A 56,647-nucleotide genomic window follows, 5' to 3' on the forward strand; every position below is an offset into this window, starting at 1 on the left:
CCGTTCCCGCTTGCGCTTCTCCGACAGCTTGACGCCTGCAACGGGCGCCAGGACCACACGGTTTTGCCGTACGCTTAGTCCGCGCCGTCGTCTCAGCGCAAACCAGCGTCCACCGCAACCCGTCCAACGTCCGTGACGACGGCCGACGCCCTTCTGAGTAGGACGGGATGGGCGAATATATGCCCCTGATTTGTGTTCTGGTAAACAGAAATATTTTTTATTTCAGGGCTTGACACAACTTCCGTAAATCAGAATTGATTTGCCCGTCGTGTTGTTTATGTCACAGCTAAGCGTCATTGCGAGGAGCGAAGCGACGAAGCAATCCACAATCGCTATGCCGCGCTATGGATTTGCTTCGCTTCGCTCGCAATGACGATGCCGGAACACCTACCGCTGCGGCAACCGCTCGAAACTCGGCATGCCCTCGGGAATGTGGTGGAAGGGCTGCTTGTCGACTGTGTAGATGGCGATCTGCGGCGTGATCATAGCGGGGTTATCGAGGGTTCCGACCTTCACCACCACGACCGGCCGCTGCGGCCGGGTCACCATATGCGTGCCGCATTCGGCGCAGAATTCGCGTGTCACCGGCTTCTCAAGGTCCTTGCGTGAAAACTGCTTCGGCCCACCTTTGGTGTATTTGAAGCCGTCGGGCGGCATCACAACGAACATATTGGGCGAGCCGCCGGTAACGTACTGGCATTCGCGGCAATGACATTGCGCCTGCATCATCGGCTCGCCCTCGGCCTGATAGCGCACAGCGCCGCAATAGCATCCGCCTTCGAGTTTCATGACGTCCTCCCGGTTATTGTTGTGGTCAATTCTGCTCCGCGCGCAGGATTTGGCAATGCTTTTTTAGCTCTGGTTTCTGTTCCATCGTGATCTCTGCCGTTCCCGGATTAGTCTGTGCATGACGCGGGAAGGCGAGCTCGATGGCAGGAGCATGTGATGGACGAGGACGGTTTCTGGAAGATCGTGCAGCGCGCGCACGATAATTCGGGCGGCGACATGGATCAAAAATGCGAAGGGCTGCGCCAGCAAATCGCAGCGCTGCCGAAGGACGAGGCGCTTGAATTTGCGCAGCACTTCGATGGGATGATGGACAAGGCCTATTGCTGGCCGCTGTGGGGCGCCGCCTACATCATCAATGGCGGTTGCAGCGACGATACCTTCTCCGATTTTCGCGCTGCGTTGATCTCCAGGGGACGTCAGGCATTCAAGCGCGCGCTGTCGGATCCGGACTCACTGGCGGACGACGGTTTTGATGAATTGGACTGGTTCTACGAAGGCTATCAATACGCCGTCACCGATGGTGTCGAAGCGGTTGCCGGCAATCCACCGCAGCGGAGTGCGCCGGCTCAGCCATCCGGAACCGAGTGGCAGGAAGACGAGGTATACGACCTGTTTCCGAAACTCAGCGCGAAGTTCGGGTGATGGTCCGCAGGATGGGTGGAGCCAACGGGTCGCGCGAATTCGCGTCCGATGACAGGCGGGATACCCATCTCCTCACCCGCGCAATGGAAGGATGAGTATCGCTGCGCTCCACCCATCCTACGATTCTTGTCCAGCGGCCCGAACAAAAAGAAAGGGGCTCCAACTTGCGCTGGAGCCCCTCAACGGTCAGGGCATTGCCGGGTATGCGCCCGAACCGGAGTTGTGGGTGCGACCCCAAGGGATCGCACCCCGGGAGAACTCACATATTGTAAGCGCGCTCCGTGTGCTCGGTGACATCGAGGCCTTCACGTTCGGTCTCGACGTTGACGCGCAGGCCGACGATGACATCGACGACCTTGAAGAGGATGGCAGAACCGATGCCCGACCACACCAGCGTGGTGCAGACGCCCCAGAACTGCGAGACCATCTGCGCTGCGAAGTCGTATTCGGCGACCTTGCCGATGGTGTAGTCCATGACGCCGGTACCGCCGAGGGCCGGGTTCACCAGGATGCCGGTGCCGAGCGCGCCGACGATGCCGCCGACGCAGTGGACGCCGAACACGTCGAGCGAGTCGTCATAGCCGAGCGCATTCTTCACTACGGTGCAGAAGAACAGGCAGACGATTCCGACCACGAGACCGAGCACGATCGCGCCCATCGGACCGGCGTAACCGGCCGCAGGCGTAACCGCCACCAGGCCCGCCACCGCACCCGACAACGCGCCGAGCACCGAGGGGTGACCCTTGACGATCCATTCCGCGAACATCCAGGCCATCGCCGCCGCTGCGGTTGCAACGAAGGAGTTGGTCATGGCGAGCGCGGCGCCGCCGGAGGCTTCGAGGTTCGATCCGGCATTGAAGCCGAACCAGCCGACCCAGAGCAGCGAAGCGCCGATCATGGTCATGGTCAGCGAGTGCGGAGCCATCAGCTCCTTGCCGTAACCGACGCGCTTGCCGATCAGGAGCGCACCGACGAGACCGGCGATGCCGGCGTTGATGTGCACCACGGTGCCACCCGCGAAGTCGATCGCGCCCTTCTTGAAGATCCAGCCCTGGTCGTCTCCGAACGCGGTCTTCGCCGCATCGAAGGCGGCCTGCGCAGCTGCCTTGTCCGTCGCGGCTTCGAACGTCTTGAGCGCCGCAGAGATCGCGTCCGGTCCGGCCCAGTACCAAACCATGTGCGCGATCGGCAGATAGATCAGCGTTACCCAGAGCGGCACGAACAGCGCGACAGCCGAGAACTTCATGCGTTCGGCGAAGGCGCCGACGATGAGTGCGGGGGTGATGCACGCGAAGGTCATCTGGAAGCAGATATAAATCAGCTCCGTGATGTTGACGTCGGCGGAGAAGGTCGCCGCCTGAGCGTCGAGAATCGTCTTGCCTTCCGGCGCGATCTTCAGGAACGCCTTGGAGAAGCCGCCGATGAAGTCCGATCCGCCGGTGAAGGCGAGGCTGTAGCCGTAGACCGCCCAGATCAGGGTGACGATGCAGACGGTGTAGAAAACCTGCATCAGGACCGAGAGCATGTTCTTGGAGCGGACCAGACCACCATAGAACAGTGCAAGGCCGGGGATCGTCATCAACAGCACCAGCACCGTCGACGTGAGCATCCAGGCGTTGTCGCCCTTGTTGACAGTGGCTTCCGCGTAAGCGGAGGTCGCGGCGAACATGCCGACGGCGAGGGCCGTCAATCCCGCGCTATAGGGACGTTTGAACGTCATTTGTTGTACTCCTGAGTGGTATGATTGAGCGCGAAATCAGAGGGCCGCGGCATCCGCCTCACCGGTGCGGATACGAACCGCATGGTCGAGGTTGATGACGAAGATCTTGCCGTCGCCGATTTGTCCGGTTTTTGCTGCCGAGGTGATGGCGTCGATGGTCTTGTCGACCTGATCCGAGGCCACAGCGACCTCGATCTTGATCTTGGGCAGGAAGCTCACCGCGTATTCAGCGCCGCGATAGATTTCCGTGTGGCCTTTCTGCCGACCATAGCCTTTGACTTCCGTCACCGTGAGACCGTGAACGCCAATGGCGGTCAGGGCGTCCCGGACTTCTTCGAGTTTGAATGGCTTGATGATCGCCATAACAATTTTCATGGGTCCTATCCCCGCTTGGCCCGGTTCAGACATACCGGGCGTTCTCGACTGAGGTTCACCACGCGGAGAAGTTCACTTCGCGGGCACAGCCAGGACCCATAGAATCAAATGCCGTGCCAGAACGGCGGATTTCCCTAACGGTTTATGAATCCGGGCCTTTTCGACCTTTCGGGGAGGGGAACCAAACTGCGCTATTCCGTCGCGCTCAAAAAATAGGCACGTCTGGTCAAGGCGCGGGCACGCCAGACTCCGGACATAATCCTGCCCAGTGCGAGGGCAGGAAGGCGGTATCCAGATGGGTAGTTCTACTGAAGCGCCTCGCCGTGCTGCGAAATCTCCAAGCACTTTAGCTTCTGCTGCACCGAGACCCAGACGCGGACCCGTCAGGCGGCATCGCGTTCCGCGAGAACCTTGTCGATCAGTCCCCACGCGAGCGCCTGCTGGGCGGTCATAAAGTGATCGCGGTCCAGCGTCCGTTCCACCTCCTCTCCAGGACGTCCGCAATGCTGCGCATAGAGCCGGGTGATGCGCCGCTTGGTCTCCTGCATTTCAGTGGCATGGATCAGGACGTCGGACGCCTGGCCTTGGAAGCCGCCGAGCGGCTGGTGCACGTGAAGGCTGGCGTTGGGCAAGGCGGCGCGGTGACCGGGCTCACCCGCCATCAGCAGGAACGATCCCATGGAGCGCGCGGTGCCCATGCACAGTGTATGAACCGGTGCCTTGATGAACTGCATGGTGTCGTACATCGCAAGCCCGCTGGTGATCACGCCGCCATAGGAGTTGATGTAGAGATTGATCGGCTTGTTCGGGTTCTCGGCCTCGAGGAACAGCAGCTGCGCGCAAACAAGTCCGGACATGGCATCATTGACCTCGCCGTTCAGGAAGATGATGCGTTCGCGCAAGAGTCTGGAATAGATGTCGAAGGAGCGTTCGCCGCGGGTGGACTGTTCAACGACCATCGGGACGAGTTGCATCATGTCGCGCATCGGCGACCTCCGTTTCAGTAGGTTGATGAAGTCTCAGAAGGTGATGGTGTCTGCGATCAAGCCGCGCGCATCATGCAGCCGCTGTTGCTGTTGGCTGGCCGCGGCTGAATTCTGCGGATATCGCAGGCCTCTTGAATGATGCGGAAGCGGGTGCCGCCGGCCTCGTTTGGCGCGATCTTGAAGGTGACGTGGCTTTCGCGGAACGGCGGTTCTTGCTCGCGCAGACGATAGCGGACCTCCTCGCCCGTGACTGACGATTCCGGTTCGGCTCCGGAAAGATCGCAATCGGGAAGCCAGCGTTCGCGCAGCGCAGGAATGGTCACCGCGCGCCAGACTTTCTCGGGCGGCGCATCGAGTTCGTATTCGAGCTCGAGGGCCTCAGTGTGATCAGGCTCGACGGCATCGCTCATTGATCCATGTCCTTCAAGAGGTCGGAGAGCGCCTCGATGCGCTTCGGCCAGTAGGCGCGGTAGCGCGCAAGCCACGTCCCGATGCTGGCGATACCGTCCGGATCGACTTCGTAGTTCACGAAGCGGCCGTGCCGCTGTTCGCGCACGAGTCCGGCCGCGCGCAGCACCGCGAGATGCTGCGACACCGCCGGTTGGCTGATCTCCATTCCATCGCGCAAGGCGCTGGCGTTGAGGCTTCCGCCGGCGAGCTTCTCAAAGACCTTGCGGCGGGTGGGATCCGCCAGCGCCTTGAAGATGTCGGTTTCGATCATGTCAACACATAAGCACACACTTATGTGTTGTGCAAGCCCGACGCGGCGGCTTACTGAAGCGCCTCGCCGTGCTGCGAAATATCGAGGCCTTCGAGCTCCTGCTGCAGTGACACCCGCAGCGGCACGAACGCGCTCACCAGCTTGAGCAGCACGAAGGTGACGCCGCCCGACCACACCAGGGTGACGCCGATGCCGTAGAGCTGGATCAGCACCTGCTGCGGATGGCCTTCGATCAGGCCGCCGGTGCCGCCGATGGCGGCGGTGGCAAAAACGCCGGCGAGCAGGGTGCCGGTCATGCCGCCGATGCCGTGGACGCCGAACACGTCGAGCGAATCGTCATACTTGAAGCGGTGCTTGAGCCAGGTGCAGGCCCAGAAGCAAACCAAACCCGCCACCAGACCGATGATGATTCCGTGCCACGGTGCGACGTAACCGGAGGCCGGCGTAATCGTGCCGAGGCCTGCGATCGCGCCGGAGATCATGCCGAGCACGGAGGGCTTGCGCCGCGTTGCCCATTCGATCGCGCCCCAGGTCAGCGCGCCGGCGCAGGCAGCCAGATGCGTTGCGGTGATGGCCATGACGGCGCGCGAGTTCGCCGCCAGCGCCGAGCCGCCGTTGAATCCGAACCAGCCGACCCACAGCAATCCGGTGCCGATGACGGCGAGCGACAGGTCGAACGGGGAGAGATTGTCGCTGCCATAGCCGTGACGCTGTCCCATCACCTTGGCGGCAACCAGACCGCCGATGCCGGCGGACAGATGCACGACGAGACCGCCGGCAAAATCCAGCACGCCCATGGCGGCGAGGAAGCCGCCGCCCCACACCCAATGCGCCAGCGGCACATAGACGAACATGAACCAGCCGATCGAGAACAGCAGATAGGCCGAGAACCGCATCCGGTCGGCTACCGCGCCCGCCACCAGCGCGACCGTGATGATCGCAAACGTCATCTGGTACAGCATGAAAAGCGCTTCCGGGATCGTCTTCGCCGCCGGGTTGACGCTGTCCATGGTAATGCCGATGAGGAACCAGCGGTCCAGCGTGCCGATCCAGGGACCGTCGCCGACGAACGCCAGCGAATAGCCGAAACACACCCAGAGAATGGAGATGATCGCGACCGCAGCGAGACTCTGCGCCATCGTCGCCAGCACGTTCTTCTTGCGCACCATGCCGGAATAGAACAGGGCTAGGCCCGGTATCGTCATCATCAGGACGAGCGCGGTGGCGACGATCATCCACGCGGTGTCGGCGGCGTTGATGGTCGATGTCTGCGCAAAGGCCGGCGTCGCCGGCGAGACGTTCATCGCAAGAATGCTGAGCGCAGCGATCTTCGCTGCACGAATCGAGAGTGCCCCCATGGAATTTCCCCGGCCTGTTGTCGTTCTGTTGTCGTTTTTTGTTCGCGCGTCAGGCGTCGTTGCCCGCGCGCGTTGAACTGAAATGAAAACTTCAGAGCGCGTCGCTGTCGGTCTCGCCGGTGCGAATGCGAAGTGCGTGATCGATCGGCGTCACGAAAATCTTGCCGTCGCCGATCTGGCCGGTGCGCGCATGCGCGGTGATGACCTCGACCGCCTTGTCCGCGACGTCGGAGGCGACCGCGATTTCGATGCGCAGCTTGGGCAGGAAGTTCACGACATATTCGGCGCCGCGATAGATTTCGGTGTGGCCCTTCTGACGGCCGTACCCCTTGACCTCGGTGACGGTCATGCCGTGCACGCCGATGGCGGTCAGCGCCTGGCGCACCTCGTCAAGCTTGAATGGTTTGATGATCGCGACGACGAGTTTCATGGTCAGGCCTTCATGTCTCTTGGGATGCTCTATTGGAAGTTCGCTTGGGCGGTCTTTTTAGACGTTGTCTTTGACGTTCTTTCGGCGTGTTCGGCAGGCTGGCCGCCCCCGGCGGCTCGCTGCCGAAATGCAAATCTGGCATCTTTCTATGCAAATGGCACAAAAAAGTTGCAGGTTTAAGGGGAAAACATTTGCAGCTGGTGACCCCTGTCACTGTACAGGGAATATGATCCTCGGACACAATGGGTTTTTCGCCAGCCGCCCCGCCGGCTTCCCCCGTTTCCACGACCCAAGGGATTAAAAATGTCGAACCGATCGTGGTTTTATGCAGCGAATGGCCAGCAACAGGGGCCCTTTCCGGAAGCCCAGCTGCGCGATCTCATCACAAGGGGCACGGTCAGGGCCGATACGCTGGTCTGGTCAGAGGGAATGTCCGGCTGGCAGCGCGCGGGCGAAATTCCCGGCCTGATGCCGGCGGGTGGCGCCCCGCCGCCGGTTGCGCAACCGGGCGGCCCGCCGCCGATGAGCAGCGGCGCTGGCGGTTATGCGGGCGGAGGCGGTTACGGGGGTGGCCCGCTGTCGATCGATTTCGGCATCCTGGAGTTTGTCTGGCGCAGCCTCGTGATGATTATCGGAATGGTGTTGGTGATCCCGGCGCCGTGGGTCCTGGTCTGGTACCTCAACTGGCTCGTGCCGTGCATCAAGGTGCCGGGCCGGCCGAACCTCAGCTTCACCGGCAATGCGATGACCATCGTTCCCTGGTATTTCGGGGCTATCGTGCTTCTCGTTGCGGTAACCTTCCTCGGCAGTGATGTGCTCAGCAATCTGGCGAACCTCGTCCAGTTTGTTCTCTACTGGCTTTTCCTGAAATGGTTCATCGCGAACCTCGCGTCCGACGGGCAGCCGCTCGGGCTCAGCTTCACAGGTTCGATCTGGGCCTATCTGGGATACTCGATCCTCGGGGTGCTCGCCATCTTCACCATCATCGGCTGGGCGTGGGTTTATACCGCGATGATGCGTTGGGCTTGTCGCAATATCCAGGGCACGCAGCGTGAAGTCCTGTTCATCGGCACCGGGCTGGAATTCCTGTGGCGCGCGATCGTGGCCGGAATTGCCTCGATCTTCATCATCCCGATTCCATGGGTGTATCGATGGATGTGGCAGTGGCTGGCGTCGCAGACAGTGTTGGCCGAGCGAGGCGCGCAGCCGAACGGGTAGAAAACGCTATGCCCTGCGCTGGCGGATCGAGCCTTCCTGGGCCACCGACGCCACCAGCGTGCCGTCGGGCTTGAAGATCAGGCCGCGGGCCAACCCGCGGCCGCCCTGTGCGCTCGGTGAATCCTGCGAATAAAGCAGCCATTCGTCGGCGCGGAATGGCCGGTGAAACCACATCGCGTGATCGAGGCTGGCCGGCATCACGTTGCTGTCGAACAGCGTGCGGCCGTAGCGCGCCATCACGGCGTCGAGCAGCGAGAAATCCGACGCATAGGCCAGCGCGCACATATGCAGCGCCGGATCGTCGGGGAGTTTTGCCGCGGTGCGGATCCAGACATTGATGCGGCCGTCGTCGATCTGCTCGCCGAAATAGCGGCCGAGTTCGACCGGGCGCAACTCGATCGGCCGGTCCATCTCGTAATAGCGCTGGATGAACTCCGGCATCTCCTTGAACACCGGCTGCTTGGCGACTTCCTCGGCGGAGAGTTTTTCCGGAGGCGGCACGTCCGGCATCTTGTCCTGGTGGTTGAAGGCGCCATCCTCCTCGGCGTGGAACGAGACCATGATCGAGAAGATCGCGTTGCCATGTTGAATGGCGGTGACGCGGCGGGTCGAATAGCTCTTGCCGTCGCGTAAGCGTTCGACCTGGTAGATAATCGGGACCTGCGGGTCGCCCGGCAGGATGAAATAGCAGTGCAGCGAATGCGGCAGCCGGCCTTCGACGGTGCGGCACGCCGCCACCATCGCCTGTCCGATCACCTGGCCGCCGAACACCCGCTGCCACGCGGTTTTCGGGCTGTTGCCGCGAAACAGATTCACCTCGATCGGTTCGATGTCGAGGATCGAAATCAGGTCGGTCACGCTTGCGGACATGGCGGCACTTTCGGTTTTTCGGGTCATTCCGGGGCACGCGTCGTCGCTTGAACCCGGAATCTCGAGATTCCCGGTTCGATGCTGCGCATCGCCCCGGAATGACGGGATAAAGCCTTGTTTCTCACCTCTGTTTCACCCAGCTATACTCCGGTAGCAAGAGTATGAATGAAGCAGGTCCCTATGCCGGCACAGCGAAGTATTGTCATCTGCGGCGGCGCCTTTGCGGGGCTGGCGCTGGCGCTGGCGCTCCGTCAGGGCCTGGGCCGCGATATTCCTGTCATCGTGGCCGATCCGGCGCTGGCCTCAAAGCCGAGCCGCGATCCGCGCGCCACCGCGATCGTCGCCGCCTGCCGGCGGCTGTTCGAGGCGCTCGGCGTCTGGGGCCAGATCGCGCCCACCGCGCAGCCGATTCTCGACATGGTCGTGACCGATTCCAAGCTTGATGACGCCACCCGTCCGGTGTTCCTCACTTTCGCCGGCAATGTCGAGCCCGGCGAGCCCTTCGCGCATATGGTCGAGAACCGATATCTGATCGATGCGCTGGTGGCGCGCACCGAGGCCGAGGGCATCGAGCTGCGCGCGACCGCCATTGCCTCGTTCGATTCACGCACTGACGGCGTCGACGTGACGCTCGCCGACGGCACGATCATCGAAGCCAGCCTGCTGGTCGCCGCCGACGGCGCGCGCTCAAAGCTGCGCGAACGCGCCGGGATCGCCACCCATGGCTGGGACTATGATCAATCCGGCATCGTCGTCACCGTCGGCCATGAGCGCGATCATGGTGGCCGTGCCGAAGAACATTTTTTGCCCGCGGGCCCGTTCGCGATCCTGCCGCTGACCGGAAAGCGCTCATCGCTGGTGTGGACCGAGAACCGCACCGAAGCCGCGCGCATCACCGCGCTCGGCGAAGACGAATTTCACGGCGAGCTCGAACAGCGATTCGGCCTGCATCTCGGCGAGGTCAAGGCGCTCGACAAGCCGCGCGCGTTTCCGCTCGGCTATTTCGTCGCGCGCTCCTTCATCGGCGAACGTCTGGCGCTGATCGGCGACGCCGCGCATGTGATCCACCCCATCGCAGGGCAGGGACTCAACATGGGGCTGAAGGATGTCGCAGCCTTGGCCGAAGTCGTGGTCGACGCCGCGCGGCTCGGCATGGATCTCGGCCAGGCCGACGTGCTCGAACGGTACCAGCGCTGGCGCCGGTTCGACACCATGGCGATGGGAGTTGCGACCAACTCGCTGAACTTCCTGTTCTCGAACGAATCGACGCTGCTGCGCACGGTGCGCGACATCGGATTGGGCCTGGTCGATCGCGCGCCGCCGCTGAAAAGCCTGTTCATCCGCCAGGCCGCGGGATTATCAGGCGAAGTGCCGCGGCTGCTGAAGGGCGAGGCGCTGTAGGTGGCTCTACGAGGCCGTCATTGCGAGCGAAGCGAAGCAATCCATAGCACGGCATAACGGATAGATGGATTGCTTCGTCGCTGCGCTCCTCGCAATGACGCGGAAGCGCCGGTGTTCTCTTCAATCGATCTTCCTGGCCTCTTCCGGCAGCATGATCGGGATGCCGTCGCGGATCGGGTAGGCGAGCTTGGCGGAGCGCGAGATCAGCTCCTGCGTGGAGGCGTCGAACTCCAGCGGGCCCTTGGTGATCGGGCACACCAGGATTTCCAGCAATTTCGGATCGACGGTGCTGTCGAGGCGTTCGGGCGAATTCATTTGTGATCTCCAGCTTGGCCGGTCCCTTAGCACACCAAACTTGTCATCGCGAGGTGGCTATCCGCAGCATTTCGTCGAGCATGGCCTGTTGCTGCGCCTTCGGCAGTGGCTGGTCCGACAGGGCAAAACCGAGAAACGCCCAATAGAGGATTTGCGCGCGGGCGCGGGCCACCTCCGCGGATAATCCGGACTGCGCCAACAGGCTCTCGACATAGCCGAGCCTGCGGCGGTCGATCGCCTGCACCGCCGCCCGCGCCGCGGAGTCGACGCTGGCCCAGGTGCGGACCGCGTTTTCCAGCGCCAGTCTTGCGCCGAACACCCGGCGCAGCAGCACCTCGAGCGGATTCTCGTTCTTTGATGCGGCCTCGACCCCGGCGATGATCTGTTCGGCGGCGATTTCGCGCCATTGCTTGAGGATCGCGGCATGGAACGCGGAAATATCCGCGAAATGCCAGTAGAAACTGCCGCGCGACACCCCCATCGCCTTGGCCAGCGGTTCCGCCTTCAGCGCCGTGAAGCCGCTTTTCGCCAGCGTCTTCAGACCCTGGTCGACCCAATCCTGCCCCGAGAGTTGATCGCCCATGTTCCCGTCCTGCGACATCCACCATACACTACTGTATTGACAGCCGCCAGGCGGCAAGTCATAACCATACATGACTGTATGGAGACTTATCCGATGCGCGATATCATTCTGCAATGCGCCGGCGTCGCCGGAATAGCGGTGTCCCTGATTCACGGCGTGCTCGGGGAAACCAAGGTGTTCGCCAAAGCGACCATCCAGCCCGAGAGCTTGCGGACCCTGATCCGGCTGGTGTGGCAGGCCGGCACCGTGGCTTGGATCGGCGGCGCAGTGCTGCTGATCGCAGCTCCTTCCTTCGGCTCAGAGAGCGCCCGGCACTGGATCGTCATTACCGTGATCGCGATCTACGCCTTTGCGGCCGCGGCGAATGCGTGGTGGTCGCGCGGACGCGGCTTTGGATGGAAGGCGCTCACCGCCGTCGTCGCACTGGCGGTCGCGGGATACTAGGCACCTTCCTGCGCCGCCGTGAAAACGGAGATGCCCATGGTCTGGGTGGGAGCAAGGAGAAGGGCCACGGGCAAGATGAATGCGCTTGATGCGGCGATGCTTACGGCGATTGCTGAAGCCGGCGCGTGCCTCAAGCAAGACGGAAGCCTCCGCGCCGCCAAGCGGCTGCTCAATCAAACCGTCGCGCGTGACGCCTGCGAAGGACCCACCGCCGAAACGACGGAGCAGAAGGCTTTGCTCGGCAGCGCCAATCAAGTGGAAGCGGCCCGGGCAAATGTTAATGAGCGCAGCGAACGCATCCAGGGCCCGCTACCGCGGTCCCGTATCACTACGCAGCAAGTTCCGTACCGCTACGGATGCGCACCGTCGCGAGTTCCATTTCGCTGCGCGATAAGCAGTTCCGCGCGCGGTTCCGGATCGGGCGGTTCAATCAATCAAATGCACATTAGCGGGCAGATAGATCGAGATTTTCCGTAGAAACCCTGATGTATTCAACCATTATACATTCGTTCTTTACGCGCGGATAACTACGCCCTCGAAAGCTGCAAAGAAATTAGGAAGTAAAGAACCAGCGCGGGTAACCATGGTGACAAACAACCATGGCCGAATGACATGTTCCGCGTTCTTAGCTGCCTTACAGTCGAACACGACTGGCGACTGGTTCTCCTCGCCGGTCTCGTTTGCTTCGTCGCAAGCGTTGTCGCCATCCATATCTTTCATCGGGCGATCTCGTCGCATGCCAGGACGCGGCTGATCTGGATTGCAATTGCGGGCGCCGCGATCGGGTACGGGATCTGGGCGACGCACTTTATCGCGATGCTCGCCTACGAGCCCGGTGTCACGACCGGATACGGCGTGGCCTTGACCGGGCTGTCGCTCGCCGCGGCCATGATATTGACTTCCGGCGGGTTCGGCTTCTCCGCCAATGCGCCCGGCCGGTGGCGAGCGCCGATCGGCGGCGGAATCATCGGCGCGGGCATTGCCAGCATGCACTATCTCGGTATGTGGGCGCTCGAAGTCCCGGGCCGGGTCACCTGGTCGCTCGATCTCGTGTTCGCCTCCATCATTGTGGGCATGATGTTCGGTTATGCGGCGCTCGCGTTCGCGGTCCGCTACAAGGATCTGTGGGGAACATTTGTCGCTGCGATTTTCCTGACGCTCGCAATTGTTTCGCATCATTTCACGGCGATGGGCGCGGTAGAAATTGTCCCCGATCCGACGCGGGGACCTGACGAGATGTCACTTTCTCCCGCGTTTCTCGCGGTGGCGATTGCGGGCGTGGCTCTGTCGGTGCTCGGGATGAGCCTGGTCGGCGTGCTGGCGGATCGCCGCCTCGCCAACCGGACGCGCAAATTCGAGGAAATCATCGATCAGCTCTCGCTCGCGCGGCAACAGGTCGAAGGCTCCCAAAAGGAATTGCAGGAGCAGAAGCTCAGGCTGGATTCGGCGATCAACAACATGGGCGAAGGTCTCTGCATGTTCGATGCGGAGAAGCGGCTTGTCGTCTGCAACGATCGTTACGCCAAAATGTATCAGCTGCCGCCGGAACTGTTGCTGGCGGGGACACCACACCGCGAAATCATCGAGCATCGCATCAGCAACGGCATCCTCAAGGGTGGCACCAATGACAGCACCGCAAAGCAGGTGCTGTCGGCCCTGAATGCGCTGCCAAGCAACGTCCCGGCAAGTCGCGTCGACGAGCTTGCCGATGGTCGATTGATCTGCGTTACGAGGCAACCGATGCCCGGCGGCGGCTGGGTGGCGACGCACCAGGACGTTACCGAGCAGCGCAGGTCCGAGGCCAAGATCACGCATATGGCCCATCACGACGCGCTGACCGACCTGCCAAATCGCGTCCTCTTGAGGAAGCGATTGGAGCTCGCCCTTTCCATCACGCGCAGGGGAGGCGCCGATCTCGCGGTGCTCATGCTTGATCTTGACCGCTTCAAGGAAGTCAACGACACGCTGGGGCACCCCACCGGAGACGCGCTGTTGCAAGCCGTTGCCGCGCGGCTGCTGGCGTGCGTCAGGGAAACGGCGATGGTCGCGCGGCTGGGCGGCGACGAGTTCGCCGTCATTGAGTGCGTGGAAAATCCGCTGGTGGAAGCCGTGGCGCTCGCCGAACGAATCAAGGCCGAGCTTTGCGAACCTTTCGATCTTGGCGATCACCGGGTCACCGTCGGAACGAGCATCGGCATTGCCGTCGCGCCACGCGACGGAACCGATTCCGATGAAATTCTCAAGAAAGCGGACCTCGCCTTGTATTCCGCCAAGAATGGCGGGCGTGGTTCCTTCCGCTTCTTCGAGCCGGAACTCGACGAACTCATGCATGCCCGCCGCAACCTCGAACGGGATATGCGCAGCGCGCTTGCCAATGATGAGTTCGAACTGCGCTACCAGCCGATCGTCAATTTCAAGAACGGCAAGATCAGCGGCTTTGAGGCGTTGCTGCGTTGGCATCATCCCCAGCGCGGCTGGGTGATGCCCGGCGACTTTATCCCGCTTGCGGAAGAAACCGGCTTGATCGTGCCGATCGGAGAGTGGGTACTGCGGACGGCGTGCGTGGAGGCGGCAAAATGGCCTGCCCATCTCAAGATCGCGATAAATCTGTCTCCGGCTCAATTCAGAAGCAAGGACCTGGTTCGGGTCATTGTCAGCGCCCTGGCGAGTTCGGGAATTGCGCCACCAAGACTTGAGCTCGAGGTGACCGAAACGGCCATCATGCACGACAGCGAAGCCGTGTTCGCTGCGCTCGGTCAGCTGCACGAACTGGGCGTGCGAGTTGCACTGGATGATTTCGGCACGGGCTACTCATCGCTGAGCTTTTTGCAAAAGTTCTCGTTCGACAAGATCAAAATTGACCGCAGCTTCGTCAGCGAGCTGACCAGCCCGCAGGAAGAGTCCCGCGTCATCGCGCGTGCGGTGGTTCGATTTGCCGTAAGCCTCGGCAAGACCACCACGGCCGAAGGCGTGGAAACCCAGGAACAATGGGACATCCTCCGCGGAGAGGACTGCGTCGAATCGCAAGGCTATTATTTCAGTCCGCCGGTAACGAGCGCCGAAGTTGCGAAAATGGTGCGCTCGCGGGTCAAGGCAGCCGCGAACGCGGCGTAGCCGGCGCGGTTTACTGCAGTCCCGTATCGCCGCCGCTGGTGCGCTTCTTGGCGAGGTCCATCTCGGTCACCGCGACCAGGATTTCCGCGCGCGTCTTCAAATCGGGCGCTTCCAGCATCGCCTGCTTTTCGGCGGGGCCATAGGGCGACATCATCGCCAGCGCATTGACCAGCGCCTCGTTGGGCGCGCTCTCGATGCCTTCCCAATCCACTTTCAAATTGTTGGCGTTGAGAAAATCGGTCAGCACCTCGAGCAGCGCCTCGCGGTCGACGGCCTCTTCGCCCTTGCGCGCGGTGAAGTCGTCAACAAAGGGGAAGAAATCCACCTTGCATTGCCGGTACGCGGTCAGCACCGTCAGCTCTTCGACCACCCGAAAGCGCGAGACGCCGGTGAGTTCGAGGATGTAGCGGCCGTCGCCGGATTCAGCGAGCTGGGTGATGCGGCCGACGCAGCCGACCTTGAACAGCATCGGCCGCGCCTCGTCCTTGCTGTGGGAAATATCCGGCTGGATCATCCCGATCAGGCGGTGGCCGTCGCGCAGCGTGTCGTCGACCATCGCCAGATAGCGCGGCTCGAAGATGTTGAGCGGCATCTGGCCGCGCGGCAGCAGCAGTGCACCCGGCAGCGGAAACACCGGAATGATTTCGGGAAGCTCGCCGGGTCCGCGGTATTCGGCATTGATCGGCATCTGCGGCCCCGGCTCTACTGCATGAGATGTCTATGTCTTGTGCGTATTCTTATCGCAAAACCGGTGTCCACGGTTGCGGAATACGCAACTCACGAGAACAGGATCGTCGACAGCCGCCTGCGTCCATCCACGGTCGCTTCATCGGCACCGCCCCACGCCTCGAAGAACTGCACCAGCTGCTTGCGCGCGCCATCCTCGTTCCACTTGCGGTCCCGCTTGACGATTTCGAGCAGCTGGTTGGTCGCTTCGGCACGGTTGCCTTGGGCGTTGAGCGCGGTCGCCAGATCGAACCTAGCCTGATGATCGAGCGGGTTTGCGGCGACTTTCTGTTCCAGCTCGGTGACCGGGCCGACGGATTGCGCCTGTTCGGCGAGATCGATCGAGACCTGCACGGCCTTGACGGCGGCGTCATTGCGTTTGGATTCCGGCACCATCGCGATGGTCTGCTTGGCCTGCTCGATGGCGCCGGTCGTCACGTAGCATTTCGCGAGACCGGCCAACGCGGCGATATTGGTGGAATCGATCGACAGCACCTCGGCATAGATCTGCGCCGCGGCAGCCGCATCGCCTTCCGCCAGCACGGCCTCGGCCTCCTGCAGAATTTCGGCAATGTTCGGTTCGCCCGGTGCGGCCATGCCCTTGGTGAGCTTGTCGATGAAGGCGGTGACCTGGCTCTCCGGCACCGCGCCCATGAAGCCATCGGCGGGCTGGCCGTTGACGAAGGCGATCACGGCCGGGATCGACTGGATTCCCATCTGGCCGGGGATCTGCGGATGCTGGTCGATGTTCATCTTGACCAGCTTGACTTTGCCCTTGGCGGCGCGGACGGCCTTTTCGATGATCGGCGTCAACTGACGGCACGGACCGCACCACTCCGCCCAGAAGTCGATCAGCACCGGCTGGCGCTTCGATTCCTCGATGACGTCCTTCACGAAGGTCTGGGTGGTGGTATCCTTGATCAGATCGGGTACGGCCTGCGGCGCGGGGCCGCCGCCCTGCTCAATTATCGTCACGATGTATCCTCGCCTGATGTCTTGAGAATTGGTCTCGAAAGCTGTCCCAGAGATTGGCGCCCTTCTAGCACGGAAGGGCGCGAAGTTCTCATCCGCTAGATGGCGGCTTGGTCACAAAATTCAATCGGCCCCGGCCGCAACCGGGCCTCGTCCCAAGGGGCCCAGGGGGTGGGCGGCCTCCCATCAGCGGCCCGGCCGGCGCGGCGAATTGACCGGCCGGCGGATCGGCGTGTCCGAGAGGAAGTCCGAATCGCGACGAGATAGGAGGGCAATTTGACCCTGGGGTTGCCACCCCCCAGGCCGGGGAACCGATTAATGCGGTTTGGGCGTTGTTTCGGACCGATTCGCGCCAATTTATTAAGAAAATCCGCCTGTCGGGGTGGTTTCGGCCGTGTGCTGGCTGTTGCATTCACGGCCTGCATTTGGCATAGCTCTGCCGTTGCCGGCGAGCGATCGCCGACATCTCGGATGCGGGTGTAGCTCAGTGGTAGAGCACGACCTTGCCAAGGTCGGGGTCGAGGGTTCGAGCCCCTTCGCCCGCTCCAAGATTTCTCGCATGCCCAAGCAATGATTGAACGACAAGCCGCCGTCAGGCGGCTTTGTCGTTTGTGGTGGCGGGCGACCTGCCGCCGCCGCGCTTTTCTTTCTCCCGAACCTGCATGCCATCTTCTGATACCAAGGATTGCAGCGTCGTCTTGTGCCGCGCCGCAAGGATCGTGACACAAGCGAGGCTGGCAATTGTTCGAACGTGGATATCGGCAGCGCCTTGAGGCGGACCTGGTCAAATGGGTCGCAGAGGGCGTGATTTCGGGCGACGCGGCCCATTCCATCCGCAAGGCGCGATTTGGCGAAGAGGCGACCTCGCGCCTGCCCGCCATCTTCGCGATGCTCGGCGCCCTGATGCTGGCGGCCAGCGTCAGCGCCTTTGTTGCCGCGAACTGGCAGGAGATTCCGCGCCTGGTCAGGCTGGTCGGCATCCTCTCGCTGATTGCGGCCTGTTTTCCGATCGCCCTTCTGCTCGGCCGGCGCGCGATCCCATGGGGCGCCGATGCCGCCGTGACATTCGCCACGCTTAGCTTCGGCGCGGGCGTGGCGCTGGTCGGCCAGATGTATCATCTGCCGGGCGACTGGCCGGCGGGAGCGATGCTGGTGGCGATCGGCGCGCTCATCGCGGTCGCGCTGACGGGCAAGAGCGGCCCGCTCGTGATTGCCTTTGCGGCGATGACGGCCTGGTCGTTCGGAAGGTTCGACGACGCGCAATGGCACGAAATCCATTGGCCGTTTTTCCTGCTGTTCGTACCGGCATTTGCGTTGGCGCTGGGCCGCGACAATCGCCTGGTGGCGCATGCTGCAGCTCTGGCGCTGGGCGTCTGGCTGGCCACACTGACGTGGGCGCCAGCGGATCGCCTGATCCATGGCGGCATTGCGTTCTCGGTAGCCTACATCGCGATCGGGCTGCTGGCGCTGGACCGGGACTGGCCCGCCGAGTTCCGGGCGCTCCTGCCATGGGGTGGCTGGGCCTTCGGCGTGTTTCTCTGCTTTGAAATCGAACTCGTTCTGGAAAAATCAGTCCGCTCCGCGCACGCCATCGATGCGCATCTCGGCCTTGCTTATGTCGCGGCGGCGCTCGCGCTTGCGGCCCTCGCGGTACTGGCACGGCACAGGGACAACGGGCGGCTTGTGATCATCGCGGCCTGCGCCATTGGCTTGACGATTCCGCTGATGCTGGCGGGCGGCCCCGCAATTCCGAGCCGCGTGCTGATTCCCATCGCCGTGCTCGTCAGCGCGGTGGCCTTGATCGCAGGCGGCCTGCTGGTCGGCCTGCGGACATTTGTCGTGGTCGGCTACGCGGTGTTCGGCGTTTCGATATTGATCCTGCTCTGGCGCACGGTCGGCACATTGCTCGACCAGTCCCTGTTCTTCCTTGCCGCCGGTGTCGTGCTGCTGGGGCTCGCCCTGGGGGCGCACAAGCTCGCGAGCTGGTCGAGGCGTGCCAATGAACAATCCTCGGGGAGTGCGGCCTGATGGGTACGATCGATACTTTCCTTGCGCGCGTCCCGCTGCTTCCGCGCTACATCCTCGCCGCGCTGCTGCTCTGCGGACTGATCCTCGCGATGGTCTATCAACGGGCGGAAATATTGCGAAACGGCCAGGAAGTCCGGCTCGAGATCGTGCCCGTCGACCCGCGCGACCTGTTTCGCGGCGATTACGTCATTCTCGACTATCGAATCTCGGCGGTTGACCTGCCGAAGGACTCAACGAGTGAGTTCAAACGGGGGCAAAAAGTATTCGTGACCCTGCGGCCCGACGAGAACGGCAAGGCGAGGGCGGTCGCGATCTCATCCGAGCGGCCGGCGGTGTCCGGCGCCGATATCGTCATTCTGGGCACGGTGAGCGCGGGATCGGTCTGTCCGCCTAACGAGGCGGGGCTCAGGGTCTGCAAGCCCGGAATCCGCGCCGCGCTCGTGAAATACGGGCTCGAGAGCTATTTCGTGCCGCAGGGCGAGGGCAAGAAAATCGAGACGACCGAAAAGGCACGGCTGGAGGTGGTCGCGGCCGTGACGGCTTCCGGCCAGGCGGCGATCAAGCGCCTGCTGATCGACGGCAAGCCCGTCTATGACGAGCCGCCGTATTGACGGGCGGCCGCCCTGCCCGCGGTGTGCTTCTCTATTCGGTCAGAACGTGTCATGCTCTGATACCCTAGGTTGCATACTCATTTCATGCCGCGGGCGAGGCATGTCCCATGAGCCGAAAAATCATCCTGCTGTCCGACGGCACCGGCAATTCCTCGGCAAAAGTCTGGCGCACCAATGTCTGGCGCACCTTCGAGGCGCTGGATCTCTCCGGCAACGACCAGGTCGCATTGTATGACGACGGCGTCGGCACCTCGTCGTTCAAGCCGATGGCGATCCTAGGTGGTGCGTTCGGTCTCGGCCTGCGCCGCAACGTCATCGCGCTCTACAAATTCGCCTGCCGGAACTATCGCGACAAGGACGACGAACTGTTCGGCTTTGGCTTCAGCCGCGGTGCCTTCACCATCCGGATCGTGATGGGGATGATCGACAGCCAGGGGCTCGTCAAAGCCGATAACGAGGTTGAACTGCACAGCCTGGCGAGTGCGGCCTACCGTGCCTATCGCAAGGACCGCTACCCCAAACTGAGATTTGAACGGCCGTACCAGTGGATCCGCAACAAGTTCGGCCCGCACTACCCGCCGAGAGAGGTTCGCAGGAACGTCAAGATCAGGTTCATCGGGGTCTGGGACACGGTTGCCGCCTACGGCATGCCTGTCGACGAAATGACCCGCGGCATTCATGACTATATCTGGCCGCTTGAACTGCCGAACAAGCATTTGTCGCCGAGCGTCATGCGCGCCTGTCAGGCGCTGGCGCTCGACGAGGAACGCACCACCTTCCACCCCCAGCTCTGGGATGAAACCGCTGGTATCCATGGTGCGGCATCGCCGGCCGAACCCGGCGGGAAGCGCTTCATCAAGAACGAACGCATCAGCCAGGTCTGGTTCGCCGGCGTGCACACCAATGTCGGCGGCGGCTATCCCGACGATGCGCTGGCTCACATCCCCTTCGTCTGGATGATCACCGAGGCGAAACGCTGCGGGCTGAAATTCAAGTCGGATTATGCGGGCCAGCCGCCGAGCCCCGACCACATGATTGCCGATCCCGACACGTTCAAGAACGCGATCTCGAAGCGCGACAAGGACGGACGGCTGTACGATCCGCGCAAAGGCGTTGGCGGCTATTACCGCTACGGACCGCGCAAGCTGGTGCCGGCCTTCTATCCGAAGAAACTGGAAGAAGACGAGGTCGACGTCATCAGCGCCAAGATTCACGAGACTGTGTTCCGGCGCATCGAGAACAACGCGCATGCCTACGCGCCGGTTGGCCTGCCGCCGTACTACGAAGTCGTCAAGGAAGATGGCGAGATCGTCTCACCCGACACTTTCAGCATCGCGCCGTCGACACAACCGTTCGAGACCAGTGCGGCCGCGGCGCAGCGCGCACTGGCGCAGGAGCATGTCTGGAACTGGGTCTGGGCACGCCGTATCGCCTATTTCGCTACCGTCGGCGCGACGCTGTGGCTGGTGATCTTCCCCCTGGTCTCCAGTGCGCCACGCTACGATGAATATACCAGTCCGATCCGGTGGGTGTCGGACTTCGTGCGCTTTGCGTTGGGACTTCTTCCAACCCTCGCATCGACCTGGGCCGACGGTTATGCACGCGCGCCAGCCTGGTTTCTGGTCATGGTGGGCCTGGTCTCGGCGCTGTTGTATGTGAACTCGTGGATCGCAGGCCGGACCTCGCGCTTGATGGCTTCGATCTGGCGAAAATCGCCGCAAGCGCCGACAGGCCTTCCCGACAACGGGATTTACGGTCTGCGCAGCAGTCCGCTTTACATCCATTTCCACGACAAATTGAAGACCAGGATCGCGCCTTTCCTGTTCGCGGTGATGTTCATCTATCTCGGATTGGCGTTTGTCAGCCATCTCGCTTACGACGGCTTGGACACGGCCGGACTAACCTGCGTGCGTCGAGATACCGATCCAAAACCTGCGGTGCTGGCCGTCAACCAGACCGCGCGCGTCGAATTCAAGACGTCGGATTTGTGCAAGGCGACCGGCATCCTGCTGCAGCATCGCGGCCGCTATTATGTGACCATTCAACCCGGCGCCAAAAGCGGCGAAGACAAGCAATGGTTCAATGGCCTTGCCCGCATCGGCACGCCGGTCGGGGGCTTTTCCAGCAAGGAGCGGCCGCAATGGTACGAGCGTGTCTATCTCTGGCTATTGCTGCCGATGCGGCGGGAAATATCCAAGGACTGGTTCCGCATCGTGCTGCGTTTTGGCAATGTCGGCGGCGAGGAGGACTCCTACGAGCCCGATCCCTATGACGACATCATCCAGTTCAATATCACGCCGACGATTGCGCCCAACGGCAAGGAAGAATTGTTCGTCTTCGTCAACGACGCCGTGATCGGCATTCCCGGTCTCTATGATTTGCTCTACCGCAACAACCACGGCACCGCCGTGCTGTCGGTAACGCGAAGAAGGTAACGGGACGGTCTTGCGCGAGGCGGGCCGCGATTCCGTCGATCCGACGTCGCCGGCAATCGGGCGTCACGCTAAATTGACCAAGCGTCGTCGCGGGCGCGCCCGAACAATTGATGCCCACGCCCAACGAACAGCCGCGCCACGGCAGAGCCGATCAAGGCCTGTCCCAGCGAGAACGAACACACGCACGACCTGCAGCTTTTGTGGAAGCCCGCCCATCGGACGCGCATCGTTCGATCCGGGCGTTACGTTCGCTTGCAACAAATATTGCGGTGCAGCGCGCACTCCCGCAAAGAGTCCAAAAACAAAACCCGACGAAGAAAATTTTGCACTCAATCTAATTTCGTCTGACAGGGTAGCGCAGCCCACGCTTTTCTCCTGAAATAGATGTGCTACCATTTTACGGTCTATTCCACCTCACCTGACCAAGTTCGCCTCTCGAACGTTCAAAATAATAACAGGCGCAGCCTCCAAGGCTGCATAGGGAGTGACGCGATGAAATCGGCTTTCCATCGATCTATTCTTGCGCTCACGGCGATCCTAGTTGTCGCGGCGGCCAGCCAGGCCAACGCGCAACAGAAGCCGCTGAAGAAATACGAATCCGGCACCAAGGAGTTCTGGACCAACCCGCCGCCCGACTGGTTTCTCGGCGACGAGACCGAGGCGCAGAAGGGGCAGGCGCCGCCTTCCGGCCCGCCGACCGGCGCATCGGAGGCCGAACTCGCCAAGCTGATCCCGAAGATCAAATTGCCGGCGGGCTTCAAGATCGAGGTCTACGCCTCCAACGTTCTGGAGGCGCGGCAGATGGCCAGGGGTGACAAGGGCACGCTGTTTGTCGGCTCCTTCAGCCTCGGCAATGTCTACGCGATCAAGGACAATGGCGGCAAGAGAGAGGTCAAGACTGTCCTCAAGGGCCTCACCATGCCGACCGGCCTCGCCTTCGTCGATGGCGCGCTCTACGTCGTCGCGATCAACAAGCTGATCAAATACGAAAACGCCGAAGCCAATCTCGACAATCTCGGCGCCGGCAAGGTGGTGTATGACGACATGCCGTCCTACGTCGCGCATGGCTGGAAATACATCGCGGTCGACAAGGAAGGCTGGTTCTACCTGCCGTTCGGACCTCCCTTCAACATCGGCCTCCCGCCCACCAGCCTCTCGCAGATCCGCCGCGTCGATCCCAAGACAGGCAACGCGGAAATCTGGGCGCTCGGCGTCCGCAACAGCGTCGGCGGCGACGTCGATCCACGCTCGGGGCGATACTGGTTCACGGAGAACGCGCGGGACTGGATCAGCGACGACTTGCCGAGCGACAAGCTCAACATGATCTCGAAGATCGGCGAGCATTTCGGCTATCCCTACTGCCACCAGGGCAATATGCCGGATCCGAAATTCGCGATGGGTCACAAGTGCTCGGAATTCACCCCGCCCGTGCTCAATCTCGGCGCGCATGTGGCGCCGCTCGGCATGAAGTTCTATACCGGCAGCCAATTCCCCGCCGAGTACAAGAACAACATCCTGATCGCCGAACACGGCTCCTGGAACCGGAAAAAGTACCAGGGCGCCCGGATCAAGCGCGTCATCGTCGGTCCCGACGGCAAGAACGCCAAGCAGGAGATCTTTGCTTCCGGCTGGCTCGAAGGCGACCAGGGCTATCTCGGCCGTCCCAACGACATCATCATCGACAAGGACGGCTCGATCCTGGTGTCCGACGACTGGGCCGGTGCGATCTATCGCATCAGCTACGCCAAGAAGTAAGGCGCAAACGAACAGGCGAGGCTGCGGTTACTCGGGATCGAGTGGCCGCAGCTTCGCGTTTTGGAATGGAACATGCTCGTCATGCCCGGACTTGATCCGGGCATCCATCAACGCAAAATTTCTTGAAGAGAGATGGATGGCCGGGTCAAGCCCGGCCATGACGACGGGAGAGCTATGATGCGACTTGCGTTTACCGGGATCCTACTAGCAGCAGCGATGATCTGCGGCCCCACCCATGCCGCGGATATCGCCGCCGGCAAGGCGAAGGCCGAATTGTGCGTCGGGTGTCACGGCGAAAACGGCATTTCGCAGATGGAGAACATTCCCTCGCTCGCGGCGCAGCCGGACATGTTCATCCAGTGGCAGCTGGTGTTCTACCGCGCCGGTGCCCGCAAGAACGAGCAGATGCAGCCGGTCGTCGAGCAGCTCAACAACGAGGACATCCGCAATCTCGGCGCCTATTTCGCGCAGCTATCGCCGCCGAAGGCGCCGGCCGACGACAAGCCGGATCTGTCGAAGAAGGGCGCGCAGGCGGCCGTGGGCGGGCGTTGCGCGTCTTGCCACCTGCCGGACTACGCCGGCACCAAGGCGGTCGCCCGCGTCGCCGGGCAGCGTCAGGATTATCTCATCAAGGCGCTGCACGACTACAAGTCAGGGGTGCGGTCCGGCGGCGGCATGGCGGCGATGGCGAGTGTCGCCTATTCCCTCAGCGAAGAGGAGATCGAGGCGCTGGCGCATTATCTGGCGCATTTGTAATTGCTGTCGTCCCGGCGTTCGCCGGGACGACAACGAATAAAACCTCACCCCCGCTGCTTTTCATACGCCTTGAGATGGGTGTAGGTGATGCGCAGTTTCGGCACCGGAATTTTCGCGGCGTCGGCACGGGCGACGAGATCGCCGATGACGTGATCGGCTTCGACCGGGAATCCCGCCTTGACGTCGCGGAACATCGAGGCGGTCATGGGCGAGCCTTCCGCGGTCAACAAACCACGGGTGCGCTGGAAGAACGGCCCACCGGGCGCAAAGCCTTCCGCTGATGCGACCGCGCTGCATTCATCGAGCATGCCGAGCAGGAAATCCTTGCCGCCCGTCACCGCCAGGATGTTGCCCACTGAAGTGCGCATCAGGCAGGTCGAGGCCGCCAATGAGGCCAGGAATACCCACTTCTCCCACATGTCCTGCATGATGTGTTCGCTGGCAACAGCGCCAATGTTGCCGCTGGTGAAGATTTCAGAGATCGCACGGACGCGATCCGACATCTTGCCGTCGCGTTCGCCGAAATTGAGCGACTGCATCGGCTCCAGCTGCACCACCTCGCGCGCCTCGTTGAGCGTCGCGGCAATCGCACAGAGGCCGCCCAGCACGCGCTCCGCGCCAAATCTTTCGTCGAGCACATTCAGGTGCAGCATGCCATTGAGCAGCGGGATGATCGCGGTATTTGGGCCAACCGCCGGCGCAAAGGACTTGATCGCGTCCTCGAGGTCGAACGCCTTGCAGCTCAGCAGCACCACGTCGAATTTTTCGCTGAGCTTGTCGGCCTGCACCGTCGGCGGATTCTTCAGCGTGACGTCGCCGGCAGGGCTCTTGATGACGAGGCCGGCGGAGGCGAGTTCAGAGGCCCGCTTCGGCCGCACCAGAAACGTCACGTCGCGCCCGGCCTGAAGCAACCTACCGCCGAAATATCCGCCGATGGCGCCGGCGCCGACCACGAGAATGCGCATCGTTCAACTCCGTTTTGTTCTAGCTTACTTCATCCAGAGAGCCGGAGATATCACGGTCCTCGTCATGCCCGGCCAGTAGCGCGAAGCGCGTCTTCGCGCTAGGTGTGCCGGGCATCCACGTCTTAACACCGCAGCAGCAAGCAAGACGTGGATGGCCGGGTCAAGCCCGGCCATGACGGAAAGAGCGTCCTACCACTTCTCCCCGAACGGGCGAATCTCCAGCTCGAACGTCCAGGCGCTGCGCGGCTGCTGGTAGAGCTGCCAATAGGACGCCGCGACCGAGGCCGGCGGCATCAGCAGATCCGGATTGTCGAGGGCTTCCTTGCCCCAGAGCTGTTCGCGGCGCTCGCGCACCCAGGCGGTATCGACGCCGGAATCGATGATCAGATGCGCAACATGGATGTTCTTTGGCCCGAGCTCCCGCGCCATCGATTGCGCCACCGCGCGCAGGCCGAATTTCGCGCTGGCAAAGGCAGCAAAACCACTGCCGCCGCGCAGGCTAGCGGTGGCGCCGGTGAAGAAGATGTTGCCCTGGCCGCGCGGCAGCATCAGCCGCGCCGATTCCCGGCCCGCCAGGAAGCCGGCCCAGCAGGCCATCTCCCAGACCTTTCGAAACACGCGGTCGGTGGTCTCAAGAATCGGGAAATTGACGTTGGCGCCGACATTGAAAATGCAGACCTCCAGCGGCGCGTGCGCGTCGGCGTCGTTGAGGAAGGCGGCGACCTCGTCCTCCTTGCGCGCATCGAGCGAGCGCGCCACGATCGACCCGCCTGCTGCCTCGATCTCCTTCTTCAACGGCTCCAGCTTGGCGCCGTCGCGCCGGCCGGCGAACACGGTGAAGCCTTCGGAAGCGAATTTCTTGGCAATTTCGCCGCCGATGTAGTCGCCGGCACCGATCACCGCGACGGTGGCGTTTCGTTTTTGCATTGGTGAACTCCGCTGATTCTGTGTCGCCGTCATTCCGGGATGGTCCGAAGGACCAGACCTCAGGTGCGCAATTGCGCATCGGGGAATCTCGAGATCCCGGGTTCGCTTCGCGCCCCGGGATGACGACTGCGTCGTCATTTCCCCGAAATCATCTCCTCGACTTCGCGCAACTGCTCCTTGCCGAAGAACATCTCCTTGCCGACAAAGAACGTCGGCGAGCCGAATGCACCGCGCTCGACCGCGGCTTGCGTGTTCTCGATCAGCTTTGCCTTTACATCCGCGTCCTGTGAGCGGGCCAGAAGTTTGGCGGCATCGAGGCCGGAGGAGGCCAGTGCCTTCGCCGCGACTTCCGGATCGTCCATCTTCTTCGGCTCGACCCACATGTGATGAAATGCAGCTTCGACATACTTCTCGAACACGCCTTCCAATTGCGCGGCGACTGCTGATCGCATCAGGTTCAGCGTATTGACGGGAAAGAACGGATTCCAGGTGTAGGGCTTGACGCCAAAGCGCTTGACGAAGCGTTCGGTCTCGATCGCGTGGAACTCGCGCTTGTTCTTGACGCCGGCGAGCGTCTCGGCCGGCGACTTGTTGTTGGTGGCCTTGAAGATGCCGCCGAGCAGCACCGGAACATATTCGAATTTCGCGCCGGTGCGCTTTTCGATCGCCGGGATCGCCTCATGGCTGAGGAAGGCGTTGGGGCTGCCGAAATCAAACAAGAATTGCGGATTTAGGCTCACGGCGGTCTCCCTCGGACGGTTCTTATATGATCCCTATCATTTCAATCAACCTAGCGGGTCCGATCAGCCGGATCAACCGGACTTCGTCTCAAGCTTCACGGTGAAATGCCGGAACTGCCAGCCTTGCAGCATGGTCCCGCACATCCGCGGGCCATTCGGCGATTAACTGCTCGAAACGTTTGGCGTCGCTCGCGAACAGTGCGCGGATCGCTTCCTCGAAATGCGGCCGGTTGCCGGCCATGGTCGACATGAAACGATAGGCGGCCTCCTGCGCAAGGCGGATGCTATCGCTGCCCTCGTTGTTGCGGCGCGCCTCGTCGACCAGTTTCCGGATTGCGACCGAGGCGCCCCCTTTTTGCTGCGCCAGCCAGTCCCAATGCCGCGGTAACAACGTGATCTCGCGCGCGACCACGCCGAGTTTCGGGCGGCCGGGACCGCGCGGGGCGGCGAGGGCGGTATCTTCATCCGTGGACGGTGGCTCCGGCAGCGGAATCCGCGCCACGACGTCGTCGACCGAGCCGCGGAAGTCGACATCGACCAGCGCGCTGGTCCTGCCGTTGAAAATCAGGATCGAGGCCTGCGGCTGCCGCCCGAGCGCCTGCCTGGCGGAACGGGCGACCTCGCGCAGATCGCCCGATCCGACGCAGCTGTCTCCTTCAAAAGCGATGTAGGCGGCATCAGATGTGGGATTCACGGCTGTTCCTCGATTCTACCTTGGATATTACCCGGGTAAATTAGGTCTGTCAAAGCCCATACCCCGCCTTGAAGCCATCTCGACTTTCCCGTGCCCGGCTGGCACCAACGCGGCGGTCAATTTGGGGAGCGGCTATGCTGACGGTGCACCATCTCAACAATTCCCGCTCGCAGCGCGTGCTGTGGCTGCTCGAAGAGCTCGCCGTGCCCTACGAGATCGTGCGCTATCAGCGCCAGGGCGACATGCGCGCGCCGAAAGAGCTGCTCGCCATTCACCCGCTCGGCAAGTCACCCGTGATCACCGACAACGGCAACACCATCGCGGAGTCAGGCGCGATCGCCGAATACATCATAGGCACTTATGGTAACGGCAAGCTGATCCCCGCAGCAAATACACCGGAGCGGCTGCGCTACACCTATTGGCTGCACTATGCGGAAGGATCCGCGATGTCGCCGCTGCTGCTGAAACTGTTGTTCACGCTGATGCCCAAGCGCGCGCCGGCCTTGCTTCGGCCATTGGTGCGCAAGGTCTGCAATACGGCGCTGACCACACTGGTCAATCCGCAGCTCAAGCAGCACATGGATTACTGGGAAGGCGAACTGGCGAAAAGCGAATGGTTCGCCGGCAGCGAATTCTCCGGCGCCGACATCCAGATGAGCTTTCCGCTGGAAGCCGCCGCCGCGCGCGGCGGGCTGGAGGTCGGTCACCCCAAGGCAATGGCGTTCCTCGAACGCATCCACGCCCGTCCGGCCTATGCGCGCGCGCTGGAAAAGGGCGGGCCGTATGTGGTGGGACGCTAACCACTCCCGCGCTTGCGGGGTCGAGACGAGCGAAGCTCGCTCTTAGGTCGACGCGCGAAGCGCGGCGGGTGGGGGCTCTCTCCACACGAACAGTCTGAATCGCGGAGACACCCCCACCCCGGCGCTCCCCCGCAAGCGCGGGAGAGGGGGAAGATTCACGGCCCCACCACCGCGATCACTTCCTTCACCAATCGCGCGAGCCCGCCGATATCGCCGGTCGGATCGACGCTGTCGCCGAGGCGGACGACGACGAGACGCTGTGACGGCATGATCATAATGCGCTGGCCGAGATCGCCGGCCGCAAAGAACGCGTCGCGGGGAATGCCTGATCGCACGCGGCTCCTGGCGCTTTCTCGCTCGCTGCGATTGGTCCAGAACCCGGCGCCATAGTCGGTGTCGAGGGTCGCCGCGGCCGAGAAATCCACCCAGTCCTCGTGCAGCAGGCGCTTGCCGCCGACAACACCGTCATTGACAAACAGCAGCCCGAACCGCGCCCAGTCCCGCGCGCTCGCCAGCATGTTGGTCGATCCCTGCAGCGTGCCTGTCGCGTCGAATTCCAGCGTGACGTCGCGCATGCCGAGTGGATTGAACAATTCGCGCCACGCAAACGCCAGGCTCTGCTCCGGTCCGCCGGCGGCATCGCGAATGATCCGCGCCAATAGCTGCGTCGTCGGGCTGGAATAGGCCCAGCGCGTGCCCGGCGGCGCGACAAGCGCAGCTTTGACCGCGAAGCCGGCCATGTCGTCCTGCAGATAGACCATCTCGCTGAAGCTGTTGGTTTCGTCGAGCGCCAGCCCGGTGGTCATGCGCAAGAGATGCTCGACCTCGATCTCGCGCCTGAGATCCCCGCGCCATTCCGGAATCGGCGCGGGCATCGAGGGCGTGACAAGCCCTTGCTGGGTCAGCACCCCGATCAAGGCATTGATCACCGACTTGGTCATGGAAAAGCCGAGCAGCGGCGTGTTGACGCCGATGCCGCTGGCGTAGCGCTCGGCGATCACCTTGCCGTCGTGCACTACGACCACCGCCTTGGTACGACGGAACGGCGGCTCAGCCCGCTCCTCGAAGGCGTGCTCAAGCGCGGCCTTCAATGCGGGATTGGACGGCGCCACGACATCGGGGCCGGCAATCTCGCCCAGCAGCGGCGGCGATTTCGGTACCTTCAATGCGTCAATGTCGCTCTTGAGGATATACGGCTCCTTCGTTCCGTGCCGCAGCACACAGCCGAGCCCTTCATGATAGACAGCGCGGCTGCCAAACATCCACGCCGCCGACGCATCAACACTCATCGCAGTGTGATCAACGTAAAATCGCAGCGCCGTGCGCAGGCGGCGCAGTCCGGGACGCTCGATAGTTTCCGAAAACACGGTTTGCGGATCGAGGCCGGAGACGAAGGTCTTGGCGCAGATATTGTGCGCCACCACGCCGGTGGCGATGCGGATCGCGCGATCGGGACGGAGGATGATGCAAGCCGCCGCCGGCACGGCCAACACCAACCCGACAACGACCCATTTACGCCAGCCCACGCGCCTCTCCGCAGCCGACCCGACGGCGCAAGCGTTCTAGCCCGACTTCTGGGCCGCGCCAACCGAAGGCAGCGCCTGGACGGTGACGCCGGGTGGCGGGACGTCGTCATCGGGCACGAAGAAGTCCGACATCAGCGGCACCGATTTGTCGACACGGTAAGGCTCGAAGTCACGCACGCCGCTGGCATGGAGCACCTTGTCGTCGATGCAGAACTGGCCTGTGAATTCGCGGGAGGGTTTGGTGAAGATGACGTAAGCGGCGTCGCCCATGATTTCAGGCGTGCGGCTGGCACGCATCATCGCGTCGCCGCCGAGGAGATTGCCTACCGCGGCGGTCGCGATCGTGGTGCGCGGCCACAGCGCGTTGACGGCGACGCCTGCGGATCTCAATTCACCTGACAGCCCGAGCACGCACATGCTCATGCCGAATTTGGCCATCGTATAGGCGGTGGAATGCTCGAACCATTTCGTCTTCATGTCGAGCGGCGGCGACAGCATCAGGATGTGAGGGTTGGCGGCCTTCTTCAGATGCGGGATGCAATATTTCGACACCAGGAAGGTGCCTCGCGTATTGATACCCATCATAAGGTCGAACCGCTTCATGTCGGTCATCTGCGAATTGGTCAGGCTGATGGCGCTTGCATTGTTGACGCAGATGTCGATGCCGCCGAACTCGGCGACGGTCTTTTCGATCGCCGCGATCACCTGCGCTTCGTCGCGGATGTCGCAGAGCACCGGCAGCGCCTTGCCGCCGGCAGCGCGAACCTCGTCGGCGGCGGTGTAGATCGTGCCCTTGAGTTTTGGGTGCGGCTCCGCGGTCTTGGCCGCGATCGCAACATTGGCGCCATCGCGCGCGGCGCGCAGCGCGATCGCCAGCCCGATGCCCCGGCTGCCTCCGGATACGAACAGCGTCTTGCCTTTGAGGGATGTCATGGGACGACTCCAGGTTAGGGACGCACAAATGGTTATGCTCCCTCCCCCCTTGCGGGGAAGGGTCGGGGAGAGGGGTGGCGTCATCGGGACTACCCGTGTGGACCCCTCTCCCTAACCCTCCCCCGCAAGGGGGGAGGGAACGACCGAGCAAGATTGAAGAACAATCCTACGCCGATGCGTTCGTCAGGCAAACCGGCAACAGCGAATCGAAACCTATTGCCCCGCCGCTTCCGCGCCGCGGGTGCGCGGATCGGGCGCGCCGAGCAGGCCGGTGGGCGTCACGGCGATGGAATTGGCCGAGGTCTGGCCGAGCGGCACGATCACCTGATGCCCTCTGGCTTTCAGGGCGTCGAGCGTCTCTTGCGGAAAGCCGCGTTCCGCCCGCACTTCGTCGGGCATCCATTGATGGTGCACGCGCGGCGCGGCGACGGCAGCCGCAACATCCATCTTGTAATCCAGCGCGTTCACGACGATCTGCAGCACCGCCGAGATGATGCGGCTGCCGCCGGGCGTTCCCGTCACCAGCACCGGCTTGCCGTCCTTCAGCACGATGGTCGGTGACATCGACGATAGCGGCCGCTTGCCGGGGCCGGGCAGATTGGCCTCAAAACCCACCAGCCCGAAGGCGTTGGAGGCGCCGGGCGCCGCGGTGAAATCGTCGAGCTCGTTGTTGAGCAGTATGCCGGTGCCGTCGGCGACCAGGCCGACGCCATAGGGGAAGTTCAGGGTGTAGGTGTTGCTGACGGCGTTGCCACGGCTGTCGACAACCGAATAATGCGTGGTGTTGCTGCCCTCGCGTTGCGGGGTAATTTTCAAGACATCGGCCGATGGCGTTGCGCGTTCCGGATCGATGCTGGCGCGTTGCCTGGCGGCGTAATCCTTGGCGAGCAGGACTTGCATCGGTGCGTTGACGAAATCGGGGTCACCTAGATAGCGGGCGCGGTCGGCATAGGCACGCTTCATCGCCTCGATCATGACATGCAGCGAGGGGGCCGAGCCCTGCTTCATGTCGGACATCGGAAAGCCTTCGAGGATGTTCAGCGTTTCCAGCAACACCGTGCCGCCCGACGACGGCAGCGGCATCGAGACGATGTCGTAGCCGCGGTAATTGCCGCGCACCGGCGCGCGGAGCAGCGCCTGATATGATTTCAGATCGTCCGGCGTCATGATGCCGCCGGCACTGCTCACCGCCTTCGCCAGTTTTTCGGCGACCGGTCCTTCATAGAAGCCACGCGGGCCCTGTTCGGCGATCGCGGTCAGTGTGGCCGCCAGATCAGGCTGGATCAGCCGGTCGCCGTCACGCAGCTGCTCACCATCGGCACGGGAGAAAGATTTGGCGGAATTCGGCCAGCGCGCCATCCGGCGATACATGTCGGAGAGTGTGTCGGCCATGTCGTCGGCGACGATAAAACCGTCGCGCGCCAGTTCGATCGATGGCTGGATGATTTGCGCGAGGGTGAATTTGCCGGAGCCGTATTTCTCCAGCGCGAGCGCCAGGCCCGCCACGGTGCCGGGCACGCCGATGCCGAGCGCCGAATTGCGCGATTTGTCAGTGTCGGGTTTGCCGTCGGCGCCGAGATACATGTCGCGCGTGGCAGCGGATGGGGCGGTCTCGCGATAATCGATCGCGACGTCTTCGTTGCGCTCGGCGGAATGAATCACCATGAAACCGCCGCCGCCGATATTGCCGGCGCGCGGATAGGTCACGGCCAGCGCAAAGCCGGTCGCGACCGCGGCGTCGACAGCGTTGCCGCCCTGCCGCAAAATGTCGGCGCCGATGCGGGCCGCGAGTTTTTCCTGCGCCACCACCATGCCCTGTTGGGCGGATACGGCGCGAACCGTGGCAAGGTCCGGCGGTGTATAGAGGCGGCGTTGCTCCTGCGCATAGGCCGTTGTGCCTGACGCAACGACGAGCGTGATGGTCACCAGCGCGCTACGCCACTTATTCGTGCAGAAAATCATCCAAAATCCGCCGCAGTTGGAGCCGGTGTGATGCCTGGCAATAGCACACGCATGATAATCGCATGCTATATGGGTTCGAATTCGGCGGGCAAAACGCCTTGTCGTGATCGATGAAGGAAATTCCTGGGTATGACGGTGACTGCTCCTCAGGCATCTGGCGCTGATACTTCAAGAAAATATCCGCCCCGCGCCGCCGTCGTCAGCTGGATCTTCTTCGACTGGGCCGCGCAGCCTTATTTCACGTTGATCACCACCTTCGTGTTCGCGCCGTATTTCGCAGGCTTCGTCGCGCCGGATCCGGCGACCGGGCAGGCGCTGTGGGGATTTGCCACCGCGGCCGCGGGGCTGATGATTGCGCTGATGTCCCCGATCCTGGGCGCGATTGCCGACGCCAGCGGCCGTCGCAAGCCGTGGATCGCAGGATTCGGCTTGTTGCTGGTGATCGGCTCGAGCCTGATGTGGTTCGGAAAGCCCGGCGATCCCAGCATTATCCCGACACTGCTGCTGTGTTATGCGATCGCAAGTGTCGGCGTCGAATTCGCCACCGTGTTCAACAACGCGATGATGCCCACGCTGGTGCCGCCGGACAAGATCGGACGGCTGTCTGGCACCGGCTGGGCCACCGGCTATGTCGGTGGTATCCTCAGCCTGATCCTGGTGCTTGGTTTTCTCGCCGCCAATCCGCAGACCGGACGCACGCTGTTCGGGTTCATGCCGCTGTTCGGCCTCGACCCGGTGACGCATGCGGGCGACCGCATCACCGGACCGCTGACGGCGCTGTGGTTCATGCTGTTCACGCTGCCGATGTTTTTGCTGACGCCGGACTATCCGGCAAAGCTTCCGATGCGGGCGGCGTTGCGCGAAGGTTTGAGCGAGCTGAAGCAGACGCTGCGCGAATTGCCGAAGCAGAAATCGCTGGCGACGTTCCTGCTCGCCAACATGATCTATACCGACGGGCTGGTGTCGCTGTTTGCCTTCGGCGGCATCTATGCGGCGGGCACGTTCGGCTGGCACACGATCCAGATCGGTACCTTCGGCATTGTCGCGGCGATCGCGGGCGTGTTCGGGGCCTGGCTCGGCGGCAAGCTCGATGATCGCGTGGGGCCGAAGCGCGTGATCGCGATCAGCCTCTTGGTGCTGCTGCTGGCGCTCGCCGCCATCCTGCTGGTCGACAAGGATTCGATCCTGTTCGTGAAGGTGGCGCCCCCCGTGCCCGGCGGACCGCTGTTCTCGGGTGCGGCCGAGCGCGCCTATCTCATCCTCGGATGCCTGATCGGCGGCGCCGGCGGTCCGCTGCAGGCGGCGTCGCGCACGCTGCTGATTCGTCTCGCGCCGCAAGATCGCATCGCGCAGTGTTTCGGGCTGTTCGCGCTGACCGGAAAGGTCACCTCGTTCGTCGGACCGCTGCTGATCGGCGTTGTTACGGCGGTGACTGCGAGTCAGAAGGCCGGCATGGCGCTGCTGGTGGTGTTTTTTGTTGTCGGGCTGGCGCTGCTGTTGCGGGTGAGGGAGAGGTGAGATTGCCCATCTCCCTCACCACGTCGTCCCGGCCTTGAGCCGGGACCCATAGCCGCAGGGAGAAGTTTTGCGAAAGGTCTCTGCTACCGAGGCTTCATCGTGAGATCACGCGGTATGGGCCCCGGCGTTCGCCGGGGCGACAGTAATCAATGCCGGAAATGCCGCACGCCGGTGAACACCATGGCGATACCGTGGTCGTCGGCGGCCTTGATCACTTCATCGTCGCGCATGGAGCCGCCGGGCTGGATCACCGCGGTGGCCCCGGCTTCGATGCAGGCCAGCATGCCGTCGGCGAACGGGAAGAACGCGTCTGACGCGACCACCGAACCCTTGGTCAGCGGTTCGGCGAGTTTCATTTCAGCCGCGGCATCCAGCGCCTTGCGGGCGGCGATGCGGGCGGAATCGACGCGGCTCATCTGGCCGGCGCCGATGCCGACGGTGGCGAGATCCTTGGCGTAAATGATCGTGTTGGACTTGACGTGCTTGGCGACGCGGAAGGCGAATTTGAGATCGCGCAGTTCGGCGTCCGTGGGCGCGCGCTTGGTCGCGACCTTCAGCGCCATGTCTTCGATCACGGCGTTGTCGCGGCTTTGCACCAACAGACCGCCGGACACCGTCTTGGCGGTGAGGCCCGGCTTGCGCGGATCTGGCAGGCCGCCGACCAGCAACAGCCGTAGATTCTTCTTTGCGGCGACGACAGCGATGGCTTCTTCCGTGGCATCGGGTGCGATGATGACCTCGGTGAAGATTTCGGTGATGGCGCGCGCAGCCTCTGCGTCGAGCGTGCGGTTGACCGCGACGATACCGCCGAAGGCCGACGTCGAATCGCAGGCCAGCGCCTTCTTGTAGGCGCCGAGCAGATCGCTGCCTTCGGCAACGCCGCAGGGGTTGGCGTGCTTGACGATGACACAGGCCGCGGTGCGGGCCGGGTCGAACTCGGCGACGCATTCATAGGCCGCGTCGGTGTCGTTGATGTTGTTGTACGACAGCTCCTTGCCCTGAAGCTGGCGCAAGGTCGAAACGCCCGGCCGCTTGTCGGGCGTCGCATAGAACGCCGCGGTCTGATGCGGGTTCTCGCCGTAGCGCAGCGACTGGATCAGTTTGCCGCCAAAGGCGCGGAAATCCGGCGCGTCGTCTTTCAGCTGAAGCGCAAACCAGTTCGAGATCGCAGCGTCATACGCAGCGGTGCGGGCGTAGGCCTTTGCCGCGAGGCGGCGGCGCAGTTTCAGCGAGGTCGCGCCGTTATTGGCGGCGAGCTCGTCGAGCACGGATTGATAGTCGCTGGCTTCGACGACGACCGCGACATCGTCGTGGTTCTTCGCCGCGGCGCGGATCATCGCCGGACCGCCGATGTCGATATTCTCGATGCAGTCCTCGTATCCGGCGCCTTTGTCGACGGTCGCCTCGAACGGATAGAGGTTGACCACCAGCAGATCGATCGGCGCGATGCCGTGCGCCTGCATCGCATCAGTGTGTTCCTTGTTGTCGCGGATCGCGAGCAGGCCGCCATGCACCTTCGGATGCAGCGTCTTGACCCGGCCGTCCATCATTTCGGGGAAACCGGTGAGGTCGGAGACGTCCGTCACCTTCAGCCCCGCGGCCGCGATTGCCTTCGCGGTGCCGCCGGTGGAGACGAGATCGACGCCGTAGCCTGCAAGCGCGCGGGCGAATTCAATCAGGCCGGTTTTGTCGGAAACGGACAACAGAGCGCGGGTGACGCGGCGGGGATGGTCAGTCATGGGCAAGATCCTCGGTTAAAGGGGGTGCCCAGGCGCGCGGCAGCTAGTCCCGCGCTTCCCGATGGTACTCCATCCAAGGTCGCCAGTCGCGCGAGCAGGGCTCGGTTAGCAGTTTTCGGCGGGTTTCACAACGGCAGGATCGGTTGTTTCTACAACGGCAATTCCGGTTCGCGCCTGGCGTTGCGGCGGGCGTTGGTGGCGGCGGCTGAGGTCGAGGAGCGCACAAAATTCCAGCGGATCGAGGTTGCCTGCCGCGAATCCTGCCGGATCACGATCTGGGCGGTGCGGCGGGGGCCGTCATTGCCGGCCAGGAAAACGCTGTCCTCGAGGTCGACCTTGTCGTCGAGCGCCTCGAAGGTCCAGACGTCGCGGTTGGGCAGCACCAGCATGACGCCGCGGGCGTCGGAAAGCCGGCTCGCCTTCACGGACGGGTGCAGGTGAAACCGCAAGGCAAAGTCGGTGCCGCTGCCCTTGAAGCGCGAGCCCGGCGCCGGCGACAGCGTATCCTCGCCGTCGAGCCGCGCGCCATCAGGCGCTATCATCAGCACGCGGCGGTGCACGACGCCAAATCGCGGCAGGTAGCCGTCATGCGATGTGGTCAGAAGATCGCCGCTCTCCACCGCTTCGCGATAGCTTTCCACATTGGCCGGGCCGCTAGTCACCGGCGCCCCCTGCAACAGCCGCTTCATCGCCGATATCTCGACGAACTGGCACGACGACGTCTCGTGATAGGTCAGGGTCGAATGCGCCGCGGTGCTGCGCGCAAAGGCGCGCCAATTGTCGCGGCCGGTCGAGGGCATGCCGCAATTGACGACGATCCGGCTCGGCCCGGAGGACAATTCGAACGCAAGGCAGCCGGCATGCGCGTCCTGGCTGATATTTGGCGGCGGCGGCGGGCCGGTGTCCATGATGACGGTGGTGGTGCCGGCATCGAGGCGCTGAAAGCCGGTATGCGGCATGTGCGCCATCGGCACGCCGTGGGTGTCGTCATAGGCCAGCAGCGTCGCCACCAGATCGTTCGGCGCGTTGCTCATGCCGTTGAACAGCGCAAAGGCGCCGTCGCCATGGCGGAAGAAGCGCAGCATCGGCATCATGCGGTCGATCGCGTTGAGCAGCGCCGGCGGCGGCGCGATATTGCGCGCGGCAAAGGTCTGGCGCAGCGGCAGCATATCGCTGAGCAGTTCGACCAGCGCGCCGGGATTGCGCGAGATGTGCCCGCCGTCGGGCAGGATCTGCCGCTGCAATTCGTCGGACAGCCGCCGGCTCGCGGAGCGGATATGTTTTGCCTGGTTGGCGAGGCACAGCGAGGCGTAGCAAAGCGCGATCAGCACCTGCACCCGCGGCACGCCGTCGGCGATGTCGAGCATGGTGTAGCGCAGATAGCGGATCTCGCGGGTCAGCCCGCGCAGATATTTGCGATAGAACTTGCCGTCGGTATCGCCGAGCACCAGCGGGGCCTGCGACAACAGCGAGATGACGCGGCGCGCCAGCACATCGGCGCGGCGCTCGAGCGGCCGCTTGCGGCCGGGATTCGAAATCCAGTCGTCGACCAGCGAACGGGCGTTGGCGCGGGTCAGCGCGGTATCGGCCGCGCGCAGATGGCGCAGCCAGCCGAAACCGAGCAGCGCCACTTCCCAATCTTCCGACGGCGGTTCGAGATCGAAGATCGAGCGGCCGTGGCAGGTCACGATCTTGCCGGCGAACACGAAACGGCCGGCGTAGATTTCGGCGGCGCGGGTGGCGTCGGCGGTGCGCAGATCATGCGGCGCGATGATCAGCCGGTCGGCGCGGCCCGGCCACAGCCGCGACAGCCCGACGGTACCGCCGCTGGCGCGCGCCATCACGCCCCGCGCAAAGCGGCTCGCGACCAGCGTCGTAATGCGTCTGCGTTGAGCGACCGACACGCCTAACCTTGATGGGAGGAGATCTTGTGGCGAATCCTTTTAATCCGGAAACGCGCCCAAGACACCATCTTGAAAGTGCGCGAATCACCCGGAGGTCGCGAAAAACAGGTGCAAAATCAGGATTTAACCAGCCGCGCGGCGTAAAATCCATCCAGCCCGCCAAGCCGCGGGTCGTCGTGGGGCAGATGGCAGGGCAGGGTACGCAAATCGCCGTCCGCTGTTACGATCTCGGCAAGGCCTGCGACTTCGCCGGCGTCCACCGGCGCGCGGCGCACGCCTGATTCGGTCGCGAGCAGCGCCGCCACCGCCTGCTCGCCTTCTTCCGGTTCCAGCGAACAGGTGCAATAGACCAGCGTCCCGCCCGGCTTGAGCAGGGCGATCGCCTTTTTCAGCAACCGGAGCTGCAGCGCGCTCAGCGCGGCGATGTCGGTTTCCTGGCGCAGCCAGGCCACATCCGGGTGGCGCCGGATGGTGCCGGTCGAGGTGCAGGGCGCGTCGACCAGGACGCCGTCGAATGTGCCGTCGCCGCCCGGCCATTCGGCGCCATCGGCCACGACGTCATTGGCCTGCAGCGACAGCCGCGAAAGATTGTCGCGCAGCCGCGTCATCCGCGGCGCCGAACGATCGACCGCGGTGACGCGTGCGCCGGCTTGCGCGAGCTGGGCGGTCTTGCCGCCGGGCGCGGCGCAGAGATCAACGATGCTCTTGCCATTGAGGTCGCCGAACAGCCGCGCCGGCAGTGCAGCGGCGGCGTCCTGTACCCACCACTGACCTTCGGTGAAACCGGGCAGCATCGTCACGGAACCCTGCAACAGGGTGCGCACCGTCCCGGTCGGCAGCGTTTCGCCGTGCAGGCGGGTCGCCCATTGCGGCGCGTCCGACTTGACGGTGATGTCGAGCGACGGTTCATGGCCGATCGCAATTGCCATCTCACGCGCGGTGGTCTCGCCATAGGCCGCGATCCAGCGCGCCAGCAGCCACGGCGGAATGTCCAGCGTCTGCGCCTTGACTTCGTCGATCAGCGGCTGGCCTTCGCGCGCACAACGCCGCAGCACGGCATTGACGAGGCCGGCATATTTCGCGGCGCGTCGGTCCGATTGCACCAGCCGCACTGAAAGGTCGACGGCGGCATGATCGGGCACGTCCATCCAGAGAATCTGCGCAGCGCCGATCAACAGCGCGCTTTGCGCGCGCGGCGCGTCGGTCGGAACGCCGCGGTCGAGCAGGCGCGACAACAAATGACCGAGGGTGCCGAGCCGCCGCAGAATCGTTGCAACCAGCCGCCGCATCAGCGCGCGGTCGCGATCGGCGAGCGATTTCAATCCGGGATGGGCGCCGGCGCCGTCGAGCTGCTCGTCGAGGGTGCGGTGCTTGTGCAGCACGCCGTCGAGAATGTCGGCCGCTATACGCCGCGCCGCGAGACCGGGAACTTCGGCAGGAACTGCGAATCTTGAAGGGGGCATGGAGAAGGAATATCTCGGAAAGTGCTGAACAGGGTTTCGGCGCATGCCATTGAAGTGAAGAACTTGGAAATGAAAAACTCCTTTGGCATGCGAATATGCCAAATGTAAGAATCGCTGCGCGGGTTTCACGATTGTGATGCCGGCATTGCGTTCATCCGTTTGCTAATGAGATGGGCCGCAGGAAAGTTTTGCCGGAAATTTCGCCATGACCGACGATCCCCGATCACCGTCTGCAGCTCTTCCCGGCGCCGCCCCCGGCAAGTTGCTGACGCCGGCCGCCCGGCGTGCGCTGGCCGAAGCCGAAGCGCGCCGGAAAGCTGCCGAAGCCACCACCGCTCCGGCGGCACAGAAGGAATTGCAGGGTCCGAAGGGGCCGGAGCCGACCCGTTACGGCGACTGGGAGCGCAAAGGCATCGCCTCGGATTTTTGAGGCGATGCGGTAACTTGCCGGAATAGCCGACTCATTCCACCATATTGGGAATATGTCCCCATATAAAAGAATAAATACTTATCGGACGCCGCACCGAAGTCCTTGGCGGCGCCGGTTCGCAGCGGCCTTGCCCTGGGTATTCGTGATTGGGGTTGTCGCGGGGACGATGCTGCCGCTGCGCCATTGGGTGCATTGGCCGTTGCCGCCCGCGGCCGACAGCCAGGCGGCGCGCGACGCCGAGACAATCTGGAAGAGCGCTGGCAGTCCCGATGTGCGTCACGCCGTCGACGTGATCCGCACCGTCGATGGCGACACGTTCGAGGCACGGGTGCAATTGCCGGATGGACTCGCGCTGAACACGCGGGTCCGCCTGCGCGGAATCGACACGCCGGAATTGAAGGCGGCCTGTCCGCAGGAATTGCAGATGGCGGAAGCCGCGAGCGACGCCCTGCGCGGCCTGCTCCGCGAAGGCGCGGTCACGATCTCGAATATCGGGCCGGACAAGTATGCCGGCCGGGTGGTGGCCGACGTGGCGACGAGGAAGACCACCAGCGTCTCGGCTGCGTTGCTTGCCGGTGGCCATGGGCGCAGGTACAGCGGCGGTCATCGCAACGGCTGGTGCGCGAACGCCGGGAAATAGAAAAAGCCGCGCTCGATGCGCGGCTCTCTCAAATTTCAAAACAGAGAATGCCGATCAGCGCGTCACCGTCACTTGCGTGCCGACCGAAACGCGCTGGTAAAGGTCGGTAATATCGGCGTTGAGCATGCGGATGCAGCCATAGGAGACAAAACCGCCGACCGAGCCCGGCGCATTGGTGCCGTGGATGGCGTATTCACCGCCGGCGAGCGTCATTGCCGCGACGCCCATCGGGTTGCTCGGCGAGCCGCCGGGAATGACGTTGGGCATGTTCGGCTTGTCGCGCTTCACTTCGGCGGGCGGCGACCATGCCGGGTTCTGATACTTGCCGTCGATGCGGGTGGTGCCGGCCCACTGCTTGCCGGCGCGGCCGACGCCGACCGGATAGCGCACGGCGCGGCCTTGTTCGAGAATGAGATAGAGGCGGCGCTCGTTGGTCTTCACGACGATCGTACCCGGCGTGTAATCGCCGCGGATACCGACCATTTCGGGCCGCGCTTCTGCCGCCGACGACATCAAAACGCCCACCCCGATGGTGGCGGCCAGCGCCACCGCAATCCTCATCGACATCAATTTCTCCCGCCCGCTCGCCCCCGTCAGGGGGTCCTCAAATGCCAACGCAAACCTATCAGAAATAGTGGTTTGCCGTCTCACCCACGCATTTTTAACCGCGTGTCTTAACCGGATGGTTTCCAAGCCGGCCGTGAGACCCGTTTCGATGGCGGAACAAAAGGAAATGTTCGAATTAAAGTAAATGACTTGAAAACAACACTCGTCCGGAAACGTCCCGGGCAGCGGTCGCCGCCCTGACGATTGCGTGAGGCCGTCAGGTCCAGGCGGCGGGGGCCTCGCCCAAAGGAGCGGCAGCAAGGGCGCCGGGCGGTACCAGGCCCCGAACATGACGAAAAATTAAACCGGAAGCCCCGAACTCGGCGTCGTGACGACGCGGCTACTGGCTGCGGCCCAATTCCGGGGCGCAGGAGTTCGTCTCATGCGAGCATTGGTTGAGATTGTTTTGCTGCGCCGAGCCGTCCGCGCCGGCGGCGGCCGCCTCACAGCAATACTGGCCGCATTGCTGCTGGGCCTGTTCGCGCTTTCGGCAACCGCCGTGGCGCAACCCTCCTACGATGTCAGGGAGGAGGTTCGCGACGAACCGGTGCAGGCCGAAGCCCGCGCGGTGCTGTCGCAGTATGGACGCTTCGTCCAGCACGCCCGCTTCGGCGAGGTGTGGGTGCCGACGGTGACGCCGCAAGGCTGGCATCCCTATCCGCCGTGCCAGTGGGTCAAGACCAAACAATATGGCTGGTACTACGACGACAAGACGCCGTGGGGCCAGATCGTGCACCACTATGGCCGCTGGTTCTGGGATCAGCAGATCGGCTGGGCCTGGGATCCCGGTTCGGAGTTCAGCCCCGGATGGGTGGTGTGGCGGTCTAGCCCCGAATGGACGGGCTGGGCGCCGATGCCGCCGGACCAGGCCTTCACCAGCATTTCGTCCGACCAGTTCAACATCAGCGACCAGTGGATATTCGTCGAGACCGCGAAGTTCAACGCCGGTTGCGACGCGACGCAGACGGCTCCGGTCGAACGCATTCCGGTAATTCTGCGGCAGACCAAATGGATCACCGCGCTCGAATTCGTCGACGGCATCGTCGTCATCGTGCTGCCGCCCTACCTGATCGGGCCGTTCGTCAATGTGCAGATCGGATTCGGTCCGTGGCCGGCGTGGTTCATGGTCCAGATGATGAAGAATTCCAATTTCGTGTGGCAGAAGACGTTGAACTCCAACGTCGCGAATGTCTGCACGCCGTCGAACGCGAAGTGAGGGAGCAATCATCATGACCCTTGCCCGGAACATCTCGATCAAGACCAGGACGATGCTCACGGCGATGTTCGCCGCAGCGCTTGCCGTCCTCGTGCTGTCAGCATCAACGCCGTCAGCTTTCGCGCAAGCGCCTGCGCAAGAATCTGCCCAAGGCTCTGTCAGCGTCGTGCCGCAGCAAGGCGTTGCGAAGCTGCAGGAGGAATTCCGCGGCGTGCTCACGAAATACGGCCGCTTTGTCCAGCACGCCAAATACGGAGAGGTGTGGATTCCCACGGTGACGCCGCAGGGCTGGCGTCCCTATCCGCCCTGCAACTGGGTCAAGACCCCAAAATATGGCTGGTACTACGACGACAAGACGCCGTGGGGCGCGATCGTCCATCACTACGGCCGCTGGGTGTCTGACGCACAGATGGGATGGATATGGACGCCAGGTGCGGAGTTCAGCCCGGGTTGGGTTGTCTGGCGCACGTCGCCGGAATGGGTCGGCTGGGCGCCGATGCTGCCCGACCAAGATGTTCAGACGGTTTCCACCGCCGACTTCAACAGTGCCGCTTACTGGATCTTTGTCGAGACGCAGAAGTTCGCGCAAGGCTGCAACGGCGCGGCGCCGCCGCAGCAGATCCCGGTGCTGCTGACGCAGACGACCTACGTTACCGACATCAAGCTCGTGTATGGAATCACTGTGATCGTGTTGCCGGGATACGTGGTCGGCCCGTGGATCGACATCGACATCTTCTTCTCGCCGTGGCCGGCCTGGTTCCTGGCGCAGAATTTGATCGACTGGAATTTCATCTGGAACAACCTCGCCGTCATGAGTGCGGTGGCTCCGGACTGCCCACAGGTAGGCCCAAAGCAGGGCGGCGGATACAAACCGTTGCCGGTCCACAACCCTGTGTCGCCGCTGCCGCCGCGTCTTGATCAGCCGATCGACAATGGTCCGCCGGTCGTCGTCGTGGTCCCGCCAGTGTGTCCGCGCGGCACTTTCATGGACCATGGCGTATGCCGCTTGCCGGACTTCTGCCGCCCGGGAATGGTGCGGGTGGGCAATCTGTGCGTATTCCCGACGAGGCCCGATCCGTTGCCGAAGCCGCCGGTGACCGAAAATCCCTGCGCCGGGCTCAGTGGCATTGCGCTGCGGCGCTGCCTCCACGCGCACCGGCCACATGGCGGCGACGACAAACCGCCGGTGACGGGTCCGGTTACAGGTACCGGCGACGGCCGGCCGGTCGGCAATCCACCGTCGTCGAACGGCGGCCATACCGGGCACAACCCGGTTGGCGGGGCATCCGGGGCAGGCAAACCCGATGGGCGGATTCCGAACGTGATCCGTCCCAACGGCTCGGGTGACAATGTGCGGATCAAGGAGCCGGTGCAGTTGCTGAACCGTCCGCCGCCGCCGATCTCAGCGCCGATGCGGCCGAATCCCAGTCCGGTGGTCATGGCACCGAGCGGCGGCGGCCTCAACAAGACGACGGTCGGCGCTGCACCGCCGACCGCGGCCCGGCCGCTGCCGGTGACCGTGCCGGAGAGGAAGACACTCACGCGGTGAGCGGCGGTTGAGGCGAAACAAAAAGGGCTCCGGTTATCTCGGAGCCCTTTGCAGTGATGGCAACCCTATTGCACGCTAAGCCCCCGCGCCCTTCTTGTTCTGCCGATTGTGCACGAGATCGTCGACCACGGCGGGATCGGCCAGCGTCGAGGTGTCGCCGAGGCTTGACGGTTCGTCCTCGGCGATCTTGCGCAGGATGCGGCGCATGATCTTGCCGGAGCGCGTCTTCGGCAGGCCCGGGGCGAACTGGATCAAATCAGGCGAGGCGATCGGGCCGATGTCCTTGCGCACCCACGCCACCAGTTCCTTGCGCAGCGCTTCGGTCGGCTCCTTGCCGGTCATCAGCGTCACGTAGGCATAGATGCCCTGGCCCTTGATGTCGTGGGGATAGCCGACCACGGCGGCTTCCGAGACCGCCTCATGCGCCACCAGCGAGCTTTCGACTTCGGCGGTGCCCATGCGATGGCCTGATACGTTGATGACGTCGTCGACCCGGCCGGTGATCCAGTAATAGCCGTCGGCGTCGCGGCGGCAGCCGTCGCCGGTGAAGTACTTGTTCTTGTAGGTCGAGAAATAGGTCTGCTCGAAGCGGGCGTGGTCGCCATAGACCGTGCGCATCTGGCCCGGCCAGGATTTGGCGAGGCAGAGATTGCCTGATGTTTCGCCGTCCAGCACCTTGCCGTCGGCATCGACGATCTCGGGCACCACGCCGAAGAACGGCCGCGTCGCCGAACCGGGTTTAAGTTTTGTCGCGCCCGGCAGCGGCGTGATCAAAATGCCGCCGGTCTCGGTCTGCCACCAGGTGTCGACGATCGGGCAACGCTCGTCGCCGACCACGCGGTGATACCATTCCCAGGCTTCCGGATTGATCGGCTCGCCGACCGAGCCGAGCAGACGCAGGCTCTTGCGCGAGGTTTTCTTCACCGGCTGGTCGCCGCCCTGCATCAGCGCGCGGATCGCGGTCGGCGCGGTGTAGAAGATGTTGACCTTGTGCTTGTCGATGACGTTCCAGAACCGCGAATTGTCCGGATAGTTCGGCACACCTTCGAACATCAGCGTGGTCGCGCCGTTCGCCAGCGGGCCATAGAGGATGTAGCTGTGGCCGGTAACCCAGCCGACGTCGGCGGTGCACCAGTAGATGTCGCCGTCGTGATAGTCGAACACGTATTGATGCGTCATCGACGCGAAGACGAGATAGCCGCCCGAAGTGTGCAGCACGCCCTTGGGCTGGCCGGTGGAGCCGGACGTATAGAGGATGAACAGCGGATCTTCGGCGTGCATCGGCTCGCACGGGCATTCCGTCGTCACCATCTTGGCGGCGTCGTGATACCAGAAGTCGCGGGTCGGGTTCATGTCGACGGCGCCGCCGGTGCGCTTGACCACGACGACCCAGTCGACGCCGCCGCTCTTGGCAATCGCGGCATCGACATTGGCCTTCAGCGGCACCTTCTTGCCGCCGCGCAGGCCTTCGTCGGCGGTGATGACGACCTTGGACTGGCAATCGGTGATGCGTTGGGCGAGGCTGTCAGGCGAGAAACCGCCGAACACCACCGAATGAATGGCGCCGATCCGCGCGCAGGCCAGCATCGCATACGCCGCTTCCGGGATCATCGGCAGGTAGATGGTGACGCGGTCGCCCTTCTTGACGTTCCTGGTGCGCAGGATGTTGGCCATCTTGCAGACTTCGTCGTGCAGCTGGCGGTAGGTGATGTGTTTGGACTCATTGGGATCGTCGCCCTCCCAGATGATCGCGGTCTGGTCGCCGCGCTTGTCGAGATGGCGGTCGATGCAGTTCCAGGCGACGTTCAGGACACCGTCCTCGAACCATTTGATCGAAATATTGCCGGGAGCGAAGGAGGCGTTCTCGACCTTGTGGAACGGCTTGATCCAGCCGATCCGCTTGCCCTGTTCGGCCCAGAAGGCATTGGGGTCGGCGACCGATCTTGCATACATCTCGCGATACTTGGCGTCGTCGATCAAAGCGCGCTTCGACCAGTCTGCCGACACGTCGTAAATCTTCTCGGACATCTTCCCCTCCGCTGATTGCGAGCCCTACCCGTAAGCGGTCGCAAGCCGTCTTGATTATTACGATGATTAGGCGTCGCAGGGGGCCCGGACAAGGCGGAAACATCTGCGACCTTGGTCGGTTCCCGCGCTTCCGGACGGCCCGGCCGGCCCGGTCCGGCCATCACTTTCGCGTTTTGATGCGACCCAAAATCAACGTTATCGCGCGAATGGCTCCCATGACCGGTATCTAATAACCGATAATCGCGGAATCGGGACTCGCAAAGGGGTTCGTTACCCCCTAAATGGCGTTTCCGGGGTGACAGGGCCCCGCCGGAACCAAGCCGCAGCAAGCGGCATTACCGGAAGAACAGGCGGAGCAGGACAACGACGGTCATGATGGATCAGGTGAATTTCGAGGCTACGCGGCCCAATTCCGCTGATCCTGCCGTCGCTTTGGCAGAAGCGCTTGGCCAGTTGCCGAAAACGCCGCTGAAGGCGCCCGCCAAAATCCCCTCGCCGAAGGAAAAGCTCGCCAAGCATGAGCCGAAGATTACGGTCGAGTCGCTGGCGCAGGAACTCGGCCTCAAGCTCGGCGACCAGAACGAGCTGACGATCCGCCGCATCAAGCGTGGCAAGAACTATTCATTTGTTCGCGCCAACGGCACGGCGATACGCCACGCCGGTACCATCCGGCGCCTGAACTCGATGGCGGTGCCGCCGGCCTATCAGCAGGTGCGTTATTCGCCCGATCCGACCTCGCACCTGCAGGCGGTCGGCGTCGACGCCGCCGGCCGGCTGCAATACCGCTACCACGCCGATTGGGAAAAGGTCCGCGAGCAGCGCAAGGCCCATCGCCTGGCGCGCCTGGTCGCGGCCTTGCCGAAGATCCGCCGCAACGTCTCGATGCATCTGTCCGGCGACGAGCCGACGCGCGAGTTCGCGCTCTCGGCGGTGATCGAACTGATCGCGCGCACCGCGATCCGGCCGGGCAATGAATCCTACGCGCGATTGAACGGCACGCGCGGCGCCACCACGCTGCTGAAGTCAAACGTCACGCTGGAAGACGACAATCTGGTCCTGACCTTCAAGGCCAAGGGCGGCAAGGCCGTGCGCAAGGAATGCGACGCGGCCAAGCTCGTGCGCGCGATCGGCATCCTGCGTAGCGTGCCGGGCAAGCGCATGTTCCAGTATCGCGACAATTCCGGCACCGTGCGTACCGTCTCGACGACGACCGTGAACGGCTTCCTGCGCGAGATCGCCGGCATCAAGATTTCGCTGAAGGATTTCCGCACCCTGATGGCCTCGGCCGTGGTGCTGGAATCGCTGTCGCGGATTTCCCCGGCGGCCAGCGCCCGTGGCCGCAAGAAGCAGGTGCTGGAGGCGGTTCGGGCCGCTGCCGACGAGCTGTCGAACACGCCGGCGATCTGCCGCAAGAGCTACGTCCACGACACCATCGTCACCGCCTTCGAGGACGGCATCCTCGAGCGCTTCGCCGCGACGATGAAGGGCTATCGCTCGCAGTCGAAGCGCGAAGCGCTGTTGGCGCAGGTCGTGACGGCGGCTGCTGCGGCGTAATTTCCGCTTGTCATGCGCGGGCTTGACCCGCGCATCCATCTACAAAGTGAATTTTTGAAAAGTGATGGATTGCCGGGTCATAGGCGAGCGGAAGCGACGCCGTCCTTCGGACGGCTATGCCCGGCAATGACAGATTGCGAGCGCTACTGCCCGCCCACCCTTGAGGACATCTTCCGTTCATCCGCGCTGACCGGCTGCGTACCACGCGAATCCTCCTCCCCGGCAACGTGCGCATTCGACAGGAACACAATATTCCTGCCGCCGCGCTTGGCGTCGTAGAGGGCGTCGTCAGCCCATTTGGCGACCATCTCCGGCGCGGCGTTCTCCTGCGCGAACGCGACGCCGAGGCTGATCGTCACCACGCTGGCAGAATCATTTGCGGGATGGATTCCGGGATTGACGATGCCGAGCGTCTCCACCGCGCTGCGGATGCGTTGCGCGATCGTCCAGGCCAGATCGGGGGTGGCATGCGCGAGAACGACGAGGAATTCCTCGCCGCCATAGCGGAACACCGCATCCAGGCCCAACCGGACCGAGTCCTCGATCGTATCCGCTACCCGCCTGATGCAGGCGTCGCCAGCGGCGTGGCCGGCGGTATCGTTCAAGTGCTTGAACAAGTCGATATCGGCCATGATGAACGCGATACTGGCTTTCGGAACTGTCGGGTCGCGCCAGAGCCGGTCGATCAGATCGGTCGCCGAACGGCGGTTGCCGAGGCCGGTGAGCGGATCGCGCGTCGCCAGTATTTCCAATTGATGGTTGGCGCGCCTCAGGGCGTCGCTGCGATACTGGTTGCGCAAGGACAACAGGAAGGCTTTTTGACCGAGGATCGACTGGGTCTTCCGCGCGATCGTCGCCGCAAAGATTCCCATCGCATAAAAGATCGACGTCCCGACCGCTTCCTGGAGTTCGATCGCGGGATTGAAGATCTCAAAGCCAAAGAAGATCGCGGTGGAGCAGATCATCAGGGCCAGCGTCCAGATATAGTCGACGCTGAACACCACGATCGCGATCGTGTTCACGTACATGATGCAGATAAGGAAGCGCTCATAATTGCTGCCACCGGCCGCGACGGCGATGACGCCGTACGCCATCATGACGCTGGTCATCAAGAGCAGCAGCGACAGGCCTTCGACCGTGGCGCTGCGGGGCTTGCGCCAGACCAGATAGGCGCAGGCGTGCAGCGCCGGAACCAGCAATCCGCTGATGGCGGTGGTGAGGGTGAGGAAATCGGGAGCGAGAAGGTAGCTGAGCGGCACAAAGGCCACGCTGATGGCGGCGACCCAGACCATCCAGGCGCGCGCAATCTTGCTGCGTTGCGGCCAGTCCTTCTTGCGGTAGGCGCGGATCATTTCGGGAGAGAACTGGATGTCGCGCGTGCGCTGTGACAGCAGCCGCTCGGTCTCGGCTTCGAGCGCAGGCGTCACGAGCACGTCCGCCGCATCGTCGTGCGGCGTCGCGTTCAGGCTGCTGGCACCCGATCTCAAGGCGTATCTCTCCCGCTGGCGTGCTTGCCGCACGTCCAGGAGTTAGCGCCCGAAATGCTAAATTTCTCCTGCAAAAGGGATCGGGGAGTATTACGGGATAAGGAATGGTTAAGGGCCCAGGGCGCGGTGCTTTATTACCTTCCAGTAGGGATCCTGATACTTTGCATGGGGTTGTTTTCGCGATTTTGTATCTGGCCCCGCCAGGTTCCACCCACAGCGCGTCGGCGCTGCGATGCCTCCACGATGCCCTATGATCCGCCCATCTTGCAGACCATCTTCCATTCGTCCGAGGTGACCGGCTGGACCGACAGCCGCGAATATTTCACCAGCGCCATCGCGGCGAGCTTCTTGTCGGCCTTGATCGCGGCCATCGTCACCGGGGTCTTCAGCGGCTTGTCGGCCTTGATGTCGACGCAGACGAACTTGCCCGTCTTGTCGGTCGGGTCGGGATAGGCCTCCTTGATAATCTCCGCGATGCCGACGATCTCCTTGCCCTCGTTGGAGTGGTAGAAGAACGCGAGGTCGCCCTTCTTCATCGCCACGAGATTCTGCCGCGCGGTGAAATTGCGCACGCCGGTCCAGGCTTCCCCCTTGGCGCCCTTCGCGACCTGCATATCCCACGACCACACCGAGGGCTCGGACTTCACCAGCCAGTACGCCATCTATTCCTCCGCCTTGAACGGCCGCGTCAGCAAGCCTTCGATCGCGGCATCGATCGTCACCTTGCCGGCCAGTATCGCCGCGACCGCTTTTGATACCGGCATGTCGACATTTTGCGAAGCCGCCAGCTCGATCAGCACGGGCGCGGTGAATGCGCCCTCCGCAAGCTTGTCGCGCGCCGGTTGCTCGCCGCGCCCGAGCGCGATGCCGAGCGCGAAATTGCGCGATTGCAGGCTGGAGCAGCTCAGGATCAGATCGCCCAGTCCGGAAAGCCCCGCAAGCGTTTCCGCGCGCGCGCCGCAGGCGCGACCGAGCCGTGCCAGCTCGCTGAAGCCGCGCGTGGTCAAGGCAGCCAGCGCCGAGGCGCCGAGCTTGCGTCCTTCAACGATGCCGGCCGCGATCGCCAGCACGTTCTTCGCCGCCCCGCCGATCTCGACGCCGCGGATATCCGTGGTGTGATAGGGCCGGAAGGTGGATGAGCCGAGCGCCTGCACCAGCGCGCTTGCCAGCGCCTCGTCCTTTGCCGCCAGCGTCACGGCGGTCGGAAGTCCGCGCGCGACATCGTCGGCGAAGCTCGGTCCCGACAGGATCGCAGGTATCGCGTCGGGGGCGGCTTCCGCGATCACTTCGGTCATGAATTTATGTGTGCCGCGCTCGATGCCCTTGGCGGCGGCGATAACCGGCGTCGCCTTCTTCAGATGCGGGGCCAGCGCCAGGGCCGCTTCACGCAAATTCTGCGCGGGCGTTGCGATCAGGATGATGTGGGCGCCGGCCGCGGCCGCGATGCGGTTGGTGATTTCGATGCGCTGGTCGAGGCGCATGCCCGGCAGCCGCGGATTGGCATGCGCCATCTTCATTTGCGCGGCGTTTTCGGCGTTGCGTGCATAGAGGATGACATCGCGGCCCGCGCGCGCCGCGACGGCCGCAAGCGCGGTGCCCCAGGCGCCCGCGCCGATCACCGCCACGGTGTTCTCAGACGGCATCGCTAAAATCCCGCCCTGGTGTTGGCGTAGCCCGCCGGCGCCGCGGCATTGGCATCGAGCAGCCAGCGCGCGCGGGGCGGCGCATCCATCGTATCGGTCAGCCCGAGCGCCATCCGCTCGGCGCCGGCCCAGGCGATCATCGCGCCATTATCCGTGCAGAGCGCCGGCGGCGGAATGATCAGCGTGGTCTGCGCTTTCGCCGCCACATCCTGCAGGGCGTCGCGGATCGCGTGATTGGCGGCGACGCCGCCGGCCGCGACCAGCGCGCGGGGCGGACCGAACTGCTCGTGGAACAGCCGCAGGCCGACGCTCAATCGATCGGCGGTGGATTCCAGCACCGCGGCCTGGAAACTGGCGCAGAGATCGCTGACATCCTGCGGCTCCAACGGCATCATCCGGCTGGCCTCGTTGCGTACGGCGGTCTTCAGTCCCGACAGCGAGAAATTCGCATCCGGCCGCCCGAGCATCGGGCGCGGAAACGCAAATCGCTTTGGATCGCCGCCGGTGGCCGCGCGCTCGACCTCCGGTCCGCCTGGATAAGGCAGCGACAGCATCTTTGCGACCTTGTCGAAGGCTTCGCCCATGGCGTCGTCGACGGTGGTGCCGAGCCGGACATATTTGCCGACGCCGACCACCGCGACGATCTGGGTGTGACCACCCGAGGCAAGGAACAGGCAATAGGGAAACGCCAGCGCGCAAGTAAGCCGCGGCGTCAGCGCGTGGGCCTCGAGATGGTTGACCGCGATCAGCGGCGTGTCGTGCACCATCGCGATCGCCTTTGCGGTGGTGAGGCCGACGATTACCCCGCCGATCAGGCCGGGACCCGCGGCGGCCGCGACCGCCGACAATTGCGCGAAGCCGACTCCGGCCTCTTTCATCGCGCTATCGACAATGCCGTCGAGCAGATCGACATGGGCGCGCGCCGCGATCTCCGGCACCACGCCGCCGAAGCGAGCGTGCTCGTCGGTCTGCGACCGCACGATATTGGACAGGATCCGGCCGCTGCCGTCGCTCGCCCGCTCGATCACCGCCGCCGCGGTCTCGTCGCAGGTGGTCTCGATACCCAGCACCAGCATCGGCGTGTCGTTATCCAATTTGATCCCTTGCGTATCAGGTCAAAACAACGCTTCCGTAACCCGGTAGCATTACGAGGTCGCTCGGTGCAATCGCCGGCTAAAGCCGAAATATTTTGCGCCAAGGCTTTTTCTTACGCCAAGGCTTTTTCTTGCGCCAAGGGTTGTGCCAAGGGTTGCGGCAAGACATTTTTGGAGGTCTGAGGCATGGCCGTTCTCGTCACGCGCCCGCATCCGGACGATGAGGCCACCGCCACAGCCCTTCGCGCCAGGGGTTTTGAAGTGCTTCGGGCGCCGATGCTGCGATTTGAGGCGGTGCCGTTCCATGACGACGCCGATGCCCGTTACGGCGCCATCATCGTCACGTCAGCCAACGCGCTACGCGCCATCGCGCCGCATCTGGCCGATAGCCGGCTGTTGAAATTGCCGCTGTTCGCGGTCGGCGAACACACCGCCTCGGCTGCCCGGGACGCTGGTTTCAGCCAGGTGATCGCGGCCAGGGGCGACGCCGGTGCGCTGCGCGATCTGGTGCTGGGAGCTGTGAAATCGAAGCAACTCAAGAAAGCCAGCACGCTGCTCTATCTGGCCGGCGCCGATCTCGCGCGCGATCTTGCGGGCGAATTGGGCGAGAAGGGATTTACCGTCGTGACGCACACGACCTACCGGATGATTCCAGCGTCCAGCCTGCCGCAGGAAGTATGTGACGCTTTCGTGGCGAACCAGGTCGAGGCGGTGCTGCATTATTCACGCCGCAGCGCGCGCGCCTTTCTGAACGCGGCGCGGTCGGGCGGCGTCGAAATTTCGGCGCTGGCGCTGCCACAATGCTGCATTTCCGCTGCCGTTGCCGCCGTCTTGCGCGATGCCGGCGCAACGCAGGTCACGGCGGCCGCCCAGGCCGACGAAAATGCCTTGTTCGAGGCTTTGAGCCGTGCTTTGCGGACCCGATTGGCCTAACCCCGCCCGATTCTGATAGGTTCAGGGCAACTCACGCTAAGGGAACCGCTGCGATGGTCGACGACAGGCCCGAAAATCAGGGATCACTGCCCGAATCGGAGCGGCCCAAGCGCGAGCCGCCGACGATCGATCTCGATGCCACCGAAGTGACCAGCGAGACCGCGAAAGCAGGCGATACAACGAGGTCGGATACCGCAGCACCCGAGACTGCTGCGTCTGAGGCTGCGGCGGCCGAGACCGAGACTGCAACCGAGGCGGCTGCGGCGGAACCGGCGCCGCAACCGGCGCCTGCGCCGGCGCCGGTTTCCCCCTGGATCGTTGCACCCGTCTCCGGCGCGGTGGCGGCTGCGCTCGTGATCGGCGTCGGCTGGATGCTGGGCTGGCCCGCCGTTCAGCCGGCGGCAGCGCCTCCCGCGCCGCAGCCTAGTGCTGCTGCGATCGACGGCCTTACCGCCCGCGTCGCGGGACTCGAAACCAAAACCAGCAAGCCCGCCGCGCCGGTCGCCGATCCCGCTTCCCTGGCGCGGATTGATACGCTGGAAAAATCGCTCGCCGCGCTGCGCGGCGAACTCACAACCGCGCGCACGCAGAACGAAAAACTTGCCTCCGCGCTTAACGAGGTGAAATCCGCGCCGCGCGCCGACGGCGCACCCGCACCCGATCTCTCCGGGATCAACGAACAAATCGCGAAGATCGAAACCGCCATGCAGGCGCAGGCCGCGGAGATCGCGCAGCAAGGCAGCAAGATCGCCGATAAGCCGGTCGATACGAAACCTGCCGACGATCTGCCGCTGCGCCGCGTGGTGGCGGCGGCGTTGCTCGATGTTCTCGTTCGAACCGGTGATCCCTATCCGGCGGCGCTGACCACCGCGAAGGCGCTGGCGCCCAACGCCGACGCGCTGAAGGCGCTCGAGCCGTTCGCGGCAACGGGCGTGCCGAGCGCCGGCAAGCTCTCGGGCGAATTGCTGACGCTGGTGCCGAAATTGTCGCCGGCGGTGCCGCAGGACACCGCCACGACTGGCTCGGGCATCGTCGAGCGTTTGCAGGCCGGCGCCGCCAAACTAGTCCGCATCGAACGCACCGATACCGCAGGCAATGACCGCGGCGCAGTGGTGGCGCGGGCGACCGCGGCGGCGTTGCGCAACGATGCCAATGAAGCGCGGCGCGAATTGAAAACGTTGGCGCCGGCCGATCGCGCCCCGGCGCAAGCCTGGCTCGACAAGGCCGACGCGCGTGATGCCGCGCTGGCCGCCTCCCGTCAATTTGCGGCCGACGCCATGGCCGTGCTCTCCAAACCAGCGCAATAAGGAATCCGATGGTCCGGATCATTCTGTTTCTGCTGTTGATCGCGCTTGGTGCAGCCGGCGCGGCCTGGGTTGCCGAACAGACCGGCGAGGTCGTGCTGTCGTCGGGCAATCTGAAGATCGCGACCACGCTGCCGGTATTCGTGCTGGGGCTCGGCATTGTCATCGTCGCGGCCATGTTGATCTGGGCGATCCTGCGCGGATTGTGGCGCACGCCGGCGCGTCTGCGTCGTAATCGGCGCGAGAAGCGCCACGCCCGCGGCCGCCATGCGATCACGCAAGGATTACTCGCGATCGGTCACGGCGATTCCACCGCCGCCCGCGCGCATGCAGACGTCGCGCGCCGCCATGCGGCAGAGGATCCGCTGGCGCTGCTGCTGGAAGCGCAATCGGCGCAGCTCGATGGCGATCGCGAAGGCGCGCAGCGCGCCTTCCACGCCATGGCCGAGCGCGCGGATACGCGGCTGCTCGGCCTGCGCGGCCTGTTCATCGAGGCGCAGCGCGCGGATGATCCCGTCGCCGCCGTGATGGTCGCCGAGGAAGCGCTGAAACTGTCGCCGTCTTCGTCATGGGCGTCGCATGCCGTGCTCGGGTTCTGCTGCGCCAAGAGCGACTGGACCGGCGCGCTCCGCATTCTCGACAACAACCAGTCCTCGGGGCTGATCGACAAGGCGACCTATCGCCGTCACCGCGGCGTGTTGCTGACGGCACGCGCGCTCGAGCTCGAGAAGGTCGATCGCGATCTCGCGCGTCAGAGCGTGATGGAGGCGGTCAAGCTGGCGCCGACGCTGGTGCCGGCCGCGGTGCTCGCGAGCAAGTTTGAAAGCGAGGCACATCAGGTGCGGCGTTCGATGCGCCTGGTCGAAACCGCGTGGCTGGCGCAGCCGCATCCTGATCTCGCCGATGCCTATGCCCATGTGAAGCTCGGCGATTCCGCGCGCCAGCGGCTGGTGCGCGTCGAAACGCTTGCGGCCAAAGCGCCCGGCCATATCGAGGGCGCGCTCGCGATCGCGCGCGCCGCGATCGACGCCTCCGAATTTACGAAAGCGCGCGAAGCGCTGGCGCCGTTCATCACAGCGCCGACGCAGCGCGTGGCGCTGCTTATGGCGGAGATCGAGCGCACCGAACATGGCGACAGCGGCCGGGCGCGGGCGTGGACCTTGCGCGCGGTGCGCGCGCTGCACGATCCGGCCTGGACCGCGGATGGCTATGTCAGCGATCGCTGGCGGCCGGTCTCGCCGGTCACCGGCCGCCTCGACGCCTTCCAGTGGCAGACCCCGGTCGCGGCCTTGCCGTCCGACAAGGGCCCCGCCATCGAATCCTCGCCGTTCGAAGAGGCGATGCTGGCGACGCCGCGCCGCGCGGTCGTGCTCGAGCCGCCGGCTCCAGCCCCGGTCGAAAGCGAGCCGGCGGAACCGGCAGCCCCCGTCGCGCCCGAGCCTGTTGTCGCGCCCGCAGCTGCGGCCGCCCAGGACAACGCGCCGCCGGCCGCCAGCGTCGAACCGGAACCGACCCCAGCCGCAGAGCCTGAGCCGTCACCCGCACCGGCGCCCGCCCAACCCGCGCCCGCCGTTGCCGCGCCGCTGTTTCGCGCCCGCCAGGACATTCCGAAGGCGGTTCCGGCGCCGATTCCGGCCGTGATTCCCATTGTTCGGGCGCCGGATGACCCGGGAATCGACGAGGACGGCCCTCCGGACGAATTCGCCCAGCAAATCGGCCCGCCCAAGGCCCAGGCCGGCGGCTGGCGGGGATTTTTGTCACGCTGGGGCGGGGAGTAGGCCCGGGGGCTTGCGTTTTTCTTGCCAAGGCGGGCGCTGCCCGATATCAGGTGGCACGCGTTTTCGGCCCAGTTGTCGAACGCTGCGTCTGGTCCGCCGCAATAGCTCAGTTGGTAGAGCACGTCATTCGTAATGACGGGGTCACAGGTTCGAGTCCTGTTTGCGGCACCACTTCGCCTAATGGGCGAAAGCGGACCCGAGCGTATTTCGGAGTAACGGGAAGACCACTGCAGATTCCGGTCAAAATATCCGACGAGTAAGTCTCCTACCCCGAAAGCGACTTTCGCGAAGAAGCTATGACTGACAGACAAGCAATTCGGGCACTGTGTTGCCGAGATAGATGAAAGCGAAGCTAAGGGGTCGCCGAGAAATACTTCAACATCTCCGGACGATATGTGAACCGAACTTCATTTTCCCCTGGATCGACACGTAAGGCTTTGAAGGTTCCGAACAACAGTTCGATAGTCCTTCGCTTGTCGTTCACAGTCGCGTTCCAGCCAGGGAGCCAATTGTCAACAAAGCTTAAGATCAGCGGCTCGCCTGCGGTGATGCGGACGCGGAGTTCGGTCCCATCATAGCGCTCAACAGTTATGCGGCTGCTCTGCTCCACTTCACGCGCATCAGCCAGGAAGCTAGCGATAGTGGGGTGGTCGAGAGTTCGGGTCAAGAACAGCCTTGAGCCATCACGGATGCCGAGGAAAGTTTCTAGCGCCGCGCGTTCCTCCGCCGGCAGGTCCGGCCGTACGCTAGCATCCCCATTGAAGTAACGATTATAAAAGCGGACATAACCCTCACTGTACCAAGCGGAGACGACTCCGAGGTTAAACGATGGGAGATACTCCGGCCAAATTGCTCCATAAACACTCCGACGTGGAGCGGTAAATCCGGCGGAGACCTGATCCGCGATAGGGTGCGTTACGCGGGTGCTGTATCGGTCGGGATAACGAGCTGCCCACTGCGTGCTG

51 protein-coding genes, 2 tRNA genes and 1 riboswitch (1 of these 54 cut by a window edge) are annotated in these 56,647 nt (G+C 63.5%); of the genes, 23 read left to right on the forward strand and 30 right to left on the reverse strand.

Translation table 11 applies throughout. From position 1 onward, the window contains the following. Positions 1-387: 387 nt before the first annotated feature. On the reverse strand, positions 388-789 hold the full coding sequence (locus JQ597_RS27245) for a GFA family protein (RefSeq protein WP_212268522.1): 402 nt from the start codon (positions 787-789) through the stop codon (positions 388-390). A gap of 156 nt (positions 790-945) precedes the next feature. Between JQ597_RS27245 and JQ597_RS27250 the strand changes: the two genes are divergently transcribed. Beyond that, positions 946-1,431, forward strand: a complete 486-nt coding sequence (locus tag JQ597_RS27250; protein ID WP_212268523.1) for a DUF4240 domain-containing protein — start codon at positions 946-948, stop codon at positions 1,429-1,431. Positions 1,432-1,690: 259 nt separating this feature from the next. Here JQ597_RS27250 and JQ597_RS27255 read toward each other — a convergent pair whose 3' ends face one another. The 7 genes from JQ597_RS27255 to JQ597_RS27285 all read right to left on the reverse strand — a co-directional run bounded on the left by JQ597_RS27255 (position 1,691) and on the right by JQ597_RS27285 (position 7,021). Next, positions 1,691-3,151: an ammonium transporter gene (locus JQ597_RS27255; protein WP_212268525.1), complete on the reverse strand. Its 1,461-nt coding sequence runs from the start codon at positions 3,149-3,151 to the stop codon at positions 1,691-1,693. 36 nt (positions 3,152-3,187) lie between these two features. After that, complete coding sequence (locus tag JQ597_RS27260; RefSeq protein ID WP_008142813.1) at positions 3,188-3,526, reverse strand: P-II family nitrogen regulator; 339 nt, start codon at positions 3,524-3,526, stop codon at positions 3,188-3,190. A 383-nt stretch (positions 3,527-3,909) separates the two neighbouring features. Next, on the reverse strand, positions 3,910-4,512 hold the full coding sequence (locus JQ597_RS27265) for an ATP-dependent Clp protease proteolytic subunit (RefSeq protein WP_212268527.1): 603 nt from the start codon (positions 4,510-4,512) through the stop codon (positions 3,910-3,912). Between the two features lie 56 nt (positions 4,513-4,568). Next, a complete protein-coding gene (locus tag JQ597_RS27270) occupies positions 4,569-4,922 on the reverse strand; it encodes an SRPBCC family protein (protein ID WP_212268529.1) in 354 nt (117 codons plus the stop codon). Further along, positions 4,919-5,233 carry an ArsR/SmtB family transcription factor gene (locus tag JQ597_RS27275; RefSeq protein WP_212268531.1) on the reverse strand — a complete coding sequence of 105 codons (315 nt, stop codon included), beginning with the start codon at positions 5,231-5,233 and terminating at the stop codon, positions 4,919-4,921. The genes JQ597_RS27270 and JQ597_RS27275 overlap by 4 nt, the downstream gene beginning before the upstream one ends. A gap of 50 nt (positions 5,234-5,283) precedes the next feature. After that, positions 5,284-6,591, reverse strand: coding sequence for an ammonium transporter (locus JQ597_RS27280; protein ID WP_212268534.1), 1,308 nt, complete (start codon positions 6,589-6,591; stop codon positions 5,284-5,286). Between the two features lie 91 nt (positions 6,592-6,682). After that, positions 6,683-7,021 (reverse strand): P-II family nitrogen regulator, encoded by a 339-nt coding sequence (locus JQ597_RS27285; RefSeq protein WP_192740630.1) that lies wholly within the window; start codon positions 7,019-7,021, stop codon positions 6,683-6,685. A 303-nt stretch (positions 7,022-7,324) separates the two neighbouring features. On the opposite strand from JQ597_RS27285, the gene JQ597_RS27290 reads away from it, so the two are divergent. Continuing rightward, positions 7,325-8,239 carry a DUF4339 domain-containing protein gene (locus JQ597_RS27290; protein ID WP_212268536.1) on the forward strand — a complete coding sequence of 305 codons (915 nt, stop codon included), beginning with the start codon at positions 7,325-7,327 and terminating at the stop codon, positions 8,237-8,239. A 6-nt stretch (positions 8,240-8,245) separates the two neighbouring features. Here JQ597_RS27290 and tesB read toward each other — a convergent pair whose 3' ends face one another. Then, positions 8,246-9,109: an acyl-CoA thioesterase II gene (gene tesB, locus JQ597_RS27295; RefSeq protein WP_212268538.1), complete on the reverse strand. Its 864-nt coding sequence runs from the start codon at positions 9,107-9,109 to the stop codon at positions 8,246-8,248. A gap of 180 nt (positions 9,110-9,289) precedes the next feature. Between tesB and JQ597_RS27300 the strand changes: the two genes are divergently transcribed. Continuing rightward, positions 9,290-10,510, forward strand: coding sequence for a ubiquinone biosynthesis hydroxylase (locus tag JQ597_RS27300; protein ID WP_212268686.1), 1,221 nt, complete (start codon positions 9,290-9,292; stop codon positions 10,508-10,510). 120 nt (positions 10,511-10,630) lie between these two features. On the opposite strand, the gene JQ597_RS27305 is transcribed toward JQ597_RS27300, so the two are convergent. Next, positions 10,631-10,825 carry a Trm112 family protein gene (locus JQ597_RS27305; RefSeq protein ID WP_212268540.1) on the reverse strand — a complete coding sequence of 65 codons (195 nt, stop codon included), beginning with the start codon at positions 10,823-10,825 and terminating at the stop codon, positions 10,631-10,633. A gap of 43 nt (positions 10,826-10,868) precedes the next feature. Further along, a complete protein-coding gene (locus JQ597_RS27310; protein WP_212268542.1) occupies positions 10,869-11,408 on the reverse strand; it encodes a TetR/AcrR family transcriptional regulator in 540 nt (179 codons plus the stop codon). 93 nt (positions 11,409-11,501) lie between these two features. Between JQ597_RS27310 and JQ597_RS27315 the strand changes: the two genes are divergently transcribed. The 3 genes from JQ597_RS27315 (at position 11,502) to JQ597_RS27325 (ending at position 14,966) form a co-directional block, all read left to right on the forward strand. Beyond that, positions 11,502-11,852, forward strand: a complete 351-nt coding sequence (locus JQ597_RS27315) for a hypothetical protein (protein ID WP_212210265.1) — start codon at positions 11,502-11,504, stop codon at positions 11,850-11,852. Positions 11,853-11,888: 36 nt separating this feature from the next. Then, the gene (locus tag JQ597_RS27320; RefSeq protein WP_212268544.1) at positions 11,889-12,329 is read left to right on the forward strand and encodes a hypothetical protein; all 441 of its coding nucleotides are present in this window, start codon (positions 11,889-11,891) and stop codon (positions 12,327-12,329) included. A gap of 135 nt (positions 12,330-12,464) precedes the next feature. Next, positions 12,465-14,966 (forward strand): bifunctional diguanylate cyclase/phosphodiesterase, encoded by a 2,502-nt coding sequence (locus JQ597_RS27325; RefSeq protein ID WP_212268546.1) that lies wholly within the window; start codon positions 12,465-12,467, stop codon positions 14,964-14,966. 10 nt (positions 14,967-14,976) lie between these two features. Here JQ597_RS27325 and JQ597_RS27330 read toward each other — a convergent pair whose 3' ends face one another. Both JQ597_RS27330 and trxA read right to left on the reverse strand, forming a co-directional pair. Continuing rightward, a complete protein-coding gene (locus JQ597_RS27330; RefSeq protein ID WP_212268548.1) occupies positions 14,977-15,654 on the reverse strand; it encodes an LON peptidase substrate-binding domain-containing protein in 678 nt (225 codons plus the stop codon). 89 nt (positions 15,655-15,743) lie between these two features. Next, entirely contained in the window at positions 15,744-16,667 is a 924-nt protein-coding gene (trxA, locus tag JQ597_RS27335) for a thioredoxin (protein ID WP_192739452.1), read from the reverse strand. 470 nt (positions 16,668-17,137) lie between these two features. On the opposite strand from trxA, the gene JQ597_RS27340 reads away from it, so the two are divergent. From JQ597_RS27340 to JQ597_RS27365, 6 genes are all read left to right on the forward strand, one after another. Continuing rightward, positions 17,138-17,212 (forward strand) — tRNA-Gly (locus JQ597_RS27340). Positions 17,213-17,405: 193 nt separating this feature from the next. After that, on the forward strand, positions 17,406-18,692 hold the full coding sequence (locus JQ597_RS27345; RefSeq protein ID WP_212268550.1) for a DUF2157 domain-containing protein: 1,287 nt from the start codon (positions 17,406-17,408) through the stop codon (positions 18,690-18,692). Further along, positions 18,692-19,303 carry a GDYXXLXY domain-containing protein gene (locus JQ597_RS27350; RefSeq protein WP_212268552.1) on the forward strand — a complete coding sequence of 204 codons (612 nt, stop codon included), beginning with the start codon at positions 18,692-18,694 and terminating at the stop codon, positions 19,301-19,303. Before JQ597_RS27345 ends, JQ597_RS27350 begins: the two co-directional genes overlap by 1 nt. A 107-nt stretch (positions 19,304-19,410) precedes the next feature. After that, complete coding sequence (locus JQ597_RS27355; protein WP_212268554.1) at positions 19,411-21,738, forward strand: T6SS phospholipase effector Tle1-like catalytic domain-containing protein; 2,328 nt, start codon at positions 19,411-19,413, stop codon at positions 21,736-21,738. Positions 21,739-22,230: 492 nt separating this feature from the next. Beyond that, positions 22,231-23,493: a PQQ-dependent sugar dehydrogenase gene (locus tag JQ597_RS27360; protein WP_212268556.1), complete on the forward strand. Its 1,263-nt coding sequence runs from the start codon at positions 22,231-22,233 to the stop codon at positions 23,491-23,493. A 177-nt stretch (positions 23,494-23,670) separates the two neighbouring features. After that, complete coding sequence (locus tag JQ597_RS27365) at positions 23,671-24,249, forward strand: c-type cytochrome (RefSeq protein WP_249148241.1); 579 nt, start codon at positions 23,671-23,673, stop codon at positions 24,247-24,249. Between the two features lie 44 nt (positions 24,250-24,293). Here the strand turns inward: JQ597_RS27365 and panE are convergent, their stop codons facing one another. The 4 genes from panE to JQ597_RS27385 form a co-directional block, all read right to left on the reverse strand. Continuing rightward, positions 24,294-25,214: a 2-dehydropantoate 2-reductase gene (gene panE / locus JQ597_RS27370; protein WP_212268560.1), complete on the reverse strand. Its 921-nt coding sequence runs from the start codon at positions 25,212-25,214 to the stop codon at positions 24,294-24,296. A gap of 189 nt (positions 25,215-25,403) precedes the next feature. Next, on the reverse strand, positions 25,404-26,141 hold the full coding sequence (locus JQ597_RS27375) for an SDR family oxidoreductase (RefSeq protein ID WP_212268562.1): 738 nt from the start codon (positions 26,139-26,141) through the stop codon (positions 25,404-25,406). Between the two features lie 134 nt (positions 26,142-26,275). Continuing rightward, the gene (locus JQ597_RS27380; protein WP_212268564.1) at positions 26,276-26,881 is read right to left on the reverse strand and encodes a 2-hydroxychromene-2-carboxylate isomerase; all 606 of its coding nucleotides are present in this window, start codon (positions 26,879-26,881) and stop codon (positions 26,276-26,278) included. Positions 26,882-26,969: 88 nt separating this feature from the next. Continuing rightward, a complete protein-coding gene (locus tag JQ597_RS27385) occupies positions 26,970-27,575 on the reverse strand; it encodes a DUF2239 family protein (RefSeq protein WP_212268566.1) in 606 nt (201 codons plus the stop codon). 134 nt (positions 27,576-27,709) lie between these two features. On the opposite strand from JQ597_RS27385, the gene JQ597_RS27390 reads away from it, so the two are divergent. Continuing rightward, positions 27,710-28,375, forward strand: coding sequence for a glutathione S-transferase family protein (locus JQ597_RS27390; protein ID WP_212268568.1), 666 nt, complete (start codon positions 27,710-27,712; stop codon positions 28,373-28,375). 155 nt (positions 28,376-28,530) lie between these two features. On the opposite strand, the gene JQ597_RS27395 is transcribed toward JQ597_RS27390, so the two are convergent. The 3 genes from JQ597_RS27395 to ggt all read right to left on the reverse strand — a co-directional run bounded on the left by JQ597_RS27395 (position 28,531) and on the right by ggt (position 32,796). Continuing rightward, positions 28,531-29,901: a serine hydrolase domain-containing protein gene (locus tag JQ597_RS27395; RefSeq protein ID WP_212268570.1), complete on the reverse strand. Its 1,371-nt coding sequence runs from the start codon at positions 29,899-29,901 to the stop codon at positions 28,531-28,533. A gap of 36 nt (positions 29,902-29,937) precedes the next feature. Next, positions 29,938-30,834, reverse strand: coding sequence for an SDR family oxidoreductase (locus tag JQ597_RS27400; protein ID WP_212268572.1), 897 nt, complete (start codon positions 30,832-30,834; stop codon positions 29,938-29,940). 213 nt (positions 30,835-31,047) lie between these two features. Next, positions 31,048-32,796 (reverse strand): gamma-glutamyltransferase, encoded by a 1,749-nt coding sequence (ggt, locus tag JQ597_RS27405; RefSeq protein ID WP_212268575.1) that lies wholly within the window; start codon positions 32,794-32,796, stop codon positions 31,048-31,050. Positions 32,797-32,925: 129 nt separating this feature from the next. On the opposite strand from ggt, the gene JQ597_RS27410 reads away from it, so the two are divergent. Continuing rightward, positions 32,926-34,314, forward strand: coding sequence for an MFS transporter (locus JQ597_RS27410; protein WP_212268577.1), 1,389 nt, complete (start codon positions 32,926-32,928; stop codon positions 34,312-34,314). A gap of 146 nt (positions 34,315-34,460) precedes the next feature. Here JQ597_RS27410 and purH read toward each other — a convergent pair whose 3' ends face one another. The 3 genes from purH to JQ597_RS27425 all read right to left on the reverse strand — a co-directional run bounded on the left by purH (position 34,461) and on the right by JQ597_RS27425 (position 39,420). Continuing rightward, positions 34,461-36,053: a bifunctional phosphoribosylaminoimidazolecarboxamide formyltransferase/IMP cyclohydrolase gene (purH, locus tag JQ597_RS27415; RefSeq protein WP_212268579.1), complete on the reverse strand. Its 1,593-nt coding sequence runs from the start codon at positions 36,051-36,053 to the stop codon at positions 34,461-34,463. Positions 36,054-36,072: 19 nt separating this feature from the next. After that, positions 36,073-36,153: riboswitch (ZMP/ZTP riboswitch) on the reverse strand. A 49-nt stretch (positions 36,154-36,202) separates the two neighbouring features. Continuing rightward, positions 36,203-37,957, reverse strand: coding sequence for a heparinase II/III family protein (locus tag JQ597_RS27420; RefSeq protein WP_212268581.1), 1,755 nt, complete (start codon positions 37,955-37,957; stop codon positions 36,203-36,205). Positions 37,958-38,073: 116 nt separating this feature from the next. After that, positions 38,074-39,420, reverse strand: a complete 1,347-nt coding sequence (locus tag JQ597_RS27425; protein ID WP_212268583.1) for an RsmB/NOP family class I SAM-dependent RNA methyltransferase — start codon at positions 39,418-39,420, stop codon at positions 38,074-38,076. A gap of 205 nt (positions 39,421-39,625) precedes the next feature. On the opposite strand from JQ597_RS27425, the gene JQ597_RS27430 reads away from it, so the two are divergent. Both JQ597_RS27430 and JQ597_RS27435 read left to right on the forward strand, forming a co-directional pair. After that, positions 39,626-39,850: a DUF1674 domain-containing protein gene (locus JQ597_RS27430; RefSeq protein ID WP_212268585.1), complete on the forward strand. Its 225-nt coding sequence runs from the start codon at positions 39,626-39,628 to the stop codon at positions 39,848-39,850. Between the two features lie 52 nt (positions 39,851-39,902). Then, positions 39,903-40,490, forward strand: coding sequence for a thermonuclease family protein (locus tag JQ597_RS27435; RefSeq protein ID WP_212268587.1), 588 nt, complete (start codon positions 39,903-39,905; stop codon positions 40,488-40,490). A gap of 54 nt (positions 40,491-40,544) precedes the next feature. On the opposite strand, the gene JQ597_RS27440 is transcribed toward JQ597_RS27435, so the two are convergent. Further along, positions 40,545-41,057: a L,D-transpeptidase gene (locus JQ597_RS27440; protein ID WP_212268589.1), complete on the reverse strand. Its 513-nt coding sequence runs from the start codon at positions 41,055-41,057 to the stop codon at positions 40,545-40,547. Positions 41,058-41,478: 421 nt separating this feature from the next. On the opposite strand from JQ597_RS27440, the gene JQ597_RS27445 reads away from it, so the two are divergent. Together JQ597_RS27445 and JQ597_RS27450 are read left to right on the forward strand one after the other, a co-directional pair. Then, on the forward strand, positions 41,479-42,312 hold the full coding sequence (locus JQ597_RS27445) for a DUF6600 domain-containing protein (protein WP_212268591.1): 834 nt from the start codon (positions 41,479-41,481) through the stop codon (positions 42,310-42,312). Between the two features lie 13 nt (positions 42,313-42,325). Then, positions 42,326-43,861: a DUF6600 domain-containing protein gene (locus JQ597_RS27450; protein WP_212268593.1), complete on the forward strand. Its 1,536-nt coding sequence runs from the start codon at positions 42,326-42,328 to the stop codon at positions 43,859-43,861. 75 nt (positions 43,862-43,936) lie between these two features. Here the strand turns inward: JQ597_RS27450 and acs are convergent, their stop codons facing one another. Further along, positions 43,937-45,889, reverse strand: a complete 1,953-nt coding sequence (gene acs / locus JQ597_RS27455; protein WP_212268595.1) for an acetate--CoA ligase — start codon at positions 45,887-45,889, stop codon at positions 43,937-43,939. Positions 45,890-46,261: 372 nt separating this feature from the next. Between acs and JQ597_RS27460 the strand changes: the two genes are divergently transcribed. Continuing rightward, a complete protein-coding gene (locus JQ597_RS27460; RefSeq protein WP_212268597.1) occupies positions 46,262-47,443 on the forward strand; it encodes a DNA topoisomerase IB in 1,182 nt (393 codons plus the stop codon). Between the two features lie 143 nt (positions 47,444-47,586). Here the strand turns inward: JQ597_RS27460 and JQ597_RS27465 are convergent, their stop codons facing one another. From JQ597_RS27465 to tsaD, 4 genes are all read right to left on the reverse strand, one after another. Then, a complete protein-coding gene (locus JQ597_RS27465) occupies positions 47,587-48,930 on the reverse strand; it encodes a GGDEF domain-containing protein (RefSeq protein WP_212268599.1) in 1,344 nt (447 codons plus the stop codon). Between the two features lie 248 nt (positions 48,931-49,178). Further along, complete coding sequence (locus JQ597_RS27470; protein WP_212268601.1) at positions 49,179-49,592, reverse strand: EVE domain-containing protein; 414 nt, start codon at positions 49,590-49,592, stop codon at positions 49,179-49,181. Then, entirely contained in the window at positions 49,593-50,573 is a 981-nt protein-coding gene (locus JQ597_RS27475) for an NAD(P)H-dependent glycerol-3-phosphate dehydrogenase (RefSeq protein ID WP_212268603.1), read from the reverse strand. 2 nt (positions 50,574-50,575) lie between these two features. Then, the gene (gene tsaD / locus JQ597_RS27480) at positions 50,576-51,649 is read right to left on the reverse strand and encodes a tRNA (adenosine(37)-N6)-threonylcarbamoyltransferase complex transferase subunit TsaD (protein ID WP_212268687.1); all 1,074 of its coding nucleotides are present in this window, start codon (positions 51,647-51,649) and stop codon (positions 50,576-50,578) included. Positions 51,650-51,853: 204 nt separating this feature from the next. Between tsaD and JQ597_RS27485 the strand changes: the two genes are divergently transcribed. From JQ597_RS27485 to JQ597_RS27500, 4 genes are all read left to right on the forward strand, one after another. Next, positions 51,854-52,600, forward strand: a complete 747-nt coding sequence (locus JQ597_RS27485; RefSeq protein WP_212268605.1) for a uroporphyrinogen-III synthase — start codon at positions 51,854-51,856, stop codon at positions 52,598-52,600. Positions 52,601-52,653: 53 nt separating this feature from the next. Continuing rightward, entirely contained in the window at positions 52,654-53,907 is a 1,254-nt protein-coding gene (locus JQ597_RS27490) for a COG4223 family protein (protein WP_212268607.1), read from the forward strand. 8 nt (positions 53,908-53,915) lie between these two features. Then, a complete protein-coding gene (locus JQ597_RS27495; protein WP_212268610.1) occupies positions 53,916-55,682 on the forward strand; it encodes a heme biosynthesis protein HemY in 1,767 nt (588 codons plus the stop codon). A gap of 95 nt (positions 55,683-55,777) precedes the next feature. Beyond that, positions 55,778-55,853: transfer RNA gene (locus JQ597_RS27500), tRNA-Thr, on the forward strand. Positions 55,854-56,034: 181 nt separating this feature from the next. Here the strand turns inward: JQ597_RS27500 and JQ597_RS27505 are convergent. Further along, on the reverse strand, positions 56,035-56,647 hold the 3' end of the coding sequence (locus tag JQ597_RS27505; protein ID WP_212268612.1) for a hypothetical protein. Its footprint extends 1,562 nt past the window's final position; the window shows 613 of its 2,175 coding nt (coding positions 1,563-2,175); its start codon lies off the right edge, out of view — the gene reads right to left on this strand; its stop codon occupies positions 56,035-56,037.

This window comes from Bradyrhizobium sp. AUGA SZCCT0177 (assembly GCF_018130125.1).
Taxonomy (GTDB): domain Bacteria; phylum Pseudomonadota; class Alphaproteobacteria; order Rhizobiales; family Xanthobacteraceae; genus Bradyrhizobium.

What these genes read in the sequence shown, in the direction of transcription:
- JQ597_RS27280 (WP_212268534.1), bottom strand. Translation starts at nt 6,591, where the DNA reads ATGGGGGCACTCTCGATTCGTGCAGCGAAGATCGCTGCGCTCAGCATT.
- JQ597_RS27445 (WP_212268591.1), top strand. Translation starts at nt 41,479, where the DNA reads ATGCGAGCATTGGTTGAGATTGTTTTGCTGCGCCGAGCCGTCCGCGCC.
- JQ597_RS27450 (WP_212268593.1), top strand. Translation starts at nt 42,326, where the DNA reads ATGACCCTTGCCCGGAACATCTCGATCAAGACCAGGACGATGCTCACG.
- purH (WP_212268579.1), bottom strand. Translation starts at nt 36,053, where the DNA reads ATGACTGACCATCCCCGCCGCGTCACCCGCGCTCTGTTGTCCGTTTCC.
- JQ597_RS27430 (WP_212268585.1), top strand. Translation starts at nt 39,626, where the DNA reads ATGACCGACGATCCCCGATCACCGTCTGCAGCTCTTCCCGGCGCCGCC.
- tsaD (WP_212268687.1), bottom strand. Translation starts at nt 51,649, where the DNA reads ATGCTGGTGCTGGGTATCGAGACCACCTGCGACGAGACCGCGGCGGCG.
- JQ597_RS27315 (WP_212210265.1), top strand. Translation starts at nt 11,502, where the DNA reads ATGCGCGATATCATTCTGCAATGCGCCGGCGTCGCCGGAATAGCGGTG.
- JQ597_RS27350 (WP_212268552.1), top strand. Translation starts at nt 18,692, where the DNA reads ATGGGTACGATCGATACTTTCCTTGCGCGCGTCCCGCTGCTTCCGCGC.
- JQ597_RS27310 (WP_212268542.1), bottom strand. Translation starts at nt 11,408, where the DNA reads ATGGGCGATCAACTCTCGGGGCAGGATTGGGTCGACCAGGGTCTGAAG.
- JQ597_RS27300 (WP_212268686.1), top strand. Translation starts at nt 9,290, where the DNA reads ATGCCGGCACAGCGAAGTATTGTCATCTGCGGCGGCGCCTTTGCGGGG.
- JQ597_RS27250 (WP_212268523.1), top strand. Translation starts at nt 946, where the DNA reads ATGGACGAGGACGGTTTCTGGAAGATCGTGCAGCGCGCGCACGATAAT.
- JQ597_RS27290 (WP_212268536.1), top strand. Translation starts at nt 7,325, where the DNA reads ATGTCGAACCGATCGTGGTTTTATGCAGCGAATGGCCAGCAACAGGGG.
- JQ597_RS27265 (WP_212268527.1), bottom strand. Translation starts at nt 4,512, where the DNA reads ATGCGCGACATGATGCAACTCGTCCCGATGGTCGTTGAACAGTCCACC.
- JQ597_RS27255 (WP_212268525.1), bottom strand. Translation starts at nt 3,151, where the DNA reads ATGACGTTCAAACGTCCCTATAGCGCGGGATTGACGGCCCTCGCCGTC.
- JQ597_RS27355 (WP_212268554.1), top strand. Translation starts at nt 19,411, where the DNA reads ATGAGCCGAAAAATCATCCTGCTGTCCGACGGCACCGGCAATTCCTCG.
- JQ597_RS27495 (WP_212268610.1), top strand. Translation starts at nt 53,916, where the DNA reads ATGGTCCGGATCATTCTGTTTCTGCTGTTGATCGCGCTTGGTGCAGCC.
- JQ597_RS27275 (WP_212268531.1), bottom strand. Translation starts at nt 5,233, where the DNA reads ATGATCGAAACCGACATCTTCAAGGCGCTGGCGGATCCCACCCGCCGC.
- JQ597_RS27330 (WP_212268548.1), bottom strand. Translation starts at nt 15,654, where the DNA reads ATGCCGATCAATGCCGAATACCGCGGACCCGGCGAGCTTCCCGAAATC.
- JQ597_RS27305 (WP_212268540.1), bottom strand. Translation starts at nt 10,825, where the DNA reads ATGAATTCGCCCGAACGCCTCGACAGCACCGTCGATCCGAAATTGCTG.
- JQ597_RS27375 (WP_212268562.1), bottom strand. Translation starts at nt 26,141, where the DNA reads ATGCAAAAACGAAACGCCACCGTCGCGGTGATCGGTGCCGGCGACTAC.
- JQ597_RS27400 (WP_212268572.1), bottom strand. Translation starts at nt 30,834, where the DNA reads ATGACATCCCTCAAAGGCAAGACGCTGTTCGTATCCGGAGGCAGCCGG.
- panE (WP_212268560.1), bottom strand. Translation starts at nt 25,214, where the DNA reads ATGCGCATTCTCGTGGTCGGCGCCGGCGCCATCGGCGGATATTTCGGC.
- JQ597_RS27475 (WP_212268603.1), bottom strand. Translation starts at nt 50,573, where the DNA reads ATGCCGTCTGAGAACACCGTGGCGGTGATCGGCGCGGGCGCCTGGGGC.
- JQ597_RS27410 (WP_212268577.1), top strand. Translation starts at nt 32,926, where the DNA reads ATGACGGTGACTGCTCCTCAGGCATCTGGCGCTGATACTTCAAGAAAA.
- JQ597_RS27260 (WP_008142813.1), bottom strand. Translation starts at nt 3,526, where the DNA reads ATGAAAATTGTTATGGCGATCATCAAGCCATTCAAACTCGAAGAAGTC.
- JQ597_RS27460 (WP_212268597.1), top strand. Translation starts at nt 46,262, where the DNA reads ATGATGGATCAGGTGAATTTCGAGGCTACGCGGCCCAATTCCGCTGAT.
- JQ597_RS27365 (WP_249148241.1), top strand. Translation starts at nt 23,671, where the DNA reads ATGCGACTTGCGTTTACCGGGATCCTACTAGCAGCAGCGATGATCTGC.
- JQ597_RS27490 (WP_212268607.1), top strand. Translation starts at nt 52,654, where the DNA reads ATGGTCGACGACAGGCCCGAAAATCAGGGATCACTGCCCGAATCGGAG.
- JQ597_RS27360 (WP_212268556.1), top strand. Translation starts at nt 22,231, where the DNA reads ATGAAATCGGCTTTCCATCGATCTATTCTTGCGCTCACGGCGATCCTA.
- JQ597_RS27440 (WP_212268589.1), bottom strand. Translation starts at nt 41,057, where the DNA reads ATGTCGATGAGGATTGCGGTGGCGCTGGCCGCCACCATCGGGGTGGGC.
- JQ597_RS27325 (WP_212268546.1), top strand. Translation starts at nt 12,465, where the DNA reads ATGTTCCGCGTTCTTAGCTGCCTTACAGTCGAACACGACTGGCGACTG.
- JQ597_RS27390 (WP_212268568.1), top strand. Translation starts at nt 27,710, where the DNA reads ATGCTGACGGTGCACCATCTCAACAATTCCCGCTCGCAGCGCGTGCTG.
- acs (WP_212268595.1), bottom strand. Translation starts at nt 45,889, where the DNA reads ATGTCCGAGAAGATTTACGACGTGTCGGCAGACTGGTCGAAGCGCGCT.
- JQ597_RS27470 (WP_212268601.1), bottom strand. Translation starts at nt 49,592, where the DNA reads ATGGCGTACTGGCTGGTGAAGTCCGAGCCCTCGGTGTGGTCGTGGGAT.
- JQ597_RS27245 (WP_212268522.1), bottom strand. Translation starts at nt 789, where the DNA reads ATGAAACTCGAAGGCGGATGCTATTGCGGCGCTGTGCGCTATCAGGCC.
- JQ597_RS27270 (WP_212268529.1), bottom strand. Translation starts at nt 4,922, where the DNA reads ATGAGCGATGCCGTCGAGCCTGATCACACTGAGGCCCTCGAGCTCGAA.
- ggt (WP_212268575.1), bottom strand. Translation starts at nt 32,796, where the DNA reads ATGATTTTCTGCACGAATAAGTGGCGTAGCGCGCTGGTGACCATCACG.
- JQ597_RS27425 (WP_212268583.1), bottom strand. Translation starts at nt 39,420, where the DNA reads ATGCCCCCTTCAAGATTCGCAGTTCCTGCCGAAGTTCCCGGTCTCGCG.
- tesB (WP_212268538.1), bottom strand. Translation starts at nt 9,109, where the DNA reads ATGTCCGCAAGCGTGACCGACCTGATTTCGATCCTCGACATCGAACCG.
- JQ597_RS27320 (WP_212268544.1), top strand. Translation starts at nt 11,889, where the DNA reads ATGGTCTGGGTGGGAGCAAGGAGAAGGGCCACGGGCAAGATGAATGCG.
- JQ597_RS27435 (WP_212268587.1), top strand. Translation starts at nt 39,903, where the DNA reads ATGTCCCCATATAAAAGAATAAATACTTATCGGACGCCGCACCGAAGT.
- JQ597_RS27485 (WP_212268605.1), top strand. Translation starts at nt 51,854, where the DNA reads ATGGCCGTTCTCGTCACGCGCCCGCATCCGGACGATGAGGCCACCGCC.
- JQ597_RS27285 (WP_192740630.1), bottom strand. Translation starts at nt 7,021, where the DNA reads ATGAAACTCGTCGTCGCGATCATCAAACCATTCAAGCTTGACGAGGTG.